Genomic DNA, 52,109 nt, shown 5'->3' with positions numbered 1-52,109 from the left:
GTTAACCATATTGTTAACAGAGAAATGCTTGCCGACATCGCGCAGGAAATCGAGCACATTGAGGTCGCGAGTCCAGTCGAGGTTATTGGCGACAATGGCACTATTTTCCCCACAATCGAAATTGATAAATTGGGAAACCTGGCTTTTCAGCTTGTCTACCCAACCCGCAACAATATCGGGGGTATTCAAACTGCGCTCCTGAGCCTTAAAAGAAGGGTCACCAATCAGCCCCGTGGCACCGCCAACCAGTGCAATTGGTTTATGCCCTGCCGCCTGAAACCTCTTCAAGGTCAGCAACGGTACTAGACTGCCTATATGAAGGGAGTCTGCAGTGGGATCAAAACCGCAATACAGGGTTCGACTCTCCGACAAGTGCTGCGTCAGTTCGCCGTCACCAGTCGCTTGATTAATTAATCCGCGACGGTCCAAGTCTTCAAGCAGTGTCATGTCGACCCCAGCCATGCTTTCCCCTCATATATAGGCTTGAAATTAGCGCCACCAAGCGGCGGCAAAATGCGCTGCAACATTACCGAAGTTTGCGGCAAATACAAGCGTGCAGCAGCCCAGTATCCGCACTAAAAACAAAATTCATGAGGAACCAAACCGTGCAAAGACGTGTCAATTATCTCGTGAACCAAGGCGGCTTTTTTGCTATAAAGCCCCTCCAATGCCTGTTTTTTAGACACTCAGTTTTTCAAGCGCAAATAACAACGACCGCCAGTACCATCCGCTAACGCCATGCAAAACCATCGTAAATCGAGTACAGGCCTCCGTATTGGCGGCTTACCCAAGCATTTTCCCCGCGTTCATGCGCTGACCGCTGGCATCGCAGCCTTTGTCCTTATGCTGGCCGTTCTGATTCCTTCACCGGAGATTTCCTCCAAACGTACATCGCTACCCGTCAAACTTTCAGAGGTCACAAGCGGCGACAGCACTGAAGCCAAACCTGCACTCACTTATACGCCGGCGGAGACCCCACTGCTTAACGTCAGTGTTGAGGCAGTCAAGTCGTTGAGTCTTGAAGTACGTAACGGGGATACTCTGTCAGACCTATTTCAACGTGCAAAAATCAGCGCCAAAGAGATGTACCAGCTTCTGGGTAGCGGCAAAGAGGCAAAACAGCTGGCACGCCTAACTCCGGGTGAAGAGCTGACCTTTCAAACAAATAATGATGGCCAGCTGCAGTCCCTTAAATTGCAGCGGGACCGACTCAATCAAATTGAGTTTACCCGCACAAATGCAGATAAGTTTGAACACGCACTGATAACTCGTGAGCCCGACAGCCACCCGGCTTACCGACAGGCCCAGATCGATAGCTCCCTATTCCTGGCCGGTAGCGATGCTGGGCTGAGTGACAGCCTGATAATGGAGATGGCGGATGTATTCAGCTCCGATATCGACTTTGCCCTAGATATTCGCAAGGGCGACAACTTTAGTGTGATGTTCGAAGAGTTGTTCCTGGATGGGGAGAAAATTGGCAACGGTCCTATCTTGGCGGTCAGTTTTACCAACCAGGGAAGAACTTTTAGCGCTGTACGCTATGTGGATAACAGTGGTGATGCCAATTACTACACGCCTGAAGGCAAAAGTATGCGCAAGGCATTTATCCGCACACCACTGGACATAGTCCGTATCAGCTCTCACTTCAACCCGAGCCGCCTGCACCCTGTATTCAAGTCACGCCGACCTCATAATGGCACCGACTATGCCGCTCCAAGAGGCACCCCCGTTTACTCTACTGGCGATGGTCGGGTTATCGCGTCCGGCTATAGCAAACCCAACGGCAACTACGTATTTATCCAGCACGGCGAACGGTATGTAACCCGCTATCTCCACCTGACCAAGCGCAAAGTCAAAAAGGGCCAGCGCGTTAAGCAGCGCCAGGTTATTGGCACTGTGGGGTCTACCGGTTATGCCACTGGCCCGCACTTGCACTACGAATTCCTGGTGGATGGCAGACATCGCAACCCCGCCACCATTGTGCGCAAATTGCCCAAGGCAAAGTCGGTACCGACTTCTGAGATGATCCGTTTTAAAAACCAGACCCAGCCACTTCTGGCGAAACTAGAAAACTTCCAGGGGCCGGCTCTGGCTCAACTGGATGAAGAAAGCCCCTAACAAGCGCCAACGAATATGCCCGATCTGTTTATCGGCCTGATGTCCGGCACCAGCGTTGACTCCATTGACGCGGTGCTGGTCGATTTTGGCGATGAAGAAAAAATAAACACCCGCATCCTGGCTGCGCTAGCCCACCCGATTCACAGCGGCCTGCGCGAAGCTATTCTCAGCCTCTGCGCCCCCGGCCCTTCAGAGTTGGATCGCGCCGGACAGTTAGACCGGCAACTGGGACAGGTTTTTGCCGAGGCCACCAATACCCTGCTAGCCCGAGCCGGTGTTGAGGGTCAGTCTGTTACCGCCATTGGCAGTCACGGCCAAACCGTGCGCCACCGCCCCCCAGGCACAGTGACTTCTCCCTTTACTTTGCAACTCGGTGACCCCAACACCATCTCAGCACTGACGGGCATCTGCACCGTTGCGGATTTCCGTCGCCGGGATATCGCTCTCGGTGGTCAAGGAGCGCCTTTAATGCCGGCGTTTCATCAAGCCGCCTTCAAAACTGATGGAAGCCGTGCTGTGGTCAATATTGGGGGGATGGCCAATATCACTGAGTTGACGGCAGATGGCCAGGTTTACGGCTATGACACAGGTCCTGGTAATGCATTGCTCGACTACTGGGTGAACCTACACAAAAACCAGCCCTACGATAGAAATGGAGACTGGGCCGCGAGCGGTCGCGCCAATGCTGAACTTCTCAACCGCCTGCTTTCAGATCCCTATTTCTCCGCCGAGCCACCCAAGAGTACTGGCCGTGAAACTTTTAACCCCAGCTGGCTCGAACAGGCCTGCGCCGGTTTGGAAGTGGCGCCGGTAGATGTGCAGGCGACCCTGTCTGAAGTGACCGCAGCCAGTATCGCCGATGCCGTGCATAATTTTGCCGAAGGCGGCGAGCTGCTCACTTGTGGGGGCGGGGCAAAAAACAAGGACTTGGTTACACGATTACAGCGTCGCTTGCCCACCTGGTCTATTACTGACACGGGCAGTTACGGTATTGACGCAGACTGGCTCGAAGCCGTTGGATTTGCTTGGTTGGCCCGCCAGACATTGAGAGGGCTGCCCGGTAATTGCCCGGGAGTGACTGGCGCGCAGAAAGAGGCGGTTCTAGGGGCTATTTACCCGCCCTGATCAATAGGGCGGGTTAGGATTTCTCAAATAGAGAAAGAGGAGCCGCAGCCACAGGTAGCGGACGCATTGGGATTTTGTACTACGAAGCGCGACCCCGAAAGGCCTTCTTCGTAATCAACATTGGCGCCAACCAGGTAGGGGTAGCTCATCGCATCCACCAAGACCTGAATGCCATCCTTTTCTATGATGGCATCATCTTCGGCAACCAATTCATCAAAGGTAAAACCGTATTGGAAACCGGAACAGCCGCCTCCGGTCACGAACACCCTGAGTTTCAGCTCCGGGTTGCCCTCCTCTTCCAACAGGCTTTTTACCTTGGCCACAGCCTTGTCTGTGACCACGAGTGGCGCGGGAGAAAAGGATACAGCTTCTGACATAAGTCTCTCTCAACTCATCGGGACATTCACCGCTCGTATAAAAGTTATAACGAGTGCAGCCCCGGGGGCGTCATCTTGCTTAAACCCAGCAATTCAGTCAAGTATTAACCGGCAGGTGGGCCGGTACAACAAAGTACCAGCGCCAGCCAATACTACCCGGACTTAAGAGGCTTCAATGACAGTTTCATCTTCGGAATAGCCGAGCATATGGGGCTCACCCGCGCTACTCAAGTCGGCACTGGATACCAGGGCACCGTTTACCTGGGCACCTTTCAGCATCTCGATCAGCTTATAGTGTACATTGCCTTCTACCATTGCCTTGGAAGCGAGTTCCAGGTGGCGCGCAGCAAACACATCCCCTTTCACATTGCCATTGATCACTACCTGAGGCACACGAATTTCACCCTCAATGATGCCGCCATCCACAATTTGCAGGCGCGCATCACTATCACTGTGAGCGGTAACATTGCCACGCACCTTACCTTCGATGACCAGGTTGCCACGGAAGTGGATATCACCGCTGATCTCAGTCTGACGAGCGATCAAAGTCGTGTGGTTACTACCGGTATTGGCCATAGTTATCTGTTTCTCTTTTTTTCTTAACATAATCCCCAAAACCTCGTGCCTTTGGCACCTATGCTAACTTTCCTGTACTAACCAACCGTAGCGCTGCTCAATATTAAAGCCCTTGCGCCCAGAAGATTTAAGTGACAACTCCACACCTTCGGGCACAAATCCCTCCGGCAAGCGCAGCTCTCCCTCGATATTCTGAAAATATTTAAAACGCAGCTGAATCGACTCACTATCCACCTGCTCCGACAGTTCCTTCAGAGGGTAACTCTTCGGTTCCCCATCCTGACGGCCCACTACGGTAAATGTGGCCGTGCCTTTTACAACATCCCGACGCGCTGCGGACTGTTTGATCTGTAACTTGTACTGGTAACTTTTTGGATCGCCGGTCTGCGAGAGGATAAAGCGTCCAATGGACACCCCCTCACCCCCATCTTCAGGGGCCATGACGCCGCGATAGAAAGAAATTTCCTGCTTTAGCTCTGCAATCTGGCTCTCTTTCTGCACCAGTTCCGCACGCACCGACTCACTCGCCTGCTCACCGATAGTCAGCGACTGCTCTGCAGTGGCAACCCTCATTCGCAGGGATTCATTCTCACTTTGGAGCGCGGTAACACGATCGAGTACTTGAGTATGCTCCAGTGTCTTGCGATCGAGGCTCTGGCGCAGCTGATACTGTCCGGCAAAATAGGACCCGGCCGAGGTCACTAATACCAAAAAAACGACCCCCACTACGGCAATGACACCAGAGAAGGGTTTATGAGGCACCACTTTCATGCGGTACTGCTTGCTGCCTTTAACTTTGAGCACCATGAAATCTGCTAAGTCTTATCCGGGATTTATCGATTGTCGGGAAACACCCGATTCTAAGGCAGCAGTGCCGGGCTATCCAGGCCCAACGTCTCAGTTAAGCCAAACATAATATTCATATTCTGGATTGCCTGGGCGGACGCGCCTTTAGCCAGGTTATCAATGGCCGACAATACCAGTACTGTACCCCGCTCCTGGGGTTGCAATACCGAGATGCGGCACATATTGGTCCCTCTTACCGTACGAGTCTGAGGGTGGCTGCCCGCCGGCATCACATCTACAAAAGGCTCATTTTTATAGCGGTTTTCAAAGATCTGTTGAAGCTCATCGGCATCAACCTTCCCCGCTGACCGGGCAAATAAAGTAGCGTGGATACCGCGAATCATGGGAAGTAAATGCGGTACAAAAGTCACCTGCGCGGGAGAGGATTCAGTGGACTGCACTCGACGAAGCCCCTGTTCAATCTCGGGTAAATGACGGTGCCCGGCGGCAGAATATGCGCGGAAGTTGTCGCTATTCTCAGCCATAATCAAGTCGGTCTTACCCTGTCGCCCCGCACCACTGATACCACTGGCCGCACTGGCGATCAGCTCACCAGGTTCTACCAGGCCCTTTTCCAAAAGCGGTATCCATCCCAATTGAATCGCGGTGGGATAACAGCCCGGGCAGGCTATCAACTGCGCATTGGCAATCTGTTCCCGATTAACTTCTGGCAAACCATAAACAGCGCTTTGAGCTAATTCCGGAGCGGCGTGGGCCTGACCGTACCACTGCTCCCAGGTAGGTATATCTTTCAAACGGAAATCGGCGGACAAATCGATCACTCGAACTCCGCGTTCAATAAGTGCCGGTACCTGGGCCTGGGCAACGCCATGAGGTGTAGCGAAGAATACAACGTCACAATCCGCCAGCTGTTCGAGATCGGGGCTACAGAAAGACAGCTGCGAGTGCCCTCTCAGGCTAGGGAAAAGCTCGGCAACCGGGGTACCATTCAACGAACGGGAGGTGATTGCGGTAACTTCCGCTTGTGGATGTGTTGAGAGAAGCCGAAGTAATTCCACCCCTGTATAGCCGGTGCCCCCGACAATCGCTACTTTTATCACCTTGCTAAAATCTCCGGTATATCCGCCAACTGAGACGATAATCGTAAAACCAGACAGGCACTCTACCACAAGCCCCAGCATTTTAAGGATGTGCGGTGTCACAGCCCCCAAGGAACTCGCTAAAAAAGTCGTTTTCGCGTTATTTAGTTAGGCCTGGCAGCCTCGAAAATATACGCTTACAGCTTTCCTCCAAAGACGCGCTGGCGCCTTTGCTGGGGATGGCCCTGATCACCGGCATCCTGGCCGGAGGGGTAACTGTACTTTTTCGGCTGGCGATGGAGTGGCCGACCACGCTGTTTTTATCAATCCCACAAAATTACGAATCCCTTCCCCCTTTCTGGCGCTTCGCATTGCCAGTCATCGGCTCTCTGGTAGTGGGATGTATCTATTTATTTCTAAATCCCAGACGCCGCCAGGTGGGAGTGGTCCATGTCCTGGACCGGCTCTACAATCACCAGGGGCAAATGCCAATGCAAAATGCCCTGCTACAGTTTTTTGCCGGCGCAATAATTTTAATTAGCGGCCACTCGGTGGGGCGGGAAGGCCCAGCTGTACACTTGGGAGCCGCCAGTGGCAGCTGGTTAGCTAGGGCGCTGAAGCTCCCCAACAATTCCGGTCGCAACCTACTGGGGTGTGGTGTAGCCGCAGCAATTGCGGCCTCCTTTAATACCCCGCTGGCGGGCGTGGTATTCGCGATGGAAGTCGTGATGCTGGAATATACTGTGGCAGGTTTTTTACCGATAATTCTCGCGGCTGTTGCCGGTAGCGCCATCACCCAGCTGACTTTCGGTAGCCAACCGGACTTTAATGTACCCGCGATTCAACTCAATTCCCTTGCCGAGCTGCCGCTACTTTTTGTGTGCGCACTGGTTATTGGGGTTCTCGCCGGATTATTTATCCGCTCCCAGCGTATTTTAATTCCCCAGCAGCGTTACTCCCCACTTCTTCGATTTCTCTTGGTTGGCCTTGTTACTGGCACCTTGGGTATCTGGGTACCGGAAATCCTGGGCGGTGGATATGACACTTTGCAGATGGCAATGCTGGGAGAGTTGGGGGTAGCGACACTCATTGCTATTGTCGCCGCGAAATTAGTTGCAACCGCTTTGGGGGCAGGGCTCGGAATTCCCGGTGGGGTAATAGGCCCCAGCCTGATTATCGGTGCCTGTATCGGTGGTATTGCCGGTGGCCTGGCTAACTTGTGGCTGGGTGAGCACACCGCGAGCCCAGGCTTTTATGCCATGGTGGGTATGGCGGCAATGATGGCTGCCATGCTCAATGCGCCTCTAGCTGCGCTACTCGCTATCTTGGAACTTACCTATAACCCACATATTTTATTCCCTGGAATGATGATGATCGTGGTGGCCACATTAGTAAGCCGCCAACTCTTTTCCACTATCGGTCTCTATCACGAAACGCTGCGAGCCCTGAATAAAGCGGGAATGCCGAGTTGGCGACAGCAAATGCTGAGCAGTGTCGGAGTTGCCAGCGAAATGAATCAGAGCTTTGTTGTGACTCCTAGGGAAATTACCCGCGCTGCGGCAACAGAATTAATTAATCAACACCCCGAGTGGATTCTTATCGATTTACCCAAGGAGCCGGCACCGCAACTACTGCGAGCAGCAGACTTGGCAACTTTTCTTCGCGGTGGTGCGAAAGAGGAGGCCGAGAGCGAACAGGTTTCCTCCGCATCAGATAAATTACTAGACCCGGGAGAAATGATCGATTTATTGAGACTACCCGGCGAACGCAAACAGCTGGCGTCCCTAAGCTGGCGAGCGACAATGCTGGAGGCCTCGCAAAAGCTGGAGAGAAGTGGCGCGGATGGCCTATATGTCTGCCGTCATAAAAGCGGTTCGCTGGACAATCGCACGGCGGGCATTATTCTGCCGCTACAAATTAACAACTTTTACCGGAAGTAATTTTTCTTCCCGTTTCTTTTAAGGGGACTTTCAATGCTGTGGATCAAGGCTTTTCACATTATTGCGATGGTGTGCTGGTTTGCCGCACTTTTTTATCTGCCACGACTGTTTGTCTACCATGTCGATGCCACTGATGCCGTTAGTCGCGACCGCTTCTGTATTATGGAACGCCGCCTTTATCGCGGTATTGCCATTCCTTCCATGCTGGCCACCGTTGCCTTGGGCATTTGGCTCTACAGTTTGAACCCGGCCTACTACACCTCCGCCGGCTGGATGCACGCAAAACTGGCTTTTGTTGTTCTCCTCCTGGGCTATCACCATATCTGTGGCGCCTATGTTCGCAAGTTTGCCCGGGGAACCGTTACCCGCAGCCGCCGCTACTTCCTAATATTTAATGAGTTCCCAGCAGTTGCACTTGTCGCCATCGTCATTTTGGTTGTCGTAAAGCCATTTTAATTTGGCGCGTATTCATTCCTTGTCAAAGGCGCTCAGCAACTAGAATTAGGCGCACAGCTAATGGCCGTCATGTAGAGCACTTATGGATACACCTCAGCCCGTTATTCTGACCGTTACTCACCACGACCCCAGCGGCAGCGCCGGAATTGCCGCAGATACTGAGACAGCGGTCAGTCTCGGCTGCCATGCGGCCTCGGCAGTTACCGCCATCAGCGTGTGTAATACCGGTGAATTGCTGGGTGTCGCCCCAGTCGACGACAGCCTGCTAATTGAACAAACCCGGGCCGTTCTGGAAGACATGCCGATCGCCGCGATCAAGGTCGGCTACCTGGGCTCTGTGGAGAATGTGCGCGCGCTTCACAGCGTACTCCACGACTACCCGGATATTCCCGTCGTTATCGACCCCGATGCCACACTGGCCGACAAAGAGAGTGTACTCGCCCCACCTCTGTGGGAGGCTATGGTGTCGCTGTTGTTGCCCAAGGCGACCATGGTGTGCCCCAACCGCAGGGAAGCTCGCGCCATGGCAGTTGAAGCCGATGTCCTCGACGCCATGGCCCAGGAAATCCTCGAATCCGGCTGTCGCTACCTGTTGCTGACTGGCGTGCCCCACGAGCAACAATTGCAGAACCGGCTCTACGATGAGCGCGGCCTGATGCGGGAGTTCAAGTGGGAGCGCTTGCAGCCAGCGGCCTATGGCGTCTGTGGCACCCTCGCTACTGCCATTGCCTGCCATATCGCCCACGGGCTGACCATTATCGAAGCCGTTACCCGCAGTCAGCAATACGCTTGGAGTGCGATCAAAGACAGCCGGCGCCTGGGAATGGGGAGGCCGATCCCCAACCGGCTGTTCTGGTGCGAACGCTAAACCTGGAGCTGCTGACACAAATTTCGCCCCTGCCCCGATCAGTCTCACCGTTTCCATGACGGTGAGATCTTCTGTCTACACAGTCTGTGACCGGTCGTCGCCAATCTACACATTGTCCTCAGGCGCCACCCCCGCGATAATGCTCCCCAGGCCCTTTATGCAGAACCTGAATTAAGTTTATGAGTAAATCCGAGCAGCTCTTCGCAGAAGCACAGCAGTACATTCCCGGCGGCGTTAACTCTCCGGTACGGGCTTTTCGCGCAGTCGGCGGTACCCCGGTGTTTATCCGCCGTGCCGAAGGCGCCTACCTCTACGATGCAGACGAGAAACGCTACATCGACTACGTACAGTCCTGGGGCCCCATGGTGCTGGGCCACGCACACCCGGAAGTCATTGAAGCCGTGGTGGAACAGGCCCAATCGGGACTGAGCTTCGGTGCGCCAACCGAACTGGAAACCGAACTGGCCGAAGAACTCTGCCGCCTGTGGCCGAATATGGACCTGGTGCGCTTCGTCAATTCCGGTACCGAAGCCACCATGAGCGCGATTCGCCTGGCCCGTGGATTTACCGGGCGCGACAAGATTGTGAAGTTCGAGGGCTGCTACCACGGCCACTCCGACTCCCTGCTGGTTAAGGCCGGCTCCGGGGCCCTGACCATGGGTGTACCCTCCTCTCCCGGCGTTCCCGCCGCCCTGGCAGATCACACCATCACCTTGAGCTACAACGATGCTGATAGTGTGCGCAGCTGCTTCGATAAGCTGGGCGATCAAATCGCCTGTATCATCGTCGAGCCTGTTGCCGGCAATATGAACTGCATTCCGCCGGTACCCGGCTTCCTGGAAACCCTGCGCGAAGTTTGCGACCAGCACGGTGCCCTGTTGATTCTCGATGAGGTGATGACCGGCTTCCGGGTGAGCTTGACCGGGGCCCAGGGCTTCTACGGTATCGAAGCGGATATCACCACCCTCGGCAAAGTCATCGGCGGCGGTATGCCCGTTGGCGCCTTTGGCGGTAAACGCGAGATCATGGAACAAATTGCACCCCTGGGTCCGGTTTACCAGGCGGGCACCCTGTCCGGTAACCCAGTGGCTATGGTCGCGGGCTTGGAAACCCTGCGTTTGGTGGAAGAACCCGCCTTCTATGAGCCTTTAATTGCCAAAACCGACCGTTTGGTGGAGGGCATCCTGACGGCCGGTAAAGCCGCAGGTATTCCAATTACTGCCAACAAGGCCGGCACCATGTTCGGCTTCTTCTTCACCGAAGAACCTAAAGTAACTAACTATCAACAGGTAATGGCCTGCGATAACGAGCGCTTTAACCGTTTCTTCCACGGCATGCTGGAAGAAGGTGTCTACCTGGCACCGGCCTCCTATGAGGCAGGGTTTATGTCCGCAGCTCATACCGATGAGGATATTGAGGCCACAATCACTGCCGCTGAACGCGTCTTCGCCCGCCTCGGCTAATTGCCCGCCCCTCTCCAGCACCCGCAGCCTGCGGGTGCTGCTTCTATACCCGTTTTACTTTACCCCCCTCCAATAAAGCCCCAGTCGCTTCACCGCAAAGTTATTGCGCTCAAAAAAACTAACAGCTAAAAATGTATACAAAATATAAAAGGTATACATTTTGAAAAACTCACCGTTTTCAGATACCAGCTTGTCCGCCATCAGCGCAGGCTTTGTCGCCGTGCTGGTGGGAGTAGCCAGTTCCGCCGCCATAGTCTTTGAAGCCGCGCGTGCAGCTGGCGCAAGTGAAGCAATGATCGCCTCCTGGATTGGCGCCCTGGGCCTGGGGATGGGCATTACCTGTATTGCCTTCTCTTGGTATTACCGCGCCCCGGTAATCACTGCCTGGTCGACTCCAGGTGCTGCACTTTTGGCCACCAGTTTAAGTGGCATCCCCATTGCTGAGGCGATTGGTGCTTTTGCGTTTAGCGCCCTGTTAACACTCCTCGTGGGCTTGTCCGGAGCCTTTGAGCGGGTAGCGCGAATGGTGCCGGCACCGATTGCCAGCGCTATGCTCGCAGGCATACTTCTGCAATTTGGTCTCTCAGTCTTTACTTCTCTGCAGGCACAACCGCTATTGGTCGGCATCATGTTACTGACCTATCTAGTCGGGCGCCGTTGGGCGCCTCGCTATGCCATTATTTTGGTACTAGCGGCTGGAGTGGTGACTTGCTGGAAGTTGCAACTCATTGCATCGGCCCAGATCGGCTGGCAAGCGGCACACCCTGTTTGGGTCACGCCAGAATTCCGCCTCTCCACTTTAATTGGCATTGGCCTTCCTCTTTTTATCGTCACTATGACCTCTCAGAACCTGCCCGGAGCGGCAACCCTGGCCGCCAGTGGCTACAGTAGAGTGCCTATATCTCCTGTTATTAGTGGCACCGGCCTCACCTCTTTATTGCTGACACCGTTTGGTGGCTTTGCATTTAATCTGGCGGCTATTACCGCTGCTATTTGCACCGGCCCGGAAGCCCATCCCAACCCCGACAAACGCTATACCGCCGGCATTGCCGCCGGTATTTTTTATCTGCTGGTGGGCCTCTGCGGCGCTAGCGTTGTAGCATTATTCAGCGCCTTTCCCCAGGCACTGATTGCCGGCCTCGCCGGCTTGGCACTGATTGGCGTCATTGGTAACAGCCTGGCTGGAGCAACAGCCGAGGCCGACAGTCGCGAAGCCGGAATTATCACTTTTCTGATCAGTGCTTCCGGTATCAGCCTTTTTGGCATTAGCTCTGCCTTTTGGGGGCTGCTGGGAGGGCTGGTGTGTTACTGGTTTTTCAAGCGCAGGAATTAATAAACATCGATGGGCCTCTACGAAAAAATTAAGTCGGACTTGCAGCATGGGCGCTTCGCCGCCGGCCAGGTGCTAAAGCAAGCCGAACTGGCAGAGCTTTACGCCGTGAGCCGTATTCCGGTTAGGGACGCTCTACAAAGATTGAAAAATGAGGGCTGGTTAACCGGACACGGAAAACGCGGCGTCGCAGTGCCGCAGTTTGACCCTATTGAAGTGGAAGACCTCTACCTGATGCGCATGCGCTTGGAACCGCTGCTGCAATCCCTGGCACTGGAAAGCCTTAATGGAGAGATCCTGGGGCGGGCCAGAGATATTCTGGAATCCATGCAAGCCAAACCTGAACTCTCCGCCGAACAGATCGGAAAAATGAATTGGGAGTTCCATGCCTGTATTTACCGGGCAGCTGCAAGACCCACGCTATTTAGTACCGTCGAGCAACTGCACCGGCAATGTGAGCGCTATATCGGTTACCAATCCCACGGTCTGAATTACCAGGACACCAGTCAGGACGAGCACTTTGCAATACTCAATGCACTCCAAGAGGGAAACGGGGACCAAGCCGCCGCACTGCTGGCAAAACATATAGAAGCCGCCGGCAAACTATTGGTAAGGCACTTACATCAGCCCCATTTTTAAACCGCTTTCCCTCAGCAATCGAAAATCACCCTCTGCGGCAATTTGATATGATGGCTGCCAATTGCGGCTGCGGGGTTTCTGCGGCCCTATGGATAGCCGGAGTAATTTCCCGATGAGCCAAAGTTTCGGCCGTGGTGCCTACCCCAACACTCGCCTGCGTCGCCTGCGTGCAAAGGATTTTTCCCGTCGACTGGTGCGGGAAACCCAGTTGAGCAGTGACGACTTGATCCTGCCACTATTTGTTATTGAGGGGCGTAATGAAACCCAAAAAGTCGCCTCAATGCCGGGTGTTGAACGCCTGAGCGTGGACCTGTTGGCCAAGAAAGCGAAGACAGTTCGAGAGTTGGGAATCCCCGCCATAGCCCTGTTTCCGGTAGTCGACCCGTCGGCAAAGTCCGACTGCGCCAGTGCCGCCCACGACGCCGATGGCTTGGCACAAAGGGCTGTTCGCGAGCTGAAAAATGCGGTACCGGAATTGGGAATTATCACCGACGTAGCTCTGGACCCCTTTACCAGCCACGGCCAGGACGGGCTGATGGACCACAGCGGTTATATCGTCAACGACGAAACCGTTGAGGTATTGGTACAGCAGGCCCTGTCACACGCTGCGGCCGGTGCCGATATGGTGGCCCCCTCGGATATGATGGATGGCCGTATCGGAGCCATTCGCGATGCTCTCGAAGGCGCGGGCCACAGCAATACCCTGATTATGTCCTACGCCGCTAAATATGCCTCCGCTTACTACGGCCCTTTCCGCGATGCAGTGGGCTCTGCCGGGAACTTGAAAGGTGGCAGTAAAGCGAGCTACCAAATGGACCCCGCCAACACCGATGAGGCATTGCACGAGTGCGCCCTGGATCTGCAAGAGGGCGCGGATATGGTGATGGTGAAACCCGGTATGCCCTACCTAGATATAGTGCGTCGGGTAAAAGAAGAATTGCGGGTTCCCACTTTCGCCTATCAGGTGAGCGGGGAGTATGCGATGCACTGCGCCGCCTTTGAAAATGGCTGGTTGAAGCGAGAGGCGGTTATTCTGGAGTCCTTACTGGCCTTTAAGCGCGCCGGTGCCGACGGCATCCTCACCTATTTCGCCGAAGAAGCCGCACAGTTGCTGCAAGACTGATAGCCGGCGATAAAGCGCGCGATTCAATCGCGCGCTACCTTCCCTAGGGCCACTGATCTTCCAGGTCAGGCCCCACCGGCTGGGCTTCCTCTACCGGTACGCTGTGAGCCCTCCCGCCAAAAGTATTATCTCTTGGCAGCTCCAGGGGCTCCTCTTCATAATCGGAGCCATACTCGGGATCTACACCAAACTCTTCCGCATCGTCACCTCGAAGTTGTTCCTGCAATTGTTGGCGGCGCTGATCGCGCATCTGCTGCTCACTGGTATCCACCCCCCAACCGGGACTCATCTCCTCTCTGGGAGCCGCTTCGTCGCGACCATTGCCAAATAGATTGCGGAACCAGCGCCAGCGGTTCTGCCCCCGACATTCCGGCGCCGGTTGCAGCTGGCTCTCGTAGGAGAAAGGAATCTCATAACCACCGCGACAGTAATCCGGGTCCATAAACTGCCCCCGGGAGTTCACTGACTTAAGCTCCACTCCTCGGGGCATCTCTGCCGGTCCATGTTGATGGGGCAGCTTGCGCATAATCTCCGTCCAGATCGGCAGTGCGCCGGTGGAGCCAGTTAGGCGCGTGCGCTCATTGTCGTCGCGCCCGAGCCAGACTACAGCGGTTACTTCCGGCGAGAAGCCCGCAAACCAACTATCGCGGTTATTGTTAGTGGTTCCGGTTTTCCCGGCAAAGGCGATGCTACTTGGCAAGCGCTTGGCGGAGCGGCGTCCGGTACCCTCACGCATGGCCTGCTCCAGCCCCCAGCGCAACAGGTAAGCTGGAACGGGGTCGACACCGCGATTAGCCTTGCGGCGGAAGTGCTGTACACGGCCGCCCTGGGCATCGGAAACCGCCAGCAGTGTGCGCGGCTGTACCGTCTCACCATTGTTCGCAATGGTCTGATACATACCGGCAACTTCGAACGGGGTCATCTCCACAGCACCAAGCAACATCGCCGGCACTCGGGGGAGCCTGGATTCGACACCCAGGCGGCGAATCGTCTGGCGTACATTCTGCAGGCCGAGATCCAATCCCAAATGAGCCGTCGCCAGGTTATAGGACTTGGCCAGGGCGATATAAAGCGGTATCTGTCCGTGAGCGCGCTTATCGAAGTTCTGCGGCATCCATACATCGCCATCCGCCTCTTCAATTCTCACCGGGGCGTCATCGATCAGGGTGGCCAGATTGTACTCTTCCGGTCGCTCTAGAGCAGTGAGAAACACAGCCGGCTTAATCAGGGAGCCCACCTGGCGGCGGGCTTCCAGCGCCCGGTTGAAGCCTGGGTAGTCCGGGTTCCGATCTCCCACCATGGCCAGCACATTGCCGTTGCGATTATCCAACAATACTGTCGCGGCCTGGAGTGAATTGGCTTTGATCCCTCGGTCTTTCTCCAGCTGGCTAACGCCCTGACTGATGGACTCCTCCGCCAACTTCTGCACCGAAGGGGCTAAAGTGGTGTAAACCCGTAAACCCGAAGTGCGCAATTCCTCGTAGGAGTAGTAGGGACGCAATTCAATCAACAGCCGCTCAGTAAAGGCCGGGTAAGGATTCTGCGCACCGACACCACCCTTGACCACCCCCAGAGGCTTGGCGGAATACTTCTGGAACTCCTCCTGAGTAATCAGCCCCTGCTCCAGCATCAATTCCAGCACGGTATTGCGCCTTTGCAGTGCTCTCTCGGGATTGCGCCAGGGGTTGTAGTAAGACGCACCTTTCGCCAACCCCACCAACAGCGCTACCTGATGGGGTTCCAAGGTATCCAGGGGCTGCTGGAAATAGAATTCAGAGGCCAACCCAAAGCCATAAATACCTCTGGCACCCTGCTGACCCAACCACACTTCGTTGATGTATTCCTGCAGGATATAGCGCTTGTCGTAGTGCACCTCCATCAGGATGGCCATGAGGGCCTCGTTGAATTTACGTCTCAGGCTGGGCTTATGGTCAAAAAAGATATTTTTGACCAACTGCTGGGTAATTGTGGAACCACCCTGTACCAATCGTCCGGCTTTTGCGTTGGCCACCATGGCCCGGGCAATACCGCGAGGGGAAACACCAAAGTGATTGAGGAAGTCCTGATCCTCAACAGCAATCAGGGTATTGGCTACCAAGGGAGGAATATCATCGAAACGCACTGGATTGCGGTCATCGCCTCCCCCTAGTAGAGAGCCGATATTAGCTGCGTCCAGGCGAAACTCTGCCAGGCTTCGGCCATTGTCATCACGCAGGCCGCTGATTTGATCATTGCGCAGACGGAAGGAGACCACTGCGGCAGGCTGGCGGCCATTGGCATGGATAAAGTCCCGGCGCCAGACCTTGTAATTCATTCCGTCCTGAACCCAGGAACCAGGCTCACTCAGAGTGCCCTGCTTGCGGTAATTCAAGGCAGCAAATTCGGACTCCAACTCATCCGGATGCATTGCCATACCCTCGCGCAGCACCAGCGGACGAGCGTAGACTCGGGCGGGGAGTTGGTATTGACGGCTATCCAGTCGCTCGCGCAGCTGCACATCCAGGTAAGCCATATACGCTGCCAGCGCCAGGGAGCCCACCAGGGCTAAAAGCACTAGCAGCTTGAGCCAGCGATATCGTCGTTTGGGCTTTGACGCTCTGACGCGCCGGCGTTTCGTTGATGCCATATGAGGATTCAGTCCCGCTGCCAACTCAGTACATCAAGCGACTCATGAGACCTAACCAGCCCCAATCGAAGAGTCGAAGGCAGGGTACCAGCAGGTGGCAGCTCCGCTGGTATCTTGCTGCCAGTGTCTTTCAGCACTGGCGGGCCCACTCAATTAGCGGGCTAAAATCCAGGCTTGGCAGTATCTATCACCTGGCGGTTTACGTGAAGGTGCTATTTACACCTGTGCGAGGATTGACCGCAGCAACCGCCTATAAGTTCACCAAGATGTAACAAGCGCCTATGTGAGGGTTTGCTGTCGCCAGCCCTCCCCAATGCCTTGCACTTGGCAAAATCACGTCCATAATGCGGCGGAAATGTAGACAATAAGCCCGAATAGGAATGATATGCAGCAATACGATCTCTACGGCATAGGTGCCGCCCTACTCGATACAGAAATCGAAGTGTCGGACCAGGATTTGAGCAGCCTTGGCGTGGAAAAGGGAATCATGACCCTGGTAGATGATGCCCGTCAGCAACAGCTGGTAGACGACCTTCAAAACCATATGGTCACTGCCAAATTGGCCTGCGGTGGCTCCGGTGCCAATACAGTCATTGCTGCCAGCTATTTCGGTCTCCGCACCTTCTATTCGTGCAAAGTTGCCGCTGACGAGAATGGTGATTTCTACAGAAACAACCTGAACAGCGCCGGGGTCGACTACCCCGAAACACTGAAGCAAGCTGATGAGGGCACTACCGGCAAATGCCTGGTGCTTATCACCCCGGATGCCGAACGCAGTATGAACACCTATCTGGGAATGAGTGAACAGCTCTCAGTCGCTGAACTGGAAAGCGATGCACTGTCCGCCTCCAAGTGGGCCTATATCGAAGGCTACCTGGTCTCCTCTGAAACGGGTCGTGCCGCAGCGATCAAGCTTCGCGAAGAAGCCGAAGCCCACGGAGTTAAAACCGCTCTCAGCCTGTCTGACCCGGCTATGGTTCAGTTCTTCGGCGAAGGGCTGCGGGAAATGATTGGCGGCGGTGTGGATATGCTGTTCTGCAACCGCGATGAGGCTCTGGGCTTTACCGGTACTGACTCTGTGGAGGGCGCCGTTGAAGCGCTGCGCGATTACTGCCGCAGTTTCGCGATTACCCTGGGCGCCGATGGCGCACTGCTATGGGACGGCAACGACGTTCACCGCATAGAGAGTCCCGAAGTCCGCGCCATCGATACCAACGGCGCAGGCGATATGTTTGCCGGTGCTTTCCTCTACGGTATCAACCGCGAAATGAGTTTTACCGAAGCCGGCGAACTCGCTTGCCGCGCTGCCGCCCAGGTGGTGAGCCAATACGGCCCGCGACTAGAGGCCGAGCAGCACTCCGAATTACTCGCACCGGTTGTTTAATAGTAATTGCCTAGTAGCAGTTATCTATAGACACATGATTTCCAGGGGCCCCTAAGGCTTGGGCCCTCTGGAATGGTGGAGCATCCCCGGGTAGCTATCCAGCTCCGGTAGCCCCGTCGCTGCGGAAATACCGAACCCCTGGGCATAGTCCACCCCCATCTGGCTCAATTTTTCCATTAACTCCGGGCTCTCTACATACTCGGCGATAGTGCTGATACCCATTCTCTTCGCCAAGTGATCAATAGTGCTCACCATTGCGCTATCAATTTCATCCTCGAGCATATTGCGCACAAAGCTTCCATCGATTTTAAGAAAATCTACCGGCAGCTGGCGCAGATAAGCCAGGGAGGAAACACCGCGACCAAAGTCATCCAGGGCAAAGCTGCAACCGGCGGCTCTCAGCTTGTGGATAAATATCAGGGCTCGTTCAAGATTATTGATGGCGCTGGTTTCTGTAATTTCAAATTGAACCCGCGAGGGCGTTACACCGGCATCGGACAAAGACTGCAGCACAAAATCAGCAAAGGTCTCATCCCCCAGGCTGATGCCGGAAATATTGACCGCATAATTAATTCCGCCCATCCCCAGGCGCTGCTCCTGGGCCATATAGTCAAAGACCCGGCGAATTACCCAACGGTCCACTTCCTCGATCAAGCCGTAGCGCTCTGCGGCTGGCAAAAACAGCCCCGGTGAAATCACTCCACCATCACGGCCGCGCATCCGCACCAGGATTTCATAGTGGTGGACATTGCGGTCCCCCTTTAGTGAAACCACTGGCTGTCGGTACAACATCAGGCGATCTTCCCGCAAAGCCGCGTGAATTTCCGCAACCCAAGTGGTCTCGCGACGCTTCTCCAATACCTTGCGGGAGTCGCCAAACAGCTTAACGCGATTTCTGCCCTGCTCCCGGGCACTGCAACAGGCATCATTGGCCGACGCCAGTAATTGGCTGGCATTGGGGGTAAAGTGATCGACTCCAACAACACCGATCGACACCGCGACCCGGTTGTCATTCCCCTCCCAGAAAAAACTGAAGTTCTGTACAGAGTCGCGCAGCCGAGCCACCACACGACCACCCTCTTCCAGGGTGCAGTCGCGCAGTAGTATCGCAAACTCATCACTGCCGACTCGGGCAAATAGATCGTCGCTGGAGAGGCAGCGCTTGATTAACTCCACCAACTGAACCAACAACTGGTCCCCGGCAACAAAGCCCAGGGTGTCGTTAATAACTTTGAATTGATAAACATCCAGGTAGAGTAATACATGGTGCTGGCGTTTATCGACACAGAGGCTGAGTTGGCTTTGCAGCTCACTCTCAAAGAATTGTCGGTTGGGCAGTCGGGTTAAGGCGTCGTGGCTACTCTGCCACATAAGGCGGGTGGAAACCCGGCGTGCGGCAGAGGTATCCCGCAGCACCAAAACATAATTTTTAAGCACCCCCATATCCCAAAGAGCCATTACCTGCACGGTCACTTCAAGTGGGACATGCTCTTCCCCAGGGCGCTCAATACAGGCATTAAACTCTCTGGTTCTGGGTACTTCACCCAGGTCACTGGATGCGGGTAGTATCGGCTCTATCGCATCGCCCCGGCTATTGCACAGGCGCAAACCTTCACTGAGTGGCTGGCCGGGCAGCAGTCCAACCAGGTCCCCAGTCATTTCGTTGACCAGGGGGTTGGTGTAAACCACCGTGCCCGCAGCATCGGTGACAATGACACCATCGGCAACTTCACCGAGAGCCGCCTCCGCCGCCTGTAAACTGATCTGCTCACAGGGGCGCAGCCCCTCTTCCAGCTGGGCGAGGGGGCCGAGGTAACTTGCCGCCTCTGGATTAAACAGCGTCACGGGAAAACTCACTCAAAACACAACAGAGCAAAGCGCAAACCTTTCCCAGTAGCGGGGAGGTGCCTTGCGACATGCCATAACCGAAAAAGGTTACCGACATCATCGCCCACGATCGCCGATTTTATTCAATTATCCAGCCTCCCAGCCGAGTTTTTTCTGCAAATGTATAAATTGCACATTCACAGATTGCTGCGCAAGAAATTTTTTAATTTCTCGTCTTCAAATACTCTCTGCAAGGTTGCGCTAAGCAGTCCATTCACACGACTTTGGACTTCTTCACGACTGGGCTTAACCAGGTTCCGATCTTTGCCAGAAGCGCTGTAAGTGCCGAAATAAGTGCGAGGACCAATTTTCACTTCCAGGTGAATTTCAGCAGCGGTGTCAATCTCAGTGGTATAAACCGTATTTGGACTGTTGTAGGTGAGTTTTACCAATTTTGCGATCACCTGAACTTCCGGCGCGGTATCGGTAATTCGAAATGACCAATTTGAAAAACCCTCACGCAATCCCGCTGCAATAGCCTCACCAGCGTCATTGCCAATACTTACCTGAGCAGTATCCGCATAAACACCTCCCAATGATCCCAAGCCGCCAGAGGGCAGTTCATTAACTCCCATCACACTCATACTAAAGCCTTCGCCTATCGCTTCAGGAGCAACCTGAACCTGAGGCTGCAGCCAAATTTGCAGCGGGCTGTGAGCACAAGCGCTGAGTAGCAGCGCACCGGCAAAAACCAATAACTTCTTCATGTTTAATTCCCCCTCACTTCAAAAAAACTGCCAATTCAGCCATGGTGATGGTGGTGGTGCTCACCCTCATCACTCATCCGAACTATTGGCACAAGAATATCTACACTGCTGCCATCGGCAAAAAGCAGTCGCAACGGCAACTCTTCCCCCGCCTGCAAGCGCAGACCTTTAATCATTAAGTGAACTCCACCGGGAGCCATATCTACACTTGCCCCGGCGGCTATCGTCAGCTGATCCAGCGGGCGCATCCGGTTTATTCCGTTCTCCGATATTGTGGTATGCAGGTCTGCCGAAGCCTGCTCAACACCCGGCAACTCCACACCTGTGAGTACCTGACTCGAATCACCAGTGTTGTGCAGCGACACAAAGGCAGCGCTCATCGAAGGCCCGGGAGGTGTTTCCCGGGCATACCCCTCTGCCGTAATTCCTATGGAATAGGCGCCTTTAGACACAAGAAGTGCGGTGATTAAGAAGGCAAATGCCAATACTTTTTTCATGGTGCCCCTCCGCTGGGCTTAATCAGAATCAGTTTCGCCGGATTCCCGACTTTAATATCTCCACGCACCCGATACCCGGGCACAGCCTCCCGCAGTTGCTGATAAACCCAACGGCCCTCAGCATCACTGCGCGCTACGATAATGACGCGCAGCTGCTCGCTGCGAATCCTGCCCGCTACTCGCTGCAACTGTTCCACCAGCCCGGCAGACCTTGCTGCAAGTTCACCGGCTGGCAGATCTATCACCTCCCCTTGCGGTAAATCGAGCTGCGCTCTCCCCCGCTCGCGGACCAACTGTGTACGCACTTCAGCCACCAGCGGATTGGCCGGGGCCAACATCTCGGCCCGTTTCAACAGGGTATTCACCTCCCCAAAATCCCTGCGACGCAGGGCGTCCCGCGCCCACTCAACATAGGTGACCACAATGGTTTGAATACCAGTTTCTGCCTTGCTGTTATCCGGTTGCAGTTGCAATACACGCAGGTAATAGTCGTAGGCACTGGCGCCGGCAGGCTGGGTTAGATGCCCTTTGCGTAGCGCCTGTTCCGCAAGACTCAAAAAAAAGGAAATATTGTTGCGCCGAACCTGGTCTTGGGATGGCGTCTTTTTAGGGGCGGGAGGAGGGACAACCGTTTTAGGTGCGGGCTTATTGGATGAGCAGGCCCCCAGGCAAAATGCCAGTAGCAGTAAAACCCCAAGGCTGTGAAGGCGTTCAAATGACGGCAAAACAATCCCCTATTGTTGTTTTTTTGTACCACTGGCGTCGCTATACTGCTGCGGCGACTGAACCCCCGTCTGGTGCAGCAGTCTGAACTATGCGCCCGACTATAATGAATTTTTTCATCTATGGCTGTGATGACCAAAAGTTTCCGAAAAAATTTCCTCGTTCTGCTGACAATCCTGCTGGCCATAACCAGCATTGGAGCTACAGCGCAGAATTCCGATAACCCTTTTGCCTCGCTGAGCAGCGCCCAGGAAAACACTTTCCTGCCGGTCGATGAAGCTTATCAGCAGGACCTGCTCTTTGATGCCAACGGCCTCAGCGCACTCTTCCAGATTGCCCCAGAGTACTACCTCTATCGCGAAAAACTGGCGCTGTACAGGGTCGATAATGGTGAAAAAACTCCCATCCCCCTGAACCTGCCAACCGGTGAAGTTATTTGGGACGACTATTTCGAGAAAGAGACTGAGGTCTACCGAGGCCAGCTCGAATTTGCCCTGGACATCCCTGAAACCAGCGGTTCTACCCAACTGGAGCTCCACTATCAAGGCTGCGCAGATGCCGGCCTTTGCTATCCACCTCAGACCCGTTACTACAGTGTGGATTTTGCCAGTCAGGATATAGAACCGCAGGACAGCGCCTTAATTACAGGCGCGCCCACTCCGCCAGCGAGTGCTGGCGGTTCCGCCGGCAGTAGCAATGTCACCTTATCACTGGCGCTGCTTCTCGCATTTGCCGGTGGCCTGATCCTGAACCTGATGCCCTGTGTCTTCCCAGTACTGTCGATTAAATTACTGGCAGTGAGCCAGGCAGCACAAAATGTAAGCCAAAGGCACCACCACGGCTGGGCTTATACACTGGGCGTAGTTCTGAGCTTTGTGGCTATCGCCGCTGTGATGCTCGCCCTTCGCGCCGGCGGAGAGGCTGTCGGCTGGGGCTTCCAGCTTCAATCCCCCTGGTTGGTGGCAGCACTCGCCTACCTGTTTTTTATCATGGGGTTGAGCCTGTCTGGAATGACCGAACTCGGCAGTAACCTAATGGGTATTGGCGGCAACCTGAATAAACGTCAGGGGTTGTCGGGCTCTGTGGCATCCGGCGCGCTGGCAACCCTGGTGGCCAGCCCCTGCACTGCGCCGCTGATGGGCTCCGCACTGGGGTTTGCTGTTACGCAGCCCGCACTAATTGCGCTAAGTGTTTTTGCCGCCCTTGGCGCCGGTATGGCGGCCCCCTTCCTGTTGTTGACCTATATCCCCGCTCTAGCCGAAAAGCTGCCCAAACCCGGCCCCTGGATGGATCGCCTAAAGCAGCTGTTGGCATTTCCGATGTATCTCACTGCGGTATGGCTACTATGGGTTCTGGGCCGACAAGCCGGGGGGGATGGAGTTGCCCTGGTACTGGCTGGTGCCGTAGCCATTGCATTTGCCCTGTGGCTTTGGCCGCGTCCGCAATGGCACTGGCTGCGCGGTTCCCTGGCCCTGGCCTCCCTGGCCTTGGCAGTTTTTCTACTTCCGCAACTGAAAACCATCAATCAGTCTGAACAATTGTCCAGCAGCGATTACTGGGAGCCCTATTCGGCAGAGAGACTGGAGACTGCACGCAGTGAGGGGCGTGCAGTTCTGGCCAATATGACAGCGGCCTGGTGCATCACCTGCCTGATGAATGAGAAAGCTGTGCTGTCGAGCACCGAGGTCAGTGATGCTTTGGAGCGCCTCAACGTGGTCGCGCTAAAAGGAGATTGGACCAACCAGGATCCGCGAATCAGCGAATTATTGGCCAAATACGGGCGTACCAGTGTGCCGCTGTATCTCCTCTATCCCGCCGATGGGGGCGACGCAAAAATACTGCCGCAAATATTGTCTCAAGATGATTTACTACAGGAATTGGAGAACGCTGTGGACTCCCCTTTGAGCACTGGGGTGACTCAGTAAAGTTTTTGGCGCCTTTGTAGCCAATAACCCAAGGTAAACAGGCCACAGCCCGGATATTTTGAACTAATTTTTTGCCCAATATCGCCGAACTGCTGCTAACTTCGATAAACTCCGAGTCTGGCATGGACAGGGAGTCACTTTTGCGGCAGACTCGGTTAATGAGTTCGGGCAGCTAGGCCGAAATTTCGAGTTTGCCCGCAAGATAGCCAATTTTAACCCACTTTATATGGGTTTTCGGCAACTTTCTTCAGGGCGAATTATGGCTAAACTTCTTCTCCTTCACGGCCCCAACCTAAATCTTTTAGGCAGTCGCGAACCGCACATCTACGGGTCTACCACCCTGGCGGATATCAATAAAGCCGCCGAGCGCCAGTGCGACGCCGCCGGCCACGAACTGGAAGTCCTGCAGAGCAATAGTGAATCAGCCCTGCTCGAACGAATCCACCTGGCGGCGACCAGTGGGGTCGACTTTATCGTGATCAATCCCGCTGCGTTCACCCATACCAGTGTCGCCTTGCGCGATGCCCTGGCAGCCGTTGCCATCCCGTTTATTGAGCTTCACCTGTCCAATCCCCACGCCAGGGAAGCTTTCCGACACCATTCCTATCTTTCAGATCTGGCCTGCGGCGTAATCTGTGGCTTTGGCGCCAACAGCTACACCCTGGCTCTACAGGCAGCCATCCATCAACTGGATGCCACACCTGCACAACAATGAATCAAACTGCGAGTAAATAACTATGGATATCCGCAAAATTAAAAAATTGATTGAGCTGCTCGAAGAATCGGATATCGGCGAGCTGGAAATCAAAGAAGGCGAAGAGTCCGTGCGCATCAGTCGCGGCGTCAGCAGCGCAGCCCAACCCGTTGCACCGATTTACAGCGCGCCTCCCGCACCGGTTGCCGCCCCCGCTGCTCCGGCGCCCAGCGCTCCTGCTGCCCCAGCTGAAAAAGAGTCCAAGCCGGCTATCAGCGGACACGCGGTAAAATCCCCGATGGTAGGCACCTATTACGCTGCACCCAGCCCTGGCGCCGAGGCCTTCGTGAAAGTGGGCCAGCAGGTCAAAGTTGGCGATGTTGTATGCATCGTCGAAGCGATGAAAATGATGAACCAGATCGAAGCCGACAAGGCCGGTACTATTGAGTCGATCCTGCTGGAAGACGGCCAACCGGTTGAGTTTGACCAGCCCCTCGTGACCATCGTCTGAGTGGGGTAAGTCACAATGTTCGACAAAATCCTAATCGCCAACCGCGGCGAAATCGCATTGCGGGTTTTGCGCGCCTGTAAAGAGATGGGCATCGCCACTGTGGCGGTGCACTCTTTGGTAGACCGCAATCTCAAGCATGTACGCCTGGCCGACGAATCTGTATGTATCGGCCCCAACCCATCCCCGCAGAGCTACCTAAATGTGCCGGCCCTGATCTCCGCCATGGAAATCACCGACGCAGTAGCCGTGCACCCCGGCTATGGCTTTCTCGCAGAGAACGCCGACTTCGCCGAACAGGTGCAAAAGAGCGGCTTTACCTTTATTGGCCCTGATCCCGATGTGATCCGCCTGATGGGTGACAAGGTGTCTGCAATTGCCGCCATGAAAAAGGCTGGTGTTCCCACCGTTCCAGGCTCTGACGGCCCGCTGCCCGATAATAGCGAGCGCTGCATGGAGATTGGCCGCAGCATCGGTTATCCGGTCATCATTAAAGCTGCCGCCGGTGGCGGTGGTCGCGGCATGCGTGTGGTGGAAAAGGAAGAGGAGCTGGTGAACGCGATTGCCGTGACCAAGTCCGAAGCCCAAGCGGCCTTCGGTGACGGCACCGTCTACATGGAAAAATTCCTGCAGAATCCCCGCCATGTTGAGATCCAGGTAATGGCCGATGGCCAGGGCAACGCCATCCATCTCGGCGATCGTGACTGCTCCCTGCAGCGGCGCCATCAAAAGGTTTTGGAAGAAGCCCCAGCTCCGGGTATTCCCGATGAGGTGCGCGAGCAGGTACATGAGTCCTGTGTACAGGCCTGTATCGATATCGGCTATCGCGGCGCGGGTACTTTTGAATTCCTGTATGAAAATGAGCGCTTCTACTTTATCGAAATGAACACCCGTATCCAGGTGGAGCACCCCGTTACCGAAATGGTAACCGGCGTCGACCTGATCAAAGAGCAAATTCGGGTTTGTGCCGGTGAGAAGCTATCCCTGAAGCAGGAAGATATCGTAATCAAAGGTCACGCCTTTGAGTGCCGTATCAATGCCGAAGATCCGCAGACCTTCTTCCCCAGCCCCGGCAAGGTAAACAACTTCCATATGCCTGGCGGCCTGGGTGTGCGGGTCGACTCCCATCTCTACTCCGGATACTCGGTACCCCCCAACTACGATTCCATGATCGCCAAGCTAATCACCCATGCGGAAGATCGCGAAACCGCGTTGGCGCGTATGCGTGTGGCCCTGTCGGAACTGGTAGTGGACGGCATCAAAACCAATATTCCCCTACAGGAAGAGTTGGTACGAGATGAAAACTTTGCCAAGGGTGGGGTCAATATCCACTACCTGGAGAAGAAGTTAGGTCTTTAAGCGCTCGCCAGCCGGGGCAAAGTTAGCGAGAATTGCGGCAAACATAACGACACTGACCTTGCCAAGGATGGCGTGGCAACCGTCGTTATCTGAGTGCGGCCCAGCCGCAACAATGCCGTAAACATCGCTACAACATTTCCGGAATAATTATGCCCTGGCTACAACTCCGCGTGGACACCGACCGTGATCACGCGGAAAAAATCGAAGACGCACTGCTTTTTGCCGGTGCCGTATCTGTCACCCTGCAAGACAACGCTGACCAACCGATCCTTGAGCCGGGACTCGGAGAGGTGCCCCTATGGGAGCAAACACGGGTCACCGGGTTGTTCGATGCGGAAGTAGACACCTCGGTTACCGAGGCAAAAGCAGCTTCCTTCCTATGCGAAATGTTGCCCAATGCCCGCTGGGAGCAACTTGAGGACAAGGATTGGGAGCGGGAGTGGATGACCCACTACAAACCCATCCAGTGCGGCCCCAATTTATGGATCTGCCCCAGCTGGTGTGAGCCACCACAGCCAGACGCCGTGAACCTGCTGCTCGATCCGGGCCTTGCCTTCGGCACTGGCACGCACCCAACTACTTTCCTATGTCTGCAATGGTTGGCACAGCAGGAGCTCGCAGGTAAGAGTGCCATCGACTTCGGTTGCGGCTCGGGTATTCTGGGGATTAGCGCACTTCTACTGGGAGCAGAGCGAGTTCTCGGCACCGATATCGATCCCCAGGCATTGATCGCCAGTCGCGACAATGCCCAGCGCAACGGCATAGACCCCGAGCGCTTCCCGGTCTACCTGCCAGAACAAATGCCGAGCGAAGCCGCCGATGTCATGTTGGCCAATATCCTCGCCGGTCCCCTGGTAGAACTCGCCCCTCAACTAATACAGCTCACCCAATTGGGCGGAAAAATCTGTCTGTCCGGCATCCTCAGTTCCCAGGCAGAGCAGGTGAAAAATGCTTACAGCGAATGGATTGAGTTCGATCCTGACGGCGAACACGAGGGATGGGTCAGACTGACAGGCAAGCGGGTGCGCTAAATGCGCTCCCCAGCACTACGCGGGACCCCTTTGGGCTGATAAACTTGGCTGCTAAATAAACTGCGCTCTAGTCGAATGTCTCAACTGGTAACCCGCTGCCCTCATTGCAGCACATCATTTCATATTAATGACCAGCAACTGCGCGCTGCCCGTGGAGCCGTTCGCTGTGGGTCTTGCCTGCAGGTGTTTCGCGCAGACGAAAATATCGTTTTCTCAGAAAGTGATAGCGAGAGCCGCAATGATTTGGAGGCTTTGCTGGAAGACGATGACTTCCTGATCCACGACGATATCGAGCTCGACGAGGACGAACCCGCCACCCCGCCATCTCCACCAGCTGTAGATCAAACTGCCGGTCGGGAGAGTGCACCCAATGAGGGGGCACCTGACAGCGCGCCCAAATCTGAACCAAAAGAATATAGTGCAGCAGCGCAGGAATTAATTGGTGACGCCTTTGGCGACCATGAGTGGCAGGAGCTGGAAGCATCTCACACCGAAGAGGAAGCGGAACCCGAAGAGGACCTGGATAAAATCCTCAAGCCGGACTGGGAAGAACTTCCTGATTTTGATTCTGACCCTTCGCCCGAGTACAACGGCCAACCTGAAGTACCGGAGTTTGAAACTTCTAGCTCCCTCGCTGAGGAATCGTCTTGGGACAACAATGAGCCTGCAGTATCAACCGAGTCTGTAGATTCACCTCCCCCCACTGAGGAAAGCCGCCAGGAGCCTTACTTCGGTGGCGAATCTACCACTGCTGAAGAGCCCCAGCGGGAGCAATTAATCTCAGCTATCCAGCCCGCGCCTGTGGAGATGTCGTGGGGAGTTCCCAAAAAGAAACGCACAGCCTCTCCCTGGCTGTGGCGTGCATTGGTTCCCCTATCGATCCTCGGCATAGTGATTCAGGTTGCATACTTCCAGTTCGATAGCCTCAGCCGCAAACAGCCCTGGCGGGACTTCTATGCTGCCGCCTGCCCACTATTCGGCTGCACCTTACCCCAGCTAAAAGATACCCGGGCGATCCAGGCCACAAACTTAATGGTGCGCACCCACCCGCAGCTGCAGGGCGCCCTGGTAGTGGATGCAGTGCTGCTAAATACCGCCCCCTACGCGCAACCCTTCCCCAACCTGTTGCTGAACTTCAGCGACCTGAAGGACAAGGCTGTGGCCAGTCGCCGGTTTACCCCGGACGAGTACCTACAGGGGGAGTTGGCCGGACGCAAACTAATGCCCCAGGACAGCCCCATTCATATCGCAATTGAGGTGGTTGACCCCGGTGCAGAAGCGGTAAACTACGAGCTGAACATCACTCACTAAGCTCACACGAGCTCCCCGGCTAAGTTTTTAGCAAAGGGGGTTTGGCGCCATAAACAACCAAACCTGCGCATTCAGCAGGCTAAATGAACAGTGTTCGATCAAATTGCCCGCTTTTTCGCTTTGCCATTAACGGGCCAGCCGCTATCATAGGCGGCTGTTTTGCCGGGGCACAGATTGCCCTTCCTACAGCCCAAATGGAGCTACCGTGTCTACTGCCATTGGCCCCTATATTATCGACAACCCGGTAATTCTGGCGCCCATGGCCGGTGTCACCGACCGCCCCTTCCGCCAGCTGTGCCGAGAACTCGGCGCCGGATTGGTGGTTTCGGAGATGGTGACCTCGGACACTCGCCTGTGGAACAGCCGCAAGTCCCGCTTGCGCCTGGATCACGGTGGCGAAGCGGCGCCCATATCGGTGCAGATCGCCGGCGGTGATCCTGAGATGATGGCGGAAGCCGCTCGGGAGAATGCTCGTCGCGGCGCGCAAATCATCGATATTAATATGGGTTGCCCGGCAAAAAAGGTGTGTAAGAAAGCAGCGGGCTCCGCCCTGCTGCGGGATGAAAAGCTGGTAGCGGATATTCTTCAAGCCGTGGTCCAGTCTGTTTCCGTCCCGGTGACGCTAAAGATCCGCACCGGCTGGTGCCCGGATTCCCGCAATGGCGTCACTGTAGCCAAAATGGCCGAGGATTCCGGGATCGCTGCACTGGCGGTTCACGGTCGCACTCGCGCCTGTGGCTACCACGGACAGGCTGAATTCGATACCATTGCCGAAATTGTATCCAGGGTAGAAATCCCGGTTTTTGCCAATGGCGACATCTGCAGTGCTGAGAGAGCCCGAGAGGTGCTCGATTACACTGGCGCATCGGCGGTCATGATTGGCCGTGCAGCACAGGGACGACCATGGATTTTTCGGGAAATAGCCCACTATCTCGCCACTGGCGAGCGGCTACCCGAACCGACATTGGATGAAGTCAGGAATATTTTGCTCGCCCATTTGGGCGAACTACACCGATTCTACGGTGAAGTGATGGGGGTCCGTATCGCTCGCAAACATGTGAGCTGGTACTTGAAGACGCTCGCGGATAGCGAGTCCTTCCGCAAGACCTTTTTCCAAATAGAGAGTGCAGAAGTACAACATGCCAGCGTTCACGAGTGGTTTGAACGCCGAATAACGAGAGGGGCACAAGCGGCATGAACAACGAAGTATTAATTCCGGATACTGGCAATGAAGAAGTATCCTCCAGGGGACAGACTCAACTGGCACAGCCACAGCAGCAGTCCCTGCGCGATGCCGTCGAGCACGCAATGGAGAACTACTTCCGCCACCTGGATGGCCAGATGGTAACCGATGTCTACGACATGGTGCTGTCGGAGATCGAAGCGCCCATGCTCGAAGTGGTGATGAAATACACCCGTCACAACCAGACCCGCGCCGCGCAATTACTGGGTCTCAACCGTGGCACCCTGCGCAAGAAGCTGAAGCGCTACGGCCTGCTGTAAGCTTCCCACCGAGCGAAATTTTGAAGGGGGATGAGGTAACTCATCCCCCTTCGCTATTTTCCCGGCAGCGTTTTTGTTGCCACAGTGGACAACCGCTAAAACCCTTTAAACATCCTTTTCGAAAACCAGTTGGATCAAGTGCAATGACAGACAAGGTTTCCATCCGCCGCGCTCTAATTAGTGTCTCTGACAAGAGTGGCATTGTAGAGTTCGCTCAACAGCTCTCCGCAATGGGGGTTGAGATTCTTTCCACCGGCGGAACCCACCGCCAGCTCAAGGAAGCGGGTATTCCCGTGGTAGAAGTTTCCGACTACACCGGCTTCCCCGAAATGATGGACGGCCGTGTCAAAACTCTGCACCCGAAAGTACACGGTGGCATTCTGGGGCGCCGTGGTACCGATGATGCCATCATGGGCGAGCACGGTATCACCCCGATCGATATGGTGGTGGTTAACCTCTACCCCTTCGCTCAAACCGTTGCCAAACCCGACTGTTCCCTCGAAGATGCTATCGAGAATATCGATATCGGCGGCCCCACCATGGTTCGCGCTGCCGCCAAGAACCACAAAGATGTCACTATCGTGGTCAATGCCAGCGATTACGGCAACATCATCGAAGAAATGAAAGATAACGATGGCACCTTGAGCCACGCCAGCCGCTTTGACCTTGCGGTAAAAGCCTTTGAGCACACGGCGGGCTATGACGGCGCTATTGCCAATTACCTGGGCGCCATTAAAGGCGAAGAAAAGCAGCTGTTCCCGCGCACCTACAACAGCCAATTCATCAAGAAGCTGGATCTGCGCTACGGTGAGAACCCGCACCAGAAATCCGCTTTCTATACCGAAGCCAACCCAGCTGAGGCCAGCATTTCCACTGCTACCCAGTTGCAGGGTAAAGAGCTGTCCTACAACAATATCGCCGATACCGATGCCGCGCTGGAGTGCGTCAAGTCCTTCGAGCAACCCGCTTGCGTTATCGTTAAACACGCCAATCCCTGTGGTGTGGCAATTGCTGAAGATATTCATAAGGCCTACGACCTGGCTTTCGCTACCGACAGCGAATCTGCCTTTGGCGGTATCATCGCCTTCAACCGAGAGCTGGATGGCGCCACTGCCCGCGCTATCGTCGAGCGACAGTTTGTTGAAGTCATCATCGCACCGTCAGTCTCCGAAGAGGCCAAACAGGCCGTTGCCGAGAAGAAGAACCTGCGCCTGCTGGTATGCGGCCAGTGGAGCAGCGAGCGCACCCCGGCGCTGGACTACAAGCGCGTTAATGGCGGCCTGCTGGTTCAGGACCGCGACGACGGTCTGATCACGGCTGCTGACTTGAAAGTAGTCTCCAAGCGCCAGCCCACTGAAGAAGAAATCCGCGATCTGCTGTTTACCTGGAAAGTGGCCAAGTTCGTAAAATCCAATGCCATCGTATACGGCAAAGACGGTCGCACTGTGGGTGTAGGCGCAGGCCAGATGAGCCGCGTAAACTCCGCACGCATCGCCGCGATCAAGGCCGAGCACGCCGGCCTCGCTGTTGCAGGGTCCGTTATGGCTTCCGATGCCTTCTTCCCCTTCCGCGACGGCATCGATAATGCTGCCACTGTGGGAATCCAGGCGGTCATCCAGCCCGGCGGTTCCATGCGCGATGAAGAAGTGATCGCCGCAGCGGACGAGCACAATATGGCCATGGTATTTACCGGCATGCGCCACTTCCGCCACTAAGATTGTACGCCCGCAAATGCTCACTGCTGCGGGCTATGATCAACGGGCTGGGAAGTATCGATACTTCTCAGCCCGCACAAATCATTGGAATCCAGGGGCGAGACTCAGGCCTCAGAATCAATTCCACGTTAAACTAGCACACCTATAACCTGTGCAATGGACCGGATCGGTCGACTTAGGGGGATTTAAGAATGAACGTATTGGTTATCGGATCAGGTGGCCGCGAGCACGCCCTGGCGTGGAAAGCAGCGCAAAACCCAAATGTCGGCACCGTCTATGTTGCCCCGGGCAACGCCGGCACTGCCCGCGAACCCAAGCTGGAAAATATCGCAATCGGTGTGGATAACTTCGCCGCCCTGGCAGATTTCGCCGAGGAAAACGGCGTAGAGCTAACGATTGTCGGCCCGGAAGCACCGCTGGTAGAGGGTGTTGTCGATTTCTTTAATGCCCGTGGCCTCGCCATTTTTGGCCCCAGCAAAGGCGCCTCGCAACTGGAGGGCTCCAAAGCCTTTACCAAGGACTTTCTCGAGCGCCACAAAATCCCCACCGCTGCCTACCGCAATTTCACCGAAGTGGAGCCGGCGGTTGCCTACATTCGCGAGCGCGGCGCGCCCATCGTGGTTAAAGCCGACGGCTTGGCTGCGGGCAAGGGTGTAATCGTTGCCGAAACCGAAGAGCAGGCTGAGCTCGCTGTACGCGATATGCTGTCTGGAAACGCCTTTGGTGAAGCCGGCTGCCGCGTGGTTATCGAGGAGTTCCTCCAGGGTGAGGAAGCGAGCTTTATCGTGATGGTGGATGGTGAAAACATCCTGCCGATGGCCACCAGCCAGGATCACAAGCGCGTTGGCGATGGTGATACCGGCCCCAATACGGGCGGTATGGGTGCCTACTCCCCGGCACCGGTGGTGACCGACACCATTTACCAGCGCATTATGCAAGAGGTTATCGAGCCCACCGTTAAAGGCCTGGCCTCTGAGGGCACACCCTACACCGGTTTCCTCTACGCCGGCCTGATGATCGATAGCGACGGCACCCCGAAGGTTATCGAGTACAACTGTCGCTTTGGCGACCCGGAAACCCAGCCAATTATGATTCGCCTGAAATCAGACCTGGTCGACCTGTGCATGGCTGCTCTGGACAAGAAGCTGGACACTGTCACTGCTGAGTGGGACCCCCGCCCAGCCCTGGGTGTGGTACTTGCCGCGCACGGCTATCCCGGCAGCTACCGCAAAGGCGACGCCATCAGCGGCCTGGACAAAGCAGACAGTGACAACGCCAAGGTCTTCCACGCCGGTACCGCACTGGATGGTGAGCGCGTAGTCACCAATGGTGGCCGGGTGCTGTGCGCTACAGCATTGGGGGATACCGTCGCTGAAGCTCAGGAAAATGCCTATGAATCAGCTCGGGCTATCTACTGGGACGGCGTGTTCTTCCGGAAAGATATCGGCTACCGCGCTGTCGAAAGAGAAAAGGTTTCTGCAGAGCAGCAGGACTAACAGCTGGCATCGGCGGCCGCTCATCAGCGGTCGCCTCTGACAGGGAGCAGAATACTATGAGTAAACGCAGCCTCAGCGGACTCGACCGCCTGTTAATTCAAGCGGATCGGGCTCTGCGCACCCTGAGTCCCGGCGAACCCTGCCACGGCCGGGCATCCCCGGCGAAGGGTGAAGCCGAGATAGACCTCACCGACAGCGAACGCAAACACGCCGCTGGCCTTATGCGGGTCAACCATAGCGGTGAAGTCTGCGCCCAGGCGCTCTACCAGGGCCAGGCCCTGACCGCCAAGCTGCCCGAGGTGCGGGGGGAAATGGAGCGCGCTGCCGATGAGGAGATCGACCATCTGGCCTGGTGTGAACAGCGCTTGAAGGAATTGGACAGCCGCCCCAGCCTACTCAACCCACTGTGGTACGGCATGTCCTTTGGGCTCGGCGCCGCCGCCGGGAAAATCAGCGACCGAATCAGCCTCGGTTTTGTGGCCGCTACGGAAGACCAAGTGTGTAAACATCTTGAGAGCCACCTCGAAAAGCTTCCCGCCGACGACAAGAGAAGCCGTGCGGTAGTGGAACAGATGTTAATTGACGAAGACGAGCACGCCCACGCTGCACTGGCCGCCGGTGGTGCCCGCTTCCCCACTCCGGTAAAAGGAGTGATGTCTCTCGTATCCAAAGTGATGACTTCGGCCAGTTATAAAATCTGACCGTTACTCTTCAATCATTAAAACGACTTGGAGTTTAGGGAGGTTACGCCCAGTTTCCTCCCTCCCTTCCCGGCTAATTTCTCTTCAAGCTTCTTCAACGCTGTAGCTGTGCACAATCTCGACACCCGCATTGCGCAACATGATGGAGCCTGAGCAGTATTTCTCTGCGGAGAGTTCCACTGCACGGGCAACATGGGATTCCTTCAATCCGCGACCGCGCACTACAAACTTCATTTCAATTCGCTCAAACGGCGATGGGGTTGTATCTGGGCGCACACCTTCCAGTTCACAATGACAGGAAATAATGTCTTGTCTCGCCTTCTGTAAAATACTCACCACATCGTAAGCCGCGCAGCCACCGACGCCCAGCAAAATCATTTCCATCGGGCGCACACCATTATTTGTGCGGCCGCCTTCCATCACTACCGAATTACCGCTGCCAGCTTCACCGACGAAGGTTAAATCATTTACCCAGGTTACTTTCCCCTGCATCACTCCACTCCCATTAAAACTTCAGCGGCGAAGCTTAGCATATTGGCGAAGTCTATCCCGGCACCTGTATGTTTCCGGTATAGTGTCTGGTACGCCTCCGCGCGAAAGCCGAATGACGCACGATCAAATGCTTTTTCTATGAACGCATCGTGGTTTATGAAGTCCAAGCGACCCAGTGCCATAGTGTCACAGGTCACACTGCGGAACTTTGCCGCGGTCAGCCCCTGTTGGGGATTTTGTTTTCGCGCGATAATTCAATAGTGCTCAGCTGCTAAAGCCGGGATAGAGCACAAGACAAAAAATGAGGAATAAATCCGTGACGGTTGCTATCGAAGACCCCATGACTATCGGCAATATTGAAGACTTTCTGGCCCACTGCCACCGGCGTCGCTACCCGGCCAAGAGCACAATTATCTATGCTGGCGACCGCTGTGAATCCCTTTATTTCATTATGCGCGGTTCCGTTACAGTTCTGATTGAGGACGATGAAGGCCGCGAAATGATCGTTGCCTACCTCAACGACGGAGACTTTTTCGGTGAGATGGGCCTGTTCGATCAGGACACCCGCAGTGCCTGGGTCCGCACCAAAACCGAGTGTGAGGTGGCAGAAATCTCCTACACCAAGTTCCAAGAACTCACTCGCCAGCACCCAGAGTTTCTTTTCGCCCTGGCCACCCAAATGGCAGGCCGCCTGCGCAACACCACGCGCAAAGTTGGCGATCTTGCCTTCCTGGATGTTACCGGACGTGTCGCTCGCACCCTGCTCGATCTCTGCAATGAGCCGGATGCAATGACTCACCCCGAGGGCATGCAAATAAAAATCACCCGCCAGGAAATTGGCCGTATCGTCGGCTGCTCCCGGGAAATGGTGGGCCGCGTATTAAAAACCCTGGAAGAACAGGGCCTGGTTTCCGTTAAAGGTAAAACCATGGTGGTGTACGGTACCCGCTAGTATCCGAATAAATACACCGCATAAAAAAAGGGCGATTTTTACATCGCCCTTTTTTATTTCTACTACTGGAGTAAGCGGTCAGTTAAACATTTCCATCAGTTTCCTGCCCGGCTCCTCCTCCCGCATAAAGGCCTCTCCCACCAGGAAAGCATTGACGTTATGACCGCGCATCGCCGCAACATCATCTGTGGTATGAATACCACTTTCCGTAACCACAAGGCGGTCTTCGGGGATCAAGTCCAGTAACTTAAAGGTATTTTCCAGCTGCACATCGAAAGTGTGCAGATTGCGATTATTGATGCCGATTAAGCGGTTAGGTAATGCCAGGGCCCTCTCCAACTCCTTGTGGTTATGCACTTCCACCAAGACATCCAAGCCCAACTCCAAAGCGAGCCCGTTGAGATCCGCCATCTGTGGATCTTCCAGGCAGGCTGCAATCAGCAAAATACAGTCGGCCCCAATCGCGCGAGCTTCATAGATTTGGTAGGGATCAACGGTAAAGTCCTTGCGCAGCACCGGTAGGCGTACGGCATCTCGGGCCTGCTGCAAGTAATTATCTGCGCCCTGAAAAAAGTCCACATCGGTTAGTACTGACAGACAAGCCGCGCCACCTTTTTCATAGCTGGTAGCAATTTCTGCAGGAAGGAAATCCTCGCGAATCACGCCTTTACTGGGAGAGGCTTTTTTAATTTCGGCAATTACTGCAGCCTCACCAGTGGAAATCTTGCGATCCACTGCTTCGACAAAGCCTCTCGCCGGTTCCTGATCCCTGGCGCGAAGGCGAACTTCGTCGGTGGAGCACTCAGCCTTGCGCTCGGCAACCTCTTGCCACTTGCGCTCGACAATTGTTTTTAAAATGGTCGGTGTACTCACGATTGAATTTCCTCTGGGCGAAACGCACTGGTAAACGCGGCAAGATCGTTAATTTTCTCTCCGGCGAGACCGCTGTCGATAGCATCTTGTGCCATAGCGACACCTTGCTCTGCAGAGTGCGCAACGCCGCTGACATAAATTGCCAGGCCTGCGTTAAGCGCAATAATATCCGCGGCTTTTTGCCCCGCCTCAGTATTGCGCTTACCCAGCGCATCGCGAATCAGGGCCAGGGAGTCCTCGGAACCAGAAACACTAAGATCAGAGAGGTCACGGCGCTGCAAGCCAAAGTCTTCAGGCTTGAGGGTATATTCCTGCAAGGCACCATCCTTTAATTCCACAGCAAAGGTATCCGCAGCAATACTGGCTTCATCGAGCCCGTCTTCACTATGTAAAACCAGCACATGCTCTGAACCGAGCTTTTGCAAAACTTCAGCCAATAGGCGGCAGTAGCGCTTGTCATACACACCGATTACTTTGCGCTTTACTCCCGCCGGATTTGTCATCGGCCCGAGTAAATTGAAGATGGTACGCAGTCCCAGCGCCTTGCGCGATGGGCCAACGTGGCGCATCGCATTGTGAAAGCTGGGCGCAAACATAAAGCCAATACCGATAGTCTCTACGCAACGCGCCATCTGCGAGGGACTCAATTCCAAAAATACGCCGGCGTGCTCAAGCAGGTCCGCAGAACCACTACTGGACGACACGGAGCGATTGCCATGCTTGGCTACCTTAGCTCCGGCAGCAGCTGCCACAAAGCTGCTCGCACTGGACACGTTAAACAGATTGGCGCCATCGCCGCCGGTGCCGACAATATCAACTGTGTTTTCCAGGTCGAGCTCAACCTTTATCGCCAGCTCACGCATGGTTTCCACAGCGCCGACAATTTCATCGACTGTCTCCCCGCGAATGCGCAGTGCGATAAGGAGTGCGCCTATCTGTGACTCCAGCGCTTCGCCACACATAATCTGGCTCACGGTTTCGCGCATTTCTTCACGAGTAAGGTGTTCGCCATCCACCAGTTTGGCAATGGCCTGTTGAATATTCATTTTTCCCCCTTTGCCCCGCTCTGCTTATTGATTCTGGCGGGGCCTGCCCGCCGCGCACTTGTTCTTCCGGTCCTCAAGACTCGATAAAGTTTCTCAACATATCGTGACCGTGCATGGTGAGAATCGACTCAGGATGAAATTGCACCCCTTCTACCGCTAATTCCCGGTGCTTCACGCCCATGATCTCGTCAATTTCACCATCCTCTGTCTCAGTCCAGGCGGTGATCTCCAGGCATTCCGGTAAACTGCTTTTCTCCACTACCAGTGAGTGATAGCGAGTCGCCTCAAATGGGTTGGACAAACCGTGAAACACCCCCAAATTGTTGTGCACTATAGGAGATGTTTTGCCGTGCATAACCTGCCGGGCACGAACCACCCTGCCACCGAAGACCTGACCAATACTCTGGTGCCCCAGACAAATACCCAAAATAGGGATACTGCCGGCAAAACGGCGAATGGTATCGAGAGAAATACCCGCCTCATTGGGGGTACAGGGACCCGGCGAAATCACGATTTTCTCTGGCGCCATTGCCTCGACTTCATCCAGGGTAATTTCGTCGTTGCGTTTCACCACCACTTTTGCACCCAGCTCTTCCAGGTACTGCACTACATTCCAGGTAAAGGAGTCGTAGTTATCGATCATTAAAATCATTGTGCGGCCCCCTTAGCCTCTGGTTGATAAGTGGATTCTTCCATTCTTTTTTGCAGGCGTGCGAGAGAGGCCTGGGTCGCGCGGAGTTCGCGCAGGATTTCGGTCTGGCTTGGAGGCAGACACATTTCATCCATACGTCGCAATTTGGCCTCTTCCAGGTTATTCAAGACTACACCGATAAAGAGGTTAATCATTACGAACGCCCCCATGACCACAAAGCTAACGAAGTAAAGCCAGGCCCAAGGCATCGAATCCATCGCGGTATACATAATATCCGTCCAGTCCTCAAAGGTGACAATGCGGAATAAACTCAAAAATGCGATGGGTAAAGTGCGCCAGTGAGTTGGATCAATATCGTGAAATAGGAAATAACCCGCTACACCATAGATATAGAAAATGATGCTCATCAACAAAGCAATGTGCATCATGCTTGGCAAACTGCGCAAAAGCGTGTCCACCAGTGTGCGGAGTTCCGGGAATGCAGACACCAGCCGCAAAACCCTTAATACCCGCACCAAACGCGCCAGGGTAGCTAGCGGCCCTGTAGCAGGAATCAAACTCAGTGCAATAATAGTAAAATCAAAGCAATTCCAACCACTGGCAAAGTAACGCCAGGGACGGGCCCCATGGGCAAAAATTTTAACCAGCGCCTCAATAACAAATGAGGCGAGAATCAGTTGATTAATAGCGCCCAGCAGCGTACCAAAGCGCTCCGTCACCCAAGTGGAAGTCTCCAACCCAACAGCGACAGCATTGAGCAGAATCATTCCGATAATGATTTGGTTAAATAACGGCGCTGCGACGACTCGCTCGCAGCGTTCAGCCAGGGTCAACTTTTGAGAAATACTAACTTCGCTCATCTTGCTCGATCTTTAAAGGGTCACTACTCTTGGCCAGCGCCATACCGGCAGCGCGGAAAAGCGCTCGGGCCTTATTCATTGTTTCATTCCACTCCGACTGCGGATCGGAGTCCGCCACCAGGCCAGCCCCCGCCTGCACATATAGTCGGCCATCCTTGATAACTGCTGTGCGAATGGCGATAGCGGTATCCATATTGCCATTCCAAGCCAGGTAGCCGACCGCCCCACCGTAAATGCCACGCTTTTCTGGCTCCAGCTCATCGATAATTTCCATAGCGCGAATCTTGGGGGCCCCCGACAGGGTACCGGCCGGCAGTGCCGCGCGCAGAGCATCCATTGCGGTGAGGCCCGGCTTTAACTGGCCGACAACATTGGAGGTGATATGCATCACGTGGGAATAGCGCTCGACAAACATTTGGTCGGTGACTTTAACACTGCCAGTATCAGCCACCCTGCCGATATCATTGCGCCCCAGGTCAATCAGCATCAGATGTTCAGCGAGTTCTTTGGGATCTGCCAACAGCTCTTCCTCCAGGGCAAGATCCTCCTCCTCAGTGGCTCCCCGATGGCGGGTTCCCGCCAGAGGTCGCACAGTCATTTCCCCCTCTTCTAAATGCACCAAAATTTCTGGGCTGGAGCCCACCACATGGTGATCACCCAGATCGAGGAAATACATATACGGCGAAGGGTTCAAACTGCGTAAAGCACGGTAAAAATTGAGTGGCGGCGCATCGAAAGGCGCAGACAGGCGCTGGGAGGGCACCACCTGCATCACATCGCCGGCAAGCACATACTCTTTAACCCGGTCTACTGCGCGCTTAAAGTTGTCCTCGCCAAAGTGGGATTGGAATTCGCTCTCATCAATGCCGCGCCCATGCAAATCGAGGGGCACGGTATCCGGCAGCGGTTGTGCTAACTGGCCAACCAATTGGTCCAGGCGCTGCTGGGCTTTTTCATAGGCTGCTTCTTCAGCGGTATTTGCGTGGACAATCAGAATTACCGCACCGGCAAGATTGTCAAAAACCACCAATTCATCGCTGACCATCAACAGGATGTCCGGATTACCCAGGGTATCCGGCGGAGTACTGGCGGCCAGACGCGGTTCGATATAGCGCACGCAGTCATAGCCAAAATAGCCCACCAACCCGCCGTTAAAACGAGGCAGATCCGCTAATTCAGGCACCTGATAGCGCTGCTGAAACTGCTCAACAAACTCCAGAGGGTCGGCGACGCTGTAGCTCTCTACAACCTCACCATCAGTTTCCACGGTGATGTCAGTGCCCTTAACCCTGAGCAGAGTCCGCGCAGGTAAACCAATAATGGAATAGCGTCCCCACTTCTCCCCGCCCTGGACCGATTCCAGCAAATAGCTGTAACGGCCTCCGGCCAGTTTCAAATAGGTGGACAGTGGCGTTTCAATATCCGCCAGTACGCGCCTTACCAGGGGGATACGGTTATAACCCTCAGACGCAAGTTGAGCGTATTCAGTAGGGGTCATGGAGACTCCGATCAATTTTTCATTCTTTATGATTGGCGCCAGAGTATAAGCAGCGCCCACGGGAAAGGTGCCTCAATCGCCAAACTCGATTGGGCCTCAGCAGATCAGTGGCGCCATCGCCAACTGTTTGTCAGGGAGAAAGAGTGGTTCACGGAAATTCCCTCAGTGCAGGCGCACAAGTTAACAAATCCCGTCTATGGCGGGCAAGAGATTGCCCGCCAGTTTTGTAAATTAAGCCAAACTCTTACGCATGGCTGCAATCACTTCAGCGTAGTCCGGGGTATTGAATATGGCAGACCCAGCGACAAAGGTATCTGCTCCAGCTGCAGCAATTTCGGCAATATTGTCGCGATTCACACCGCCGTCGATCTCAAGGCGAATATCAAACCCAGACTCATCAATCAACTTGCGGGCTTCTTTTAACTTGGTCAGGGTATTGGGGATAAACTTCTGTCCACCAAAGCCTGGGTTCACCGACATCAGCAGGATCATATCCAGCTTATCCATTACATACTTGGCCGCATCGAGGCCACTGGCTGGATTGAACACCAGCCCGGCTTTACAGCCGAGACTGCGGATCAATTGTAGGGAGCGGTCCGGGTGACGAGAGGCTTCTGGGTGGAACGTAATATAGGTAGCTCCGGCATCGGCGAACATGCGAATCATTTCATCCACCGGCTCCACCATCAGGTGCACATCAATCGGAGCCTCAACACCGTGTTTGCGAAGGGCCTGGCATACCATAGGGCCAATCGTGAGATTTGGCACATAGTGATTGTCCATCACATCAAAATGCACCCAGTCCGCTCCGGCTGCCAACACATTGTCCACTTCCTCACCCAAACGTGCGAAATCTGCGGAGAGAATAGAGGGGGCGATCTTGTAATCTGACATCAAAATATCCTTTGGTAACTCAACTTTCGCCAGTCAGTCGGCGATCTAAATTTTCCAGGCGCTCGGGGGTTCCCACATCGCACCAGTCCCCCTCATAGAGTTCAGCTTGTAGCTTATCCTCATTAAAGGTGAACACTTCCCCAAGCCCAAAGCATTCGCGACGCTTAGGGTATTCAGTGAGGGTTTCAGCTCGCAGCCAGCTAATACCCGCAAAGGTATAGCGGGGCTTGGCTGTACCCGACAGCAAGCCACCTTCTATGCCAAAATCTCCATCGGGGTTATGGGGAGGATTAGGGACCATCAAAAGACGCCCAGGGCAAGACTCCGGCAGCGGCCTCTCGATCCATTGCGACAGGTCATAGTCACACCAGACATCACCATTAACCACCAAAAACGATGAATCGCCGATCAGTGGCAGTGCCTTGAGAATCCCGCCGGCAGTTTCCAGTGGCTCCTCCTCATGCTCCACAGAATAATGAATATCCAACCCCCAGCGGGAACCAGAACCAAGCTGTTGACGAATTTTGGGTCCTAAGTAGCCCAGGTTAATCACGACCTTTTGCACACCAATAGCTGCCAAGCGCTCAATTGCATATTCAATCAGGGGCTTACCGGCAATCGGTAACAGAGGCTTTGGTGTTTGGTCAGTCAGTGGGCGCATACGGCGCCCAAAACCTGCTGCCAATACCATGGCAGTCAAAGGGGAATTCTCTTTGGGTTTGCTCATTAAATTAATCTGTACAGTTTTCGTACGGCCTACTTCGGCTAGTCACCGGCACAGCGGTAATCGCTGTACCAGGGCAAAGGCTCTATCTGCGGCAGTAGGGTGCCGCTGAACCAATCAGTAAACGGCTCCAGCTCTGGGTAGCGCTCAGCGGTTTCCAAAACATAGCGAATCACCAGCGGCAGGTGCTGCAAGTATCCCTGCTTTCCATCACGCAGACTGAGGCGCGGGAACAGACCCAGCACTTTAATATGACGCTGTAACCCCATCCAGTCGAACCAACGAAGATAGCGTTGCGGATCCACAGGCTGCATAACACCCGCCGCTTCTGCGGTCGCGACGTAAGCCAGCACCCAGCGCTCTACCCGCTCGCGGGGCCAACGGATATAGCAATCTTTGAGCAGAGACACCAGATCGTAGGTGGCGGGCCCCCACACTGCGTCTTGAAAATCGACAATCCCCGGCCTTTCCCCGTCGCGGATCATCAGGTTGCGACTGTGGTAATCCCGGTGAACAATCGTGTGAGGCTGTTCCTCCGCACTGTTAAGCAACAATTCAAAGGTTTGCTCCAGCAGCTTTTCTTCCCGCTCTGAAAGCTGGTAGCCAAGTAGCTCTCGCACCAGCCACTCAGGCATTACATGCATTTCCTTAAGAAGTAGTTCCCGACTATAAGCTGGGAATAATTGTTCCTCAAAAGGGATTTGCTGCAGGCATAAAAGTTCACTCATTACCTCTGCGTAGAGTCCCTCAACACTGTCGCTGTTGAGCACACTATATAACTGGGTATCCCCCAAATCTTCCAGCAGCAGGTACCCCTCCGCGGTGTCTGCAGCAATCACCATCGGCGTATGGATACCGTTGCGGCGCAAGTAATCAGCCAGAGCCACAAAGCGGGCGGGGTTAGTCAATTGGGGGGGAGTATCTACCGCTATCAGTGACGGCTCGGTTAGAGTGCGAAAATAACGGCGAAATCCAGCATCTCCCGCCAAGCTCGATAAATCAGCCGGAGCCCCCATATCCAGGGCCACACCAACCCACTCACTCAAGGCATTATGTCTGGGATCGGAGTCGATCTCGCACCTTTTCTCAACTTCACTGCTCGATCTTAGGCTCATCTTATATTCCAACTGTTTCTAGCTGCATTTTAACCCCGAGCCTCTCTGCGTCCAGAGACGCCATCACTTTTATTGGAGCCCCTACTTTGCCTCAGCTAAAAACAGAACACGAGTTCCAGGTAATTTGCGTTTCGAAGCTGAGCCTCTAGCTGTAACATTACGACTTCAGTACGGCTATTAACCACATCTACATTCAAGTAGAATCGGACGATGATTTTGCGCGCCCCGGCTCGAAAGCTGTCGCACGTATCCATCGATAAAGAAACACTAAAAGATAGCTGGAACATATCGTTTGATGCTTGAAGTCTCCCGGTGGCGTCGCCTCGCTCTGGCGATTGCTAATAACTCCCAAGCCCGCTCCATCGCTCTCGGCCTAATCGCTGCTCAGCCTCTGTGGGCGCAAGCCAATCAGGGCGAGTCGTACCCTGACCCAGACTACAACCCCTATTTGTACTTGGACTGGTTGCCCCGCTCTGAGCTAACCCCGGAGGAATTAGCCAATCTACCGGCTGTGTGTTCTGGTGCCTTTGTGGCCCCTCCGCGCAACTATCCCGGTTCTGACCTGCCCCCTGGGGAGGCCCCACTGAGAGCCACTGCTGAGAAATCCCAGTGGCTGGAAGATGGTTCAGCCGAGCTGAGCGGAAATGTACATATTACCCAGGGTTATCGGCAGCTCTTCGCCGACCAGGTCAAACTGAATCGCCCGGAAAATATCGCTACTTTAGATGGTGCGATTGAGCTTCGGGAGCCCGGTTTGCTAATCCGCGGTTCCTCCGCCGAAGTTCACACCGAAAGCGAAGCGGCCTCTGTTGAGGATGCTACCTATGTGGTGCACGATGCTTTTATCCACGGCGGGGCCGAGCTGGTGGCGCGTCAAACCAGTGGTGAATTAACCCTGACCGAAGGGACATATACTCGCTGTGAGCCCGGTCGTGAGTTCTGGCAACTCACGGGCCGCGAGATCAATATTGATGAAGTAGAAAGCCAGGGTACTGCACGGGATGTGCGCCTGAAGATTCTGGACGTACCTGTCTTATACCTGCCGTATTTCCGCTTTCCTGTGGGCGATGCGCGCATGTCCGGTTTCTTGTTTCCCACACTCAGCAACAGCGATAAGAATGGCTGGGACCTCGCAATACCCTACTACTGGAATATTGCACCTCAGATGGATGCCACCATTTCCCCGCGTTATATCCAATATCGCGGAGCCGGACTGGAGGTTGAGTTCAGACACCTGGCAGAAATGTTTAGTACGGAAATCCGTCTAGCCGATCTACCAGACGACGATGGCGGCAACAATGACCTTGCCCAGGACCTAATTGATGAAGGCTTCCCTGAGGACCTGGTTCTTCCCTACAAGGGTGAGGACCGCTGGCTGATCAGTTTGGAGCAGCAAGGTGGCTACAGCGGTAGTGTCTGGCGTACCGATATCGACTATACCAAGGTCAGCGATCCAGACTATTTCCGCGATTTGAGCACGGCCAACCTCGATATCAATGCGGAAACCCGAGTTAGCCAGAAAGTTCAGGGGCTACTGCGCAGCGAGCACTGGCGAGCCACACTGCGTACCCAGGACTATCAAGTGCTAGAAAATGACGCCTTCGATACATTTGCCCAATATCCTCGTTTGGATATAGACGGCGATTACCGCTGGGATGACTGGCTGTTGACTATGCAGAACGAAGTCACTAGCTGGGATCACAGTGACACACAAACCATAAGGTTTATCGAAGACACCGATGACCCCGACAGTGTCACTACTCGAACACGGGACTTTATTACCGCAGATCGTCTGCGCCTCGACTATGAATTCTACTGGGATAAAGAGTGGCTCTGGGGATATTTTAAGCCGGGAATTGCTGGTCGCTACCTCGCTTACAGTGTGAGTGACCTGTTTCTACCTGAGGATGCCGACGATACCCCGGATGCGGCTGCCGCCCAGTTTATTCTGGATACTGGGCTCTACTTTGAGCGCGATAGCCACCTATTTAACCGCGACTTTATCCAGACACTAGAACCTCGGCTGTTTACCCTGATTAGCAGCAATGCCGATCAGAGTGACTTCTTTGATATCAGCGGTCGTGCTAACGATGTCGATCCTGAAATTAGGATCGACCCTGACAGTAACAACTTGCTGTACGACACGTCACTTTACACTTTCAGTTACGACCAGTTATTCCGCGATAGCCGATTTACCGGAAATGACCGGATCGACGATGCAGACAGACTTGCCCTGGGCCTGACAACCCGCTTTCTGGATCCAGTCAGTGGCCGGGACCTCTTCTCCGCCAGTGTCGGACAGGTCTACTACTCCAGTGACAGGCAAATCGGCCGCACCGCTTACATTGAGGATACTCAACGGTCAGAGCTAGCTGCACGAATCGAAAGTCGCCCTTTCGAATCCCTGCGCCTGGGGACTGAGCTGGTCTATGAAGATAGTGAGCACAATATTAATCGCGGTAATTTCAGCCTGCGCTATCTTGACGACGACTACCGAATCTTTAATTTAAGCTATTACTACGAGCGCCCAGACTCAACGGATGATGAGGATGAGGACGAAGATGAAGATGAAACCGTGAGTCAACTAAATGCCTCAACAGTCCTCCCACTTGGTACTCATACCTCACTCATGGCCGGTGCCAGCTATGATCTTACTTTGAATCGGGAACTGGAATACCTGGCAGGAATCGAATATGACGACTGCTGCTACCGTACCCGACTGGTGTGGCGACGCACACTGGACAATGATCTCGCAGGGGTTGTATCTGCTGAAGACCTTGAGTACGACGAAGGTATCTATCTTGAAGTCGAACTCAAAGGATTAGCAGGCTTTGGTTCAACCGTGACAGAAATGCTGACCCAGGGGATTGCCAACTTTGATCAGAGAGAAGAGCTGAAACAGTGATGAGAATAATTAAGAGATTCGTACCGAAACTGGGCCTGGCACCCGTACTGGCAGCTGGCGCTCTGATCGCCGCCACTGCCACCGCACAAGTCAGAAACCTTGACCGGGTAGTTGCTGTTGTTGACGACGATGTTGTGATGGCCAGTGAATTGACCCAGCGCATGAATACCATCGCCAGCCAAATCCAAGCACAACAGGTACAGGCCCCTCCTGTGGATGTTTTGCGCCGCCAGGTTCTCGAACAACTCATTATCGAACGTTTGCAACTGCAGATGGCCTCTCGCGCAGGTGTCACTGTTTCTGAATCGGAGTTGGACCAAGCTATCGCCCGTGTCCAACAAAATGCCGGAGTCAGCCCCGAAGAATTCCGCCAGCGGCTGCTCGCTGACGGTATGAGCATGAAGAGCTTTCGTCAGCAAATTCGCCAAGAGCTGATGATTCGCCGGGTCGAGCAGGGCAGCGTTAACCGCCGGATCCAAATTACCGACCAAGATATCGATAACTTCCTACGCTCCAAGGAGGGGGAGTTTTGGAAGTCCCCTCAATTTGAGCTTGGCCATATTCTGATCCCCGTAAGTTCCAGTGCCCCCAGCAGCGAAGTTACCCAGGCACGGGAAAAGGCTGAAGACCTAGCTCAGCAGGCCAAAGACGGCGCTGACTTCCGCCGCCTGGCGATCGCAAACTCTGCCGGCCAAAATGCACTTACCGGTGGTGACTTGGGTTGGCGCAAGACCGTCGAGCTTCCTACTCTTTTTGCCGATGCCCTCACCGACTTAAAAGCTGGCGATGTTACCGAGCCTTTCCGCAGTGATGCCGGCTTTCACCTATTAAAGATTCACGCGCAGAAAGGCGCCAGCGAGCAGTTGGTGGAACAGACAAAAGTTCGCCATATCCTGCTTAAGCCGTCCGCTATTCTTACCGATGACCAAGCTTACAATAAGCTGATTGAGCTCCGTGAAGAGGCCATGGCCAGCGATAACTTTAGCGAGCTCGCGCGAGAGAACTCAGAGGATATAGGTTCTATGCTATCCGGTGGCGATCTTGGCTGGTCTATGCCCGGGCAGTTTGTGCCAGAGTTTACCCAGGCTATGGATGCAACTGAGATTGGCAGCATTAGCCTGCCTTTCCGCAGCCAGTTCGGCTGGCATATCCTGCAGGTTGAAGATCGGCGCAAACAGGATATGACCGACAAATATATCCGCAATCAGGCAGCCAATTTGCTGCGCAACCGCCGCTATGAAGAAGAACTGCAAAACTGGCGCCGTGAGATTCGCGACCAGGCATACGTTGAGATCAAATTGTCGGACTCTGAGACCACCGAGGACTCAGGAAACCAATAGTAAGCCGCTTTTTCAGCGGGAAAGACCGGGCCCTGTGCCCGGTTTTTTTTTGTAGCTACAGGAAAGTTATATAGCAATGGCTCCTAAAATTGCCTTCACCCCCGGAGAACCTGCAGGTATTGGCCCTGAGCTGGCTGTGAAGATTGCACAAGAGAGTTCTCCAGCACAGATTGTCGCAATTGCTGATCCCCTGCTACTGACAGAGACCGCTACGGCATTGGGGTTGCCTCTTCAGCTCCTTCCTCTGTCCACAGCAGGCACAGAGGGGACACCTGCCGGTGCTCTCTACATACTACCGGTCTCCATAGCCGAGCCTGCTAAACCCGGCTTACTGAATGCAGTCAATGCACCCTATGTATTGGAAACTCTTACAGTTGCGGCAGAGGGGTGCCTGGCCGGCCAGTTTGATGCCGTGGTTACAGGGCCCGTACACAAAGGCATTATCAATGATGCCGGTACTCCATTTAGCGGCCATACAGAGTTCTTTGCTGAAAAAGCCGGTGTTGAGCATGTCGTTATGATGCTAGCAGCAGAGGACCTTCGAGTTGCTCTAGTGACAACTCACCTGCCCCTCAAAGAGGTGAGCGCTGCTATCACCCCCCCGCTTCTAGAGCAGATTATTACCATCCTCGACGCCAGTTTGCGGGAACATTTCTGCATCTCCAATCCTCGTATTAGCGTTTGCGGCCTCAACCCCCATGCTGGAGAGGGGGGACACATAGGCCATGAGGAAGTAGAAATAATTGAACCCACACTCGAACACTTGCGCCACCAAGGTATATCACTGAAAGGTCCACTTCCCGCAGACACTCTTTTTACCCCGCCGCATTTGTCGGAATGTGACGCCGTTTTAGCTATGTATCACGATCAGGGGCTTCCAGTGTTAAAATTCAAGGGTTTTGGCCACGCCGTCAATATCACTTTGGGGCTACCCTTTATCCGCACTTCAGTAGACCACGGCACAGCTCTCAATATCGCGGGCACAGGCATTGCAGACTGCGGCAGCCTCAAAGCCGCACTGTCTCAGGCTGTGGCGATAGCTAAATTGCGCAGTTCCTAACCAGTGCCTAAAACTTGCTTGGAGAAAGTGTAAACCATGCCCTCACCACGTGAGCGCAGTGAAAGGCCCTAAAGGGTATCCAACTGAAATGCTCACTAGCACCCCAAGGCTTAACCGCAAAATTAATCATCCAGGTTACAGATATATCAATGGATAACTTCTTTCAACACAAAGCCCGCAAACGCTTTGGACAAAACTTTCTCGTCGATGAAAATATTATCGAGCGCATTGTTCGTGCGGTAGGCCCTAAAGAATCAGATACGCTAGTGGAAATTGGCCCGGGCCAAGGGGCAATTACAGAATTACTACTAAAACGGTGCCCATCTCTAACCGCTGTCGAACTGGATCGCGACCTGATTCCGATGCTGGAATTTAAATTCAGGGAATACCCGGAATTTAGCATCATTGAAAAGGACGCATTAAAATTTGACTTTGGCACCTTTGCTGGAGATAAGCAGCTACGCATTGTCGGTAACCTTCCATATAACATATCCACACCATTACTGTTCCATCTGCTCAGTTTTCGCGGGCAAGTCCAGGATATGCATTTTATGCTGCAGAAAGAGGTGGTAGATCGGCTCAGTGCTACGCCTTCGACTAAATCTTATGGGCGACTTAGCGTGATGGTTCAATATTACTGTCGCGTACAGGGCCTATTCCCTGTCCCTCCGCAGTCCTTCCGGCCCGCCCCCAAAGTGGATTCTGCCATCGTGAGATTGGTTCCCCACAGCACTCTGCCATTTACCGCAAAAGATGAAGAATTATTGGAAAGAATCGTCAATATAGCCTTCCAGCAGCGCCGTAAGACCCTGCGCAATGCTTTAAAACCCCTATTCCCGGATCTCGACCCCGAGCTGCTGCCCATTGATGCCGGCCGCCGACCAGAAACCTTAAGCGTCGAGGACTTTGTTAAGCTGGCCGACTACTGTACAAACTTGCAACAACAATAATTATTTTTCATATTTTTGGGGGAAACCTTGGCAACTTACGCCATCGGAGATATTCAAGGATGCTTTGCAGCTTTTCAAAGCCTTCTCAAGAAAATCAATTTTAGTGCTGACCGTGACAAGCTCTGGCTTGCCGGAGACTTGGTTCACCGAGGTGAGGATAGCCTGAGCACCCTTCGCTATCTCTATGAGCACCGCCAGCAGGTTACAGCAGTGTTGGGCAACCATGATCTCCATTTACTGGCGATCGCCCATGGCGCTAAATCTCTGTCTGAAAAAGAGCACGACCTTGCCAAGGTTTTAAAAGCAAAAGATTCTGATAAGTTACTGGAGTGGCTACAAAGCCTACCCCTTCTAGTACATAAGAAGGGGTACACCATGGTGCATGCGGGTATCCCTCCCATTTGGAGCGTTACTAAAGCGCAAAAGCTCGCCACTGAAGTGCATAAGGCCCTCGCCGACGAAGCTATGGCAAAGGCATTTTTTTATGGCATGTACGGTAATGAGCCACACTGTTGGGATGATCATTTGATCGGCATCGAACGCCTGCGGTCCATTACCAATTACTTCACAAGAATGCGATTTTGTAAGGCTGATGGCACTCTGGATCTAATCAATAAAAAGGGGGTCCAGGCCTCTCACGGTGAATACCAGCCATGGTTTAGCTTTCCCAATCGAAAAACCAGAAATGACAAGGTTATTTTTGGGCATTGGGCTGCCCTGGAAGGCCGCGCAGATACTGAGAATATCTATGCCCTAGACACAGGTTGCGTTTGGGGAGGGTACCTGACTGCAATGCGATTAAGTGATGAAGAATTTTTTTGTACAGATTGCAGCTTATAAAAATTACTTCGCCCTGAAGCCTAAAAGAAGAATTTAAACCGACCGAACCTCAAAAAAAATAAACTGACAGTTATCACCTGGGAGTGTAACTGTCAGTTTACCTAGCTTGAATAACCTTATAAGCCATAAGTTAATTGATCCAAAGCAACTCCTACACTCGACGGTTTCCCATCAAGTAAAAGCTCAATAGAGTTAACAAGTTCCGCTGCTCCTTCCCTCTGGCTGAGAAGCACCAAGAAAGTATCAGCGCCTTTTTCTCCGCCGCCCTCGACCTCTTGACGAAAACTGCTCCACATTGAAAAAATATTTGACGGATCAGTATTTTCACTTTGCAGAAACAGGTCAATTGCTCGATGTATGAGCAGACCACAGCTATAATACAGATCAAACCTGCCCCTGTTAGCAGCCTCAACCAAAGGAATCTCTTTTACACCTTTTGTGCAACTTTCCTTAAAAGCCTTAATTTTATTAGAGACATATTTTGATGACTCGGGATACAAATCTAATAAAGCCAGCGCGGCTAACCAATCCGCATTCCCTTCATGTAACCACGATTCATTTGCATCACCATACAATCCTGTTTCACTACCCTGCTGGTATAAATGTGCGACCTCATGAGCAAAAAACCAAATGGTTTCATTAATAAAGTTAGGGTCGGAAAATTTCCCATCAAGTTCATTCATATTCCAATGCATAAAAACCTGATGTGGCAAGGTCCCCCCCTGCCAAGAGTTATCATCGACATTCGCATATGATGCATACAAAGAAGGCTTTGTTCCACTTAGTGCCCCAAGCCTTTGCTCAAAATAACTCATTAACCTGGGAATATCTGATTCTAAAGACAATCTCAATTTTTCTGGCAAACCGTTATCAATAACAGCTACAACACTAGCTGTATTTATAGGTTCTTGAGTTCCAACATAGACATTCATTCCATTATCACGATCAATCCAGCTGGCGGTCCCAACATTTATCTTCCCGTTAATGATCATATGCTCACCTGGGGGAACTTGCATAGTTATTCGCCAGGCTTTTACTTTATCATCACAGTTGTCAATACAAGCAAAAAAGCGGCCTGTGTATATCAGGCTTCCACCATCTGAATAGGGGGAGAAAGGTGCATAGTCTTTGGGAAGAGATATATAGCTAGGCGTCAAATAAATTTCAATGTGTTCGAATGAACTTCTATCTTTTCTAACCAGAAACTCTTCACCATCCATAGAAACCAATTCAAATTCTGGTGACACAGACTTCCAGCGTTTTATACGAGAGGCATCCGGGTTACGTACAAAGCTAATCCGGCTTGCCGGCCTATCCATTTGATAAGTAAGCTTCCAGAGCTTATCGCCCTGCTTCTCAATCGCGATATCCACCCCAGATATATCTTCAGCTAAAGCTGAAAAACCAGTTAAAACTAACAGTAAAAACTGAATATATTTCAATCTTAACTCCTTTTAGATTGAGAAAAATAAATAAAAATTGAAGTCATAAATGCTTCCATATATTGATAACTATCAATACAGAGTTATACATACAACCAGACAGACAAATAATTCTTATTCTTCGTTAATCAGAAACGTTCAAGTCAATCAACAGGATTGTATCTATCAGTAGCTTAATACCCCCTTAACGCAGGTACTGTTGATATAATTTTATTTAGAACATGAAAGAAACTCATTGCCTGCAATATCCGCATGGAGCTGCGCAAGCAATGAGCACTATCAGGTTGATAGAAAAACCTAATCCTCTGTGAGGCAAAAATAGGATCAAATTTCCTTAACTTAATTTTGCCTAATCTGCACTGTACCCTTTAGGATTTTTATACTGCCAACGCCAGGTATCTTTCACCATACGCACTAAATCATACTCAGCTTTCCACCCCAGCTCTGTTTCAGCCAGCTCTGGATCTGCGTAACACTCTGCAATATCTCCGGGTCTCC

Annotated in this window: 48 protein-coding genes (2 of these 48 cut by a window edge); 27 read left to right on the top strand and 21 right to left on the bottom strand. The window is 53.8% G+C overall.

From position 1 onward, the window contains the following. Positions 1-462 carry the start of a tyrosine--tRNA ligase gene (gene tyrS / locus ACJJII_RS08725; protein ID WP_444912061.1) on the bottom strand. The gene continues 843 nt to the left of window position 1, outside the view, so the window shows 462 of its 1,305 coding nt (coding positions 1-462); the start codon lies at positions 460-462; its stop codon lies beyond the left edge, outside the window. Positions 463-738: 276 nt separating this feature from the next. On the opposite strand from tyrS, the gene ACJJII_RS08720 reads away from it, so the two are divergent. Then, a complete protein-coding gene (locus ACJJII_RS08720) occupies positions 739-2,118 on the top strand; it encodes an OapA family protein (RefSeq protein WP_444892708.1) in 1,380 nt (459 codons plus the stop codon). A 15-nt stretch (positions 2,119-2,133) separates the two neighbouring features. Beyond that, entirely contained in the window at positions 2,134-3,243 is a 1,110-nt protein-coding gene (locus ACJJII_RS08715) for an anhydro-N-acetylmuramic acid kinase (RefSeq protein ID WP_444892707.1), read from the top strand. A gap of 23 nt (positions 3,244-3,266) precedes the next feature. Here the strand turns inward: ACJJII_RS08715 and erpA are convergent, their stop codons facing one another. From erpA to argC, 4 genes are all read right to left on the bottom strand, one after another. Continuing rightward, the gene (gene erpA / locus ACJJII_RS08710) at positions 3,267-3,620 is read right to left on the bottom strand and encodes an iron-sulfur cluster insertion protein ErpA (RefSeq protein WP_108731633.1); all 354 of its coding nucleotides are present in this window, start codon (positions 3,618-3,620) and stop codon (positions 3,267-3,269) included. A 162-nt stretch (positions 3,621-3,782) separates the two neighbouring features. Beyond that, positions 3,783-4,226: a bactofilin family protein gene (locus tag ACJJII_RS08705; RefSeq protein WP_282934417.1), complete on the bottom strand. Its 444-nt coding sequence runs from the start codon at positions 4,224-4,226 to the stop codon at positions 3,783-3,785. A gap of 33 nt (positions 4,227-4,259) precedes the next feature. Next, on the bottom strand, positions 4,260-5,003 hold the full coding sequence (locus tag ACJJII_RS08700) for a DUF6776 family protein (protein ID WP_413664271.1): 744 nt from the start codon (positions 5,001-5,003) through the stop codon (positions 4,260-4,262). 53 nt (positions 5,004-5,056) lie between these two features. Continuing rightward, on the bottom strand, positions 5,057-6,103 hold the full coding sequence (argC, locus tag ACJJII_RS08695; RefSeq protein WP_444919269.1) for an N-acetyl-gamma-glutamyl-phosphate reductase: 1,047 nt from the start codon (positions 6,101-6,103) through the stop codon (positions 5,057-5,059). A 95-nt stretch (positions 6,104-6,198) separates the two neighbouring features. On the opposite strand from argC, the gene ACJJII_RS08690 reads away from it, so the two are divergent. From ACJJII_RS08690 to hemB, 7 genes are all read left to right on the top strand, one after another. After that, positions 6,199-8,022, top strand: a complete 1,824-nt coding sequence (locus tag ACJJII_RS08690) for a chloride channel protein (RefSeq protein ID WP_444918917.1) — start codon at positions 6,199-6,201, stop codon at positions 8,020-8,022. A gap of 33 nt (positions 8,023-8,055) precedes the next feature. Beyond that, positions 8,056-8,478, top strand: coding sequence for a protoporphyrinogen oxidase HemJ (gene hemJ / locus ACJJII_RS08685; RefSeq protein ID WP_444918916.1), 423 nt, complete (start codon positions 8,056-8,058; stop codon positions 8,476-8,478). A gap of 82 nt (positions 8,479-8,560) precedes the next feature. Continuing rightward, positions 8,561-9,346 carry a bifunctional hydroxymethylpyrimidine kinase/phosphomethylpyrimidine kinase gene (gene thiD / locus ACJJII_RS08680; RefSeq protein ID WP_282934421.1) on the top strand — a complete coding sequence of 262 codons (786 nt, stop codon included), beginning with the start codon at positions 8,561-8,563 and terminating at the stop codon, positions 9,344-9,346. 179 nt (positions 9,347-9,525) lie between these two features. Beyond that, positions 9,526-10,809 carry a glutamate-1-semialdehyde 2,1-aminomutase gene (hemL, locus tag ACJJII_RS08675; RefSeq protein WP_444918915.1) on the top strand — a complete coding sequence of 428 codons (1,284 nt, stop codon included), beginning with the start codon at positions 9,526-9,528 and terminating at the stop codon, positions 10,807-10,809. A 160-nt stretch (positions 10,810-10,969) separates the two neighbouring features. Further along, positions 10,970-12,142 (top strand): benzoate/H(+) symporter BenE family transporter, encoded by a 1,173-nt coding sequence (locus ACJJII_RS08670; RefSeq protein ID WP_444918914.1) that lies wholly within the window; start codon positions 10,970-10,972, stop codon positions 12,140-12,142. Between the two features lie 9 nt (positions 12,143-12,151). Next, the gene (locus ACJJII_RS08665; RefSeq protein WP_444892704.1) at positions 12,152-12,778 is read left to right on the top strand and encodes a GntR family transcriptional regulator; all 627 of its coding nucleotides are present in this window, start codon (positions 12,152-12,154) and stop codon (positions 12,776-12,778) included. A gap of 112 nt (positions 12,779-12,890) precedes the next feature. Continuing rightward, positions 12,891-13,901, top strand: a complete 1,011-nt coding sequence (gene hemB / locus ACJJII_RS08660) for a porphobilinogen synthase (protein ID WP_444918913.1) — start codon at positions 12,891-12,893, stop codon at positions 13,899-13,901. A 43-nt stretch (positions 13,902-13,944) separates the two neighbouring features. Here hemB and mrcB read toward each other — a convergent pair whose 3' ends face one another. Then, positions 13,945-16,527, bottom strand: coding sequence for a penicillin-binding protein 1B (mrcB, locus tag ACJJII_RS08655; RefSeq protein ID WP_444912056.1), 2,583 nt, complete (start codon positions 16,525-16,527; stop codon positions 13,945-13,947). A 385-nt stretch (positions 16,528-16,912) separates the two neighbouring features. Between mrcB and ACJJII_RS08650 the strand changes: the two genes are divergently transcribed. Further along, positions 16,913-17,911, top strand: coding sequence for an adenosine kinase (locus tag ACJJII_RS08650; protein WP_444918912.1), 999 nt, complete (start codon positions 16,913-16,915; stop codon positions 17,909-17,911). A gap of 51 nt (positions 17,912-17,962) precedes the next feature. Here ACJJII_RS08650 and ACJJII_RS08645 read toward each other — a convergent pair whose 3' ends face one another. The 4 genes from ACJJII_RS08645 to ACJJII_RS08630 form a co-directional block, all read right to left on the bottom strand. Beyond that, positions 17,963-19,756 (bottom strand): putative bifunctional diguanylate cyclase/phosphodiesterase, encoded by a 1,794-nt coding sequence (locus ACJJII_RS08645; protein WP_444892701.1) that lies wholly within the window; start codon positions 19,754-19,756, stop codon positions 17,963-17,965. Positions 19,757-19,935: 179 nt separating this feature from the next. Then, positions 19,936-20,505, bottom strand: a complete 570-nt coding sequence (locus ACJJII_RS08640) for a YajG family lipoprotein (RefSeq protein ID WP_444892700.1) — start codon at positions 20,503-20,505, stop codon at positions 19,936-19,938. Positions 20,506-20,540: 35 nt separating this feature from the next. After that, positions 20,541-21,002 (bottom strand): copper chaperone PCu(A)C, encoded by a 462-nt coding sequence (locus ACJJII_RS08635; protein ID WP_413664261.1) that lies wholly within the window; start codon positions 21,000-21,002, stop codon positions 20,541-20,543. Beyond that, positions 20,999-21,727 (bottom strand): N-acetylglucosaminyltransferase, encoded by a 729-nt coding sequence (locus ACJJII_RS08630; protein WP_444918911.1) that lies wholly within the window; start codon positions 21,725-21,727, stop codon positions 20,999-21,001. Before ACJJII_RS08630 ends, ACJJII_RS08635 begins: the two co-directional genes overlap by 4 nt. Before the next feature lie 120 nt (positions 21,728-21,847). On the opposite strand from ACJJII_RS08630, the gene ACJJII_RS08625 reads away from it, so the two are divergent. From ACJJII_RS08625 to coq7, 11 genes are all read left to right on the top strand, one after another. After that, entirely contained in the window at positions 21,848-23,650 is a 1,803-nt protein-coding gene (locus ACJJII_RS08625; protein WP_444918910.1) for a protein-disulfide reductase DsbD family protein, read from the top strand. Positions 23,651-23,909: 259 nt separating this feature from the next. Continuing rightward, positions 23,910-24,365: a type II 3-dehydroquinate dehydratase gene (gene aroQ / locus ACJJII_RS08620; protein ID WP_444914846.1), complete on the top strand. Its 456-nt coding sequence runs from the start codon at positions 23,910-23,912 to the stop codon at positions 24,363-24,365. 22 nt (positions 24,366-24,387) lie between these two features. Then, the gene (gene accB, locus ACJJII_RS08615) at positions 24,388-24,855 is read left to right on the top strand and encodes an acetyl-CoA carboxylase biotin carboxyl carrier protein (protein ID WP_282934436.1); all 468 of its coding nucleotides are present in this window, start codon (positions 24,388-24,390) and stop codon (positions 24,853-24,855) included. 15 nt (positions 24,856-24,870) lie between these two features. Continuing rightward, on the top strand, positions 24,871-26,211 hold the full coding sequence (gene accC, locus ACJJII_RS08610) for an acetyl-CoA carboxylase biotin carboxylase subunit (protein WP_444918909.1): 1,341 nt from the start codon (positions 24,871-24,873) through the stop codon (positions 26,209-26,211). Positions 26,212-26,360: 149 nt separating this feature from the next. After that, a complete protein-coding gene (gene prmA, locus ACJJII_RS08605) occupies positions 26,361-27,242 on the top strand; it encodes a 50S ribosomal protein L11 methyltransferase (protein WP_444906503.1) in 882 nt (293 codons plus the stop codon). Positions 27,243-27,317: 75 nt separating this feature from the next. Next, complete coding sequence (locus tag ACJJII_RS08600; protein WP_444918908.1) at positions 27,318-28,553, top strand: DUF3426 domain-containing protein; 1,236 nt, start codon at positions 27,318-27,320, stop codon at positions 28,551-28,553. A 205-nt stretch (positions 28,554-28,758) separates the two neighbouring features. Next, a complete protein-coding gene (dusB, locus tag ACJJII_RS08595) occupies positions 28,759-29,751 on the top strand; it encodes a tRNA dihydrouridine synthase DusB (RefSeq protein ID WP_444918907.1) in 993 nt (330 codons plus the stop codon). Then, positions 29,748-30,056, top strand: coding sequence for a DNA-binding transcriptional regulator Fis (gene fis / locus ACJJII_RS08590; RefSeq protein ID WP_020411495.1), 309 nt, complete (start codon positions 29,748-29,750; stop codon positions 30,054-30,056). The genes dusB and fis overlap by 4 nt, the downstream gene beginning before the upstream one ends. 143 nt (positions 30,057-30,199) lie before the next feature. Further along, a complete protein-coding gene (gene purH, locus ACJJII_RS08585; RefSeq protein ID WP_444918906.1) occupies positions 30,200-31,771 on the top strand; it encodes a bifunctional phosphoribosylaminoimidazolecarboxamide formyltransferase/IMP cyclohydrolase in 1,572 nt (523 codons plus the stop codon). A 191-nt stretch (positions 31,772-31,962) separates the two neighbouring features. Continuing rightward, positions 31,963-33,267: a phosphoribosylamine--glycine ligase gene (gene purD / locus ACJJII_RS08580; RefSeq protein WP_444918905.1), complete on the top strand. Its 1,305-nt coding sequence runs from the start codon at positions 31,963-31,965 to the stop codon at positions 33,265-33,267. A gap of 56 nt (positions 33,268-33,323) precedes the next feature. Continuing rightward, entirely contained in the window at positions 33,324-33,968 is a 645-nt protein-coding gene (gene coq7 / locus ACJJII_RS08575; protein ID WP_444918904.1) for a 2-polyprenyl-3-methyl-6-methoxy-1,4-benzoquinone monooxygenase, read from the top strand. Between the two features lie 84 nt (positions 33,969-34,052). Here coq7 and ACJJII_RS08570 read toward each other — a convergent pair whose 3' ends face one another. Beyond that, complete coding sequence (locus ACJJII_RS08570; RefSeq protein WP_282934442.1) at positions 34,053-34,460, bottom strand: OsmC family protein; 408 nt, start codon at positions 34,458-34,460, stop codon at positions 34,053-34,055. Between the two features lie 301 nt (positions 34,461-34,761). Here ACJJII_RS08570 and crp point away from each other — a divergent pair, with 301 nt between their 5' ends. Further along, positions 34,762-35,412 carry a cAMP-activated global transcriptional regulator CRP gene (crp, locus tag ACJJII_RS08565; RefSeq protein ID WP_051089460.1) on the top strand — a complete coding sequence of 217 codons (651 nt, stop codon included), beginning with the start codon at positions 34,762-34,764 and terminating at the stop codon, positions 35,410-35,412. A 78-nt stretch (positions 35,413-35,490) separates the two neighbouring features. Here crp and trpC read toward each other — a convergent pair whose 3' ends face one another. The 8 genes from trpC to ACJJII_RS08525 all read right to left on the bottom strand — a co-directional run bounded on the left by trpC (position 35,491) and on the right by ACJJII_RS08525 (position 43,074). Continuing rightward, positions 35,491-36,288 (bottom strand): indole-3-glycerol phosphate synthase TrpC, encoded by a 798-nt coding sequence (gene trpC, locus ACJJII_RS08560; protein WP_444919268.1) that lies wholly within the window; start codon positions 36,286-36,288, stop codon positions 35,491-35,493. Further along, the gene (gene trpD, locus ACJJII_RS08555; RefSeq protein WP_282934443.1) at positions 36,282-37,331 is read right to left on the bottom strand and encodes an anthranilate phosphoribosyltransferase; all 1,050 of its coding nucleotides are present in this window, start codon (positions 37,329-37,331) and stop codon (positions 36,282-36,284) included. Before trpD ends, trpC begins: the two co-directional genes overlap by 7 nt. Positions 37,332-37,404: 73 nt before the next feature. Then, positions 37,405-37,983, bottom strand: a complete 579-nt coding sequence (locus ACJJII_RS08550) for an anthranilate synthase component II (protein ID WP_444912048.1) — start codon at positions 37,981-37,983, stop codon at positions 37,405-37,407. Then, entirely contained in the window at positions 37,980-38,843 is an 864-nt protein-coding gene (locus tag ACJJII_RS08545; RefSeq protein ID WP_444895314.1) for an ion transporter, read from the bottom strand. Before ACJJII_RS08545 ends, ACJJII_RS08550 begins: the two co-directional genes overlap by 4 nt. Next, positions 38,830-40,341, bottom strand: a complete 1,512-nt coding sequence (gene trpE / locus ACJJII_RS08540) for an anthranilate synthase component I (RefSeq protein WP_444918903.1) — start codon at positions 40,339-40,341, stop codon at positions 38,830-38,832. Before trpE ends, ACJJII_RS08545 begins: the two co-directional genes overlap by 14 nt. 231 nt (positions 40,342-40,572) lie before the next feature. Beyond that, positions 40,573-41,235 carry a ribulose-phosphate 3-epimerase gene (gene rpe / locus ACJJII_RS08535; RefSeq protein ID WP_444892691.1) on the bottom strand — a complete coding sequence of 221 codons (663 nt, stop codon included), beginning with the start codon at positions 41,233-41,235 and terminating at the stop codon, positions 40,573-40,575. A gap of 19 nt (positions 41,236-41,254) precedes the next feature. Beyond that, positions 41,255-41,962 (bottom strand): nucleotidyltransferase family protein, encoded by a 708-nt coding sequence (locus ACJJII_RS08530; protein ID WP_444895316.1) that lies wholly within the window; start codon positions 41,960-41,962, stop codon positions 41,255-41,257. A gap of 38 nt (positions 41,963-42,000) precedes the next feature. Next, positions 42,001-43,074, bottom strand: a complete 1,074-nt coding sequence (locus tag ACJJII_RS08525) for an aminoglycoside phosphotransferase family protein (RefSeq protein ID WP_444918902.1) — start codon at positions 43,072-43,074, stop codon at positions 42,001-42,003. Positions 43,075-43,369: 295 nt separating this feature from the next. Here ACJJII_RS08525 and ACJJII_RS08520 point away from each other — a divergent pair, with 295 nt between their 5' ends. The 5 genes from ACJJII_RS08520 (at position 43,370) to ACJJII_RS08500 (ending at position 50,169) form a co-directional block, all read left to right on the top strand. Then, positions 43,370-45,979: an LPS-assembly protein LptD gene (locus tag ACJJII_RS08520; RefSeq protein ID WP_444918901.1), complete on the top strand. Its 2,610-nt coding sequence runs from the start codon at positions 43,370-43,372 to the stop codon at positions 45,977-45,979. Beyond that, positions 45,979-47,319 carry a peptidylprolyl isomerase gene (locus ACJJII_RS08515; protein ID WP_444918900.1) on the top strand — a complete coding sequence of 447 codons (1,341 nt, stop codon included), beginning with the start codon at positions 45,979-45,981 and terminating at the stop codon, positions 47,317-47,319. Before ACJJII_RS08520 ends, ACJJII_RS08515 begins: the two co-directional genes overlap by 1 nt. A 76-nt stretch (positions 47,320-47,395) precedes the next feature. Next, on the top strand, positions 47,396-48,379 hold the full coding sequence (pdxA, locus tag ACJJII_RS08510) for a 4-hydroxythreonine-4-phosphate dehydrogenase PdxA (protein ID WP_444918899.1): 984 nt from the start codon (positions 47,396-47,398) through the stop codon (positions 48,377-48,379). A gap of 149 nt (positions 48,380-48,528) precedes the next feature. Further along, entirely contained in the window at positions 48,529-49,329 is an 801-nt protein-coding gene (rsmA, locus tag ACJJII_RS08505) for a 16S rRNA (adenine(1518)-N(6)/adenine(1519)-N(6))-dimethyltransferase RsmA (protein WP_444918898.1), read from the top strand. A gap of 27 nt (positions 49,330-49,356) precedes the next feature. Continuing rightward, the gene (locus ACJJII_RS08500) at positions 49,357-50,169 is read left to right on the top strand and encodes a symmetrical bis(5'-nucleosyl)-tetraphosphatase (RefSeq protein WP_444914862.1); all 813 of its coding nucleotides are present in this window, start codon (positions 49,357-49,359) and stop codon (positions 50,167-50,169) included. 116 nt (positions 50,170-50,285) lie between these two features. On the opposite strand, the gene ACJJII_RS08495 is transcribed toward ACJJII_RS08500, so the two are convergent. Then, positions 50,286-51,611, bottom strand: coding sequence for a M1 aminopeptidase family protein (locus ACJJII_RS08495; protein ID WP_444918897.1), 1,326 nt, complete (start codon positions 51,609-51,611; stop codon positions 50,286-50,288). Between the two features lie 349 nt (positions 51,612-51,960). After that, positions 51,961-52,109, bottom strand: partial view of a UDP-glucose 4-epimerase GalE gene (galE, locus tag ACJJII_RS08490; protein ID WP_444914865.1) — the end only. Its footprint extends 880 nt past the window's final position; 149 of the gene's 1,029 nt are visible here — the last part of the coding sequence; its start codon lies beyond the right edge, outside the window — the gene reads right to left on this strand; the stop codon is at positions 51,961-51,963.

The sequence above is a fragment of the Microbulbifer maximicatervae (SeqCode) genome (genome assembly GCF_052467825.1).
Note: the sequence above shows the minus strand (reverse complement) of the source record. Positions and strands in the feature narration are given on the sequence as shown.

Coding starts and splice junctions, on each gene's coding strand:
- ACJJII_RS08720 (WP_444892708.1), top strand. CDS start 739: ATGCAAAACCATCGTAAATCGAGTACAGGCCTCCGTATTGGCGGCTTA.
- ACJJII_RS08715 (WP_444892707.1), top strand. CDS start 2,134: ATGCCCGATCTGTTTATCGGCCTGATGTCCGGCACCAGCGTTGACTCC.
- erpA (WP_108731633.1), bottom strand. CDS start 3,620: ATGTCAGAAGCTGTATCCTTTTCTCCCGCGCCACTCGTGGTCACAGAC.
- ACJJII_RS08705 (WP_282934417.1), bottom strand. CDS start 4,226: ATGTTAAGAAAAAAAGAGAAACAGATAACTATGGCCAATACCGGTAGT.
- ACJJII_RS08700 (WP_413664271.1), bottom strand. CDS start 5,003: ATGGTGCTCAAAGTTAAAGGCAGCAAGCAGTACCGCATGAAAGTGGTG.
- hemJ (WP_444918916.1), top strand. CDS start 8,056: ATGCTGTGGATCAAGGCTTTTCACATTATTGCGATGGTGTGCTGGTTT.
- thiD (WP_282934421.1), top strand. CDS start 8,561: ATGGATACACCTCAGCCCGTTATTCTGACCGTTACTCACCACGACCCC.
- hemL (WP_444918915.1), top strand. CDS start 9,526: ATGAGTAAATCCGAGCAGCTCTTCGCAGAAGCACAGCAGTACATTCCC.
- ACJJII_RS08665 (WP_444892704.1), top strand. CDS start 12,152: ATGGGCCTCTACGAAAAAATTAAGTCGGACTTGCAGCATGGGCGCTTC.
- hemB (WP_444918913.1), top strand. CDS start 12,891: ATGAGCCAAAGTTTCGGCCGTGGTGCCTACCCCAACACTCGCCTGCGT.
- mrcB (WP_444912056.1), bottom strand. CDS start 16,527: ATGGCATCAACGAAACGCCGGCGCGTCAGAGCGTCAAAGCCCAAACGA.
- ACJJII_RS08650 (WP_444918912.1), top strand. CDS start 16,913: ATGCAGCAATACGATCTCTACGGCATAGGTGCCGCCCTACTCGATACA.
- ACJJII_RS08640 (WP_444892700.1), bottom strand. CDS start 20,505: ATGAAGAAGTTATTGGTTTTTGCCGGTGCGCTGCTACTCAGCGCTTGT.
- ACJJII_RS08635 (WP_413664261.1), bottom strand. CDS start 21,002: ATGAAAAAAGTATTGGCATTTGCCTTCTTAATCACCGCACTTCTTGTG.
- ACJJII_RS08625 (WP_444918910.1), top strand. CDS start 21,848: ATGGCTGTGATGACCAAAAGTTTCCGAAAAAATTTCCTCGTTCTGCTG.
- aroQ (WP_444914846.1), top strand. CDS start 23,910: ATGGCTAAACTTCTTCTCCTTCACGGCCCCAACCTAAATCTTTTAGGC.
- accB (WP_282934436.1), top strand. CDS start 24,388: ATGGATATCCGCAAAATTAAAAAATTGATTGAGCTGCTCGAAGAATCG.
- accC (WP_444918909.1), top strand. CDS start 24,871: ATGTTCGACAAAATCCTAATCGCCAACCGCGGCGAAATCGCATTGCGG.
- prmA (WP_444906503.1), top strand. CDS start 26,361: ATGCCCTGGCTACAACTCCGCGTGGACACCGACCGTGATCACGCGGAA.
- ACJJII_RS08600 (WP_444918908.1), top strand. CDS start 27,318: ATGTCTCAACTGGTAACCCGCTGCCCTCATTGCAGCACATCATTTCAT.
- fis (WP_020411495.1), top strand. CDS start 29,748: ATGAACAACGAAGTATTAATTCCGGATACTGGCAATGAAGAAGTATCC.
- purH (WP_444918906.1), top strand. CDS start 30,200: ATGACAGACAAGGTTTCCATCCGCCGCGCTCTAATTAGTGTCTCTGAC.
- purD (WP_444918905.1), top strand. CDS start 31,963: ATGAACGTATTGGTTATCGGATCAGGTGGCCGCGAGCACGCCCTGGCG.
- coq7 (WP_444918904.1), top strand. CDS start 33,324: ATGAGTAAACGCAGCCTCAGCGGACTCGACCGCCTGTTAATTCAAGCG.
- ACJJII_RS08570 (WP_282934442.1), bottom strand. CDS start 34,460: ATGCAGGGGAAAGTAACCTGGGTAAATGATTTAACCTTCGTCGGTGAA.
- crp (WP_051089460.1), top strand. CDS start 34,762: ATGAGGAATAAATCCGTGACGGTTGCTATCGAAGACCCCATGACTATC.
- trpD (WP_282934443.1), bottom strand. CDS start 37,331: ATGAATATTCAACAGGCCATTGCCAAACTGGTGGATGGCGAACACCTT.
- ACJJII_RS08550 (WP_444912048.1), bottom strand. CDS start 37,983: ATGATTTTAATGATCGATAACTACGACTCCTTTACCTGGAATGTAGTG.
- ACJJII_RS08545 (WP_444895314.1), bottom strand. CDS start 38,843: ATGAGCGAAGTTAGTATTTCTCAAAAGTTGACCCTGGCTGAACGCTGC.
- trpE (WP_444918903.1), bottom strand. CDS start 40,341: ATGACCCCTACTGAATACGCTCAACTTGCGTCTGAGGGTTATAACCGT.
- rpe (WP_444892691.1), bottom strand. CDS start 41,235: ATGTCAGATTACAAGATCGCCCCCTCTATTCTCTCCGCAGATTTCGCA.
- ACJJII_RS08530 (WP_444895316.1), bottom strand. CDS start 41,962: ATGAGCAAACCCAAAGAGAATTCCCCTTTGACTGCCATGGTATTGGCA.
- ACJJII_RS08525 (WP_444918902.1), bottom strand. CDS start 43,074: ATGAGCCTAAGATCGAGCAGTGAAGTTGAGAAAAGGTGCGAGATCGAC.
- ACJJII_RS08520 (WP_444918901.1), top strand. CDS start 43,370: ATGCTTGAAGTCTCCCGGTGGCGTCGCCTCGCTCTGGCGATTGCTAAT.
- ACJJII_RS08515 (WP_444918900.1), top strand. CDS start 45,979: ATGAGAATAATTAAGAGATTCGTACCGAAACTGGGCCTGGCACCCGTA.
- pdxA (WP_444918899.1), top strand. CDS start 47,396: ATGGCTCCTAAAATTGCCTTCACCCCCGGAGAACCTGCAGGTATTGGC.
- rsmA (WP_444918898.1), top strand. CDS start 48,529: ATGGATAACTTCTTTCAACACAAAGCCCGCAAACGCTTTGGACAAAAC.